Raw genomic sequence first — 57671 nt, 5'->3', positions numbered from 1 at the left:
CGTCGTCCGGTGTCGCGTATCCGCGCCCGTTGAGCCAGGCCCAGGCCCGCGCCGTGTTCAGCAGGGCCGTGGCCCCGCGCGGGGAGACGCCGAGCTGGAACGACGGCGCAGACCGGGTCGCGCGCACGACGTCGACGATGTAGCCGAGCACCTCGGGGGAGACCTGCACCCGGCCGACGGCGGCCCGCGCGTCCGCGAGCTGCTCCGCCCCGGCGACCGCCCGCACCCCGGCCGCGGCGAGGTCGCGCGGGTCGAAACCCGTGCTGTGCCGGCGGATCACCTCGATCTCGTCCTCGCGACCGGGCAGGTCCATGGTCAGCTTGAGCAGGAACCGGTCCAGCTGCGCCTCCGGCAGCGGGTACGTGCCCTCGTACTCCACCGGGTTCTGGGTCGCGGCGACGATGAACGGGCTCGGCAGCGGCCGGGACACGCCGTCGACGGACACCTGCCGTTCCTCCATCGCCTCGAGCAGCGCCGCCTGGGTCTTCGGCGGGGTCCGGTTGATCTCGTCGGCGAGCAGCAGGTTGGTGAACACCGGGCCGGGCCGGAAGGTGAAGTCGCTGTTCCGGGCGTCGTAGACGAGGGACCCGGTCAGGTCGCCCGGCATCAGGTCCGGGGTGAACTGCACGCGGGTGGTCTGCAGCGTGAGGGCCGCCGAGAGCGCGCGCACGAGCAGCGTCTTGGCGACGCCCGGCACGCCCTCGAGCAGCACGTGGCCGCGACACAGCAGGGCGATCAGCACGCCGGTGACGGTGCCGTCCTGCCCGACGACGGCGCGGCCGACCTCGGTGCGCACGGCCAGCAGCGCTTCGCGTGCGGCGTCGCCGGAGGGGTCCGCCATGCCGGTTCCACCGGCTTGTCCCGACGACCCGATGGGCCGGTCGAGGCGGTGCTCGTCGAGGTGGTGCTCGTCGAGGTGGTGGCGGCCGTCCCCGTCGTCCGAGGTGCCGGGGGCGGTCTCGGGCAGGGGCGGGTGCGGGTGTTCGGTCATCGGCGGAGTGCCTCCGTCTCCAGATCGGTCAGGGCGGTGGTGAAGGACAGCAGGTCGGCGGCACGCGTGGGCAGCGTGCCGGTGAGCAGGCGGGCGACGTCCGGGACGGTGCGGCCGGTGGCGGACGCCGTCGCCTCGACGACCGCCTCCGCGGCCGGGGCGTGCCCCAGGTGCAGGTGCTCGGCCAGGCGCACCAGCGTCGCGGCCCTCAGCGTCGCGGCGGCGTGCTCGGCGGCACCGGCGTCCTGGTAGAGCCGGGCCCGGCCCAGCGTCGTCTCCCCGGCCTGGACGACGACGGGCAGCGGCTCCCGCACGAGCGGGCCGTCACGTCGGCCGCGCCAGATCATCGCGAGCACGGCGACGACGAGCAACCACGTGGCCAGCGGCGTCACCCACGGGGGTGTCACGTCGGCGATGGTGCGGGTCCGGCCGGATGCCTCCAGGTCGCGCACCGTGGGCTGGTACCAGGTCAGCTGCGGCCGGGCGCCGAGCGTGTGCAGCACAAGCGCCGCGTTGCCGTGGGCGGCGAGCCGGTCGTTGCTCAGGGTGTCGGTGCCGCCGAGCACGACGATCCGGCCGCCGTCGCTCTCGACGTACACGCCGCCGGCGGCGGTGTCGGCGCTCGTCCGCAGGCAGGTCACGGGTCCGCGGTAGAGGCGACCGGTCCGGTCGACCTCGCGGGCGGCCCGTACGGCCGGGACCGCGCAGTCGGCCGTCAGGGCCCGGCCGGTCGACGGGTCGCTGACGACGCCGCCGAGCCGCACGTCCGTGGTCATGGCGGTGAGGATCCGCAGGTCCGGCTGCAGCAGGACGACGCGGTTGCCGGCGGCGCGGGCCCGGTCGGCGAGGCGTTCGAGCTGGCCGGGGGAGAGGATGGTGGCCCGGTCGTCGAGGAACAGGGTGCCGGTCGACCCGGTCGCGGACGCCCGGTCCAGGGCCTGGCCGAGGTCGGTCGCGCGGGTCACCGTGACGCCCTGGCCCTGCAGGATGCGGGCCGCCGCCCGGGCGCCGTCCGGGGCGGGATTGTCGGGCGAGAGGGACCCGCGGTCGGCTCCGGCCCCGCGCAGGGCGACGCCGATCGTGACCAGCACGAGCGCGATCAGGCCGACGACGAGCCAGAACCGCCACGTTCGCAACCACCCGGCGGCGGTCGTGCGCCAGGTGGCTCCGTCGCCGGTCATCGTGGTGGTGGGCGTCGCGGACGAGGGCGCGCCCGTCTCCGGCGCCGTCCCTGCTCTCGCTCTCGCGGGCGCCGCGGGGTGGCTCATCGCGGCATCGCCGGGCCGGCCGCGACGGCCGAACGCGTCGGGCGTGCGTGCGCGAGCCGGTCGTCCAGCCCGGTGATGAGCGCGTGGTCCTCGGCCGTCGCCGGCCCGTCGCCGTAGCGGACGTCGTTGAAACGACGGCCCGCGGTGCCGACGGCGTCCCGCTCGGCCGGGAAGAGCGCGGAGAGGTCGCCGGTCACCTCGTCGACGGTCCGTCCGTCGCCCTCGGGCAGGTCGGTGCGCTCCTGCGCGGCCCTGACCAGGGCCCGGAACGCCTCGATCACGGCGGTCGCGTGATCGCCGCGGGCTGCGGCGGCGCGGGCGAGCGCGCGGTGACCGTCGGCGTCGAGCGGGCGATCCGCGTCGAACACCGCCGCCCTGCGAGCGGCCGTCCGGTTGAGCCGGGGCCGGACGACCAGCACGAGGACGACGATCCCCACGATGATCAGGCCCACGACGACGACCAGCCATGGGTTCGCCGTGGCCGGACTCAACCCGGACGCGACGTCACTCAGCCAGCGGCCGATCGCGTCCAGGACCGCCTCGACCGGCCCGGGCTTCGCGTCCTGGTACTCGGGCCGGGACAGTTCCTCCTCCGCCCAGCGCCGCGCGGTGCCGTCGTCGGGCACCACCGGGACGTCACGGGGCACGAGGAAGACACGCACCGTGAGCATCGCGGCCGGCACGGCGACCAGGCCGGCGAGGCCGATCACGCGGTTCCGGGCAGGGCGCCCGGACGGCTCCCGGCGGCGAGACGGTCGTGCTCGGCCATCAGGGCCATGTCCAGGCCCTCACGGCGCATCCGCAGATCGACGTAGAGCAGGGCGGTCACCCCGACGGTGAAGACGGTCGACAGCGCCCCCGCGAGCGTCGAGAGCACCAGGTAGGCGACCATCAGCGTCACCAGCAGGCCGATCGCCCCGGCTCCCGGGGTGGCCCCGGTGGGCGCGATCACCCCGGACAGCAGTGGCATGGCGAACTGCAGCGGCGCCCCGGCGATCGCCGTGATGAGCCAGGCGAGGATGCCCATCAGCAGCAGGGTGCCGAAGACGCGCCAGAAGTTGCCCTTCGTCAACCGCCAGGACCGGGCGAGCGCCTGCCCGGGACCGCACTTCTCCAGGACGAGCACGGCCCCGCACACGCTCAGGCGGGTGAACAGCCAGGCGGCGACCAGGCCGGCGGCGGCCCCGATGAGCAGGATCATGACGACGGCGCCGGCCGGGGAACTGTTCGAGGCGCTGATGCCGGCGACGACGACGAAGAACACGATCATGAGAGCGACGCCGCCGCCCACGCCGATCGCCGCGAGCAGGAAGGCCAGCCCGATCAACGACCCGATCCGGGGCCGGACGAGGGACCACATCTGCCGGAAGCCCGTGCGCTGGTCCAGGACGGCGCGCGAGACGGGGATGACGAGGGCACCCTGGAGGATGGCTCCGCCGACGATCGCGACCAGGCCGATCACCAGCTCGCCGAGCAGGAGCAGGGGAACCGAGGCGAGCACCGAGGAGGCCTCGGACCGGGAGATCGTCGTCGAGCTCGAACTCATCGACGCGAGCCGCAGGAACGGGGCGCCGAACCCGAGGAGCAGGAGGACGCCGAGCAGGCTCATCACGACGTTGAACAGCAGCGAGGAGCCGATCATGGCCTTCGCGTTGCGCCGCGCCGCCTGCAGCGAGCCGTCGAGGACCTCCCCGACCGACAGGGGCCGCAGCGGGATGACGCCGGGCTTCGGTGGCGCGAACCAGCCCTGCGGGGAGCCGCCCTGGCCGGCCCAGCCGCTCGGTGCCGGGCCCCAGCCGCCGCCCTGACCGGTACTCGGCCCGCTGACCTGACCGGTCCAGCCGCCCGGGGCCTGACCCCAGCCGGACGGTGCGGTGCCGGTCGTGGGCGCGGTCGGTGGCGCCGTCGGCGGCGCGGTCTGCCGGCCGTCGGACGGTGGCCAGGCAGCGCCCGGCTCGTCGTCCCGGCCCCCGCCGGGAGCGGCCCAGCGACCGCCGTCCCCGTGTCCGTTCTCGCTCATGTGTCGTGTCCCCCTCGTGCGGCGCGGCGTGGTGGCCGGCGTCCCGTGCCCCGAGCGTATCCGGCACCCCACCGCCAGGCCAGCATCCGCTGACCTGCAGCGATCCGCCCCGCCGGTCGCCTCGCCCCGGCCATCGACGCCGGCACCGGCCGCGCCTCGCCGTCGGGCGGCCGGAACACGGAAAACGGCCGCGGGTTTGGGAGGATGAGGGCATGAAGGGACGCATTCTCGTGGTGGACGACGACGAGGCGCTGGCCGAGATGATCGGCATCGTCCTGCGCAACGACGGGTTCGACCCGTCCTTCTGCGCGGACGGAGCGCAGGCGCTGGAGGTGTTCCGCAACAGCCGGCCGGATCTCGTGCTGCTCGACCTCATGCTGCCCGGGCTTGACGGCATCGAGGTGTGCCGGCAGATCCGCAGCGAGTCGGACGTGCCCGTCGTCATGCTGACCGCGAAGTCGGACACCTCCGACATCGTCCGCGGCCTCGAGTCCGGGGCCGACGACTACGTGCCCAAGCCCTTCAAGCCGGCCGAACTCGTCGCCCGGGTCCGCGCGCGGCTGCGCCCCGGGGACACCCGCGCACCGGAGACCCTCACCGTCGCGGACGTGACGATCGACGTCGCCGGTCACTCGGTGCGCCGGGGCAACCGGACGATCGCCCTCACCCCGCTCGAGTTCGACCTGCTCGTCGCCCTGGCCCGCAAGCCGTGGCAGGTGTTCACCCGTGAACAGCTGCTCGAGCAGGTCTGGGGTTACCGGCACGCGGCGGACACCCGGCTGGTCAATGTGCATGTTCAGCGGCTTCGGTCCAAGATTGAGAGAGATCCCGAGGCTCCCGAGGTCGTGCTGACCGTCCGGGGCGTGGGATACAAGGCCGGACAGAGCTGACGCGGTGGCCCCGCGCCGGTTCGGGCCCGGCGTGGAGGAACGGGGAGAGAACGTGTCTGCGACGAGCACCCGCCGGACGAGCCGGCCGGCGCTGCCGGCGCGGTTCGGCGATGGCGGATCCCGGCGGATCGGCTCCCACCGGGTCCGGCTGATGCGGCACCAGCCGCGCCGCACGAGCGTCGAACGGCTGTGGCGTTCGACCCGGTCCGGCGGCATCAAGCTCGTCTCCCGCTGGCGGCACTCCCTGCAGTTCCGCACCGTGCTGCTGACCATGGGCATGACCCTGATTGCCTTCGCGATGGTCGGCGCGTTCCTGTCCCACGAGATCTCCTCGGCCCTGTTCAGCGAGCGGCTCTACCAGGCCGAGCAGGAGTCGCGGCGCGGCTTCGACGAGGTGCAGGCCATCTTCGACCGGGCGGAGACGAACGACCAGGCCACCGGCCAGCAGACCATCTACAACACCCTCAAGGTGCTCGAGGGGGACAGCGGCTCCACGCGCCGCATGTTCCTGCTGCTGCAGAAGCCGGGGGAGCAGGGCCAGCGCTGGGTCGAGACCGCCCGCAGCGACGACTCGCAGATCACCTCCGCGACCATCCCGGAGGCGCTGCGGGAGGCCGTCCGGCGCGACGACGGGCAGTACTACCAGTCGATCGCCCTGCCGGTGGGCAGCTCCGACGTGCCCGCGATCGCCGTCGGGCGCATCGTCCGCGTCCCCCCGGGCACCAACTACGAGCTGTACCTGATCTACAACCTCTCCGAGGCGCAGGACACCCTCAGCTACATCCACGGCGCCCTGTGGGTGGGCGGCGCGGTGCTGCTGCTCGCGGTCGGCGCCATCGCGTGGTTCGTCACGCGCGCCGTCGTCGCCCCCGTCTCCGACGCCGCGGACGTCGCCGAGAAGCTGGCCGCCGGGCAGCTCGAGGAACGCATCAACGTCGAGGGCGAGGACGAGCTCGCCCGCCTCGGCGCGTCCTTCAACCACATGGCCGGCAACCTGCAGGAGCAGATCACTGCGCTCGCCGAGTTGTCCCGTATGCAACAACGGTTCGTCTCGGACGTCTCCCACGAGCTGCGTACCCCGCTGACGACGGTCCGCATGGCCTCCCAGGTGCTCTACGACGCCCGCGAGGAGTTTGACCCCATCAACAAGCGGTCCGCCGAACTGCTCTACCACCAGGTGGAACGGTTCCAGAACCTGCTCGCGGACCTGCTGGAGATGTCCCGCTTCGACGCCGGCGCCGCGGTGCTGGACATCGGCGACGCCGACCTGAACCAGGTGGTGCGCAGCGTCCAGGACGCCACCGCGATCCTCGCCGAGAACGTCGGCTCGACCATCGAGGTGCAGTTCGACGATCCCAGCTGCGTCCTGGAGATGGACGCCAAGCGCGTCGAGCGGGTGCTCCGGAACCTGCTCGTCAACGCGATCGAGCACGGCGAGGGCCGGCCGATCCAGGTGCACGTCGCGTCCACGGCGGACGCGGTCGCGGTGACGGTGCGCGACCACGGCATCGGCATGACGCCGGAGGACGTCGCCCACGTCTTCGACCGGTTCTGGCGGGCCGACCCCGCCCGTGCCCGCACGACGGGCGGCAGTGGCCTCGGCCTGTCGATCGCGACCGAGGACGTCAACCTCCACCAGGGCCGGCTGCAGGCCTGGGGCATGGCCGGGCACGGCTCGAACTTCCGCATGCTGCTCCCGCGCCGCCGTGGCGAGGAACTCGTCGAGGAACCGCTGCCGCTCGAACCCCCGGACGCCCCGGTGCCCTCCGTGGACACCGGCACCACCGCGGTCATCCTCGACCCGTCGAACCCGAACGCCTCGATCGTCATCCAGGGCGAGACCGGCGCGGCCGCGACGGCCGAGGCCCACCCCGGTCCGCTGCCGGCCGACCTGGCGGCGATGGCCGCCGGCGCGGTCGGGTCGACCGGCCGATCGGCGCTCACCGCGCGGGCCGGCGACGACGACGTCGTCGCCGCGCCGGACGCGACGCCCGACGACGAGCCGGCCGGCACGACGTCCACCGGCCGCGGAGGATCACGATGAGCCCGAAGCCGATCCGGATCGTCCTGGGCCTGGCGATGGCCGCGGCCCTGTTCCTCACCGGGTGCTCCTCGATCCCCACGAGCGGGCCCGTGGGCCTGAGTGAGGACTCGGGCAACGCGAGCCAGCAGAACCAGCAGGGCCCCGCCCCCGCCGGACCGCAGGACAACGGGAGCCCGCAGGCCATCGTGCAGGGCTTCGTGCGCGCCGGCATCGGCAGCCAGGACGAGTACGCCGTCGCGCGCAGCTACCTCACGCCGGGCCTGTCCAGCACGTGGAAGCCGGACCAGCGCACCCTCGTGCTCTCGTCCGCGCCGCGCGTCGTCGCGACCCCGACGCCGGGCACCGTGCGCATCGTCATGGCCGTGACCGCGACGGTCGACGACCAGGGCATCTACCGCGACGCGGCGGACGGCGCCACAGAATCGCTCGACGTGACCCTGCAGAAGATCGACGGGCAGTGGCGGATCGGGAAGATCCCCGACGGCATCATGCTGCAGTCCCGCGACTTCAATCTGCTCTTCGACTCGTACTCGCTCGCCTTCTACGACCCGACCTACACGTACTCCGTGCCGGACGTGCGCTGGTTCGTCCGCGGGCCGCGGGTGACGACGTCGCTCGTCCGGGTGCTGCTCAACGGGCCCGCGGACTACCTCAAGGGCGCCGTCGTCAGCGCCTTCCCCGAGGGCACGACGCTGAACACGCCGTCGGTGCCCATCGTCTCCGGCGCGGCCGAGGTGGACCTCCCTCAGCAGGTGCTCGACTCGTCGGACCAGAAGCAACGCGAACGCATGCTCAACGAGCTCTCGGGCACCCTGGTCGGCGTGCTGGACAGCATCAGCTCCGTGCGTCTGATGATCAACCAGCGTCCCCTCGACATCGACGCGGGGGAAGCGGCCCGCAGCGCGCCGGTCAAGCAGAAGCAGGTGCCGGCCAGCCAGGTGGCCGTCGTGCGCAACGAACTCGTGCTCTACCAGGGCGGCGGTTACCGGCCGATCGACGGCATCGGCTCGGTCGCCGCCGACAAGCCGATCGATCCCGCCATGAGCTACGACCAGAGGCGCTTCGCCTACCTCAGCTCCGACCGGCGCCGCCTCATCAGCCGATCGACCGACGGCACCCGCGGCACCGTCTTCACCGGCTCCGCGCTGACCCGCCCGTCGTTCGACCCGTTCGACTGGCTGTGGACGGCGGACGGCTCCGGAGCCGGGCTCGTCTACACGGCGGCCGCCGGGCGACCCGGGGGCGGCGTCAACGAGGTCAGCGCCCCGTGGCTGCGCGGTCGCACCATCACGAACCTGCGCCTGTCCCGTGACGGCGCCCGCGCGCTGATCATCACGGTGGACGACGGCAAGTCCTCCATCTGGATCAGCGGGGTCCGCCGCGCCGCGGACGGCACGCCCCGGGAGCTGACGGCCGGCCTGCCGATCCGCTCGACGCACCAGGTCAACACGGGTGTGTGGATCGGCGACACCGAGATCGTCGTCATGGGCGCCTCGGACAAGGCGAGCGTCACCCCCGAGGTGCTCTCCCTCGACGGGCAGGCCCAGGAGCTCGCGCCGGTGCGGGGGGCGACGTCGCTCTCCGGCGGAAACGGCACTCAGGAGATCTATCTGCAGTACGGGCAGGAGCTGCTGGTGCGGGTCGACATGAGCTGGTCCAACCAGGCGACCGGCGTGCTCGACACCGCGTTCGCCGGCTGAGGGCTTCTCCCTCCCCAGGCCCGCGCTGTCCCCAGGACGGGACAGGCCGCCGCGCGGTGCCGTCGTGTTCGCGCACGCTGGTGCGATGGCGGTCGAGGCATCGGCGCGGCATCGCGCCCCGTGGTCCCGGTACCGGCGGCTGCGTGCGCTCGCCGCGCTGGTGGAGGAGGCGGTGCTCGCCTTTCTCGCGCTGCTGGTGCCCGTCTGGTGCCCGGGCTGCGGCCGGATCGACGTCGCCCTGTGCCGGGACTGTGCCGCCCGGTTGCGGCGCGCCACCGGCCGGCCCTTCGCCGCGGAGGACGGCGCACTCGCGCTGCCCGTGGAGCCGGCCCTTCCGGTCACCGCGGCGGCGAACTACCGGCAGGGCGGGGTCGACGCCGTGCTGCTCGCGCTGAAGGACCACGGCCGCACCGACCTGACCGGCCCGGCCGCCGCCGCGCTCGCGCGGGCCGTCACCGTCGCGGTCGCCCGTGCCCGTGGCGACGGTGCCTCTCCGCGCGCCGGTCCGGGGCGGCTCGACGCGGCGTCGTCCGGTCCGGCTCCGCATCATCCGGCCCAGTCCACTCCGGCCCAGTCCACTCCGGCCCCGCCTGATCGGGCGCTACCCGCACCGGTGCTGCTCGTCCCCGTGCCCACGTCCCGCCGGGCGCGGTGGCGCCGGGGCTACCACCCGGTCGGACTGCTGCTGCGCTCGGCCCTGCGGCGCGGGCTGCTGCCGCCGGGCACGGTGGTCCTGCCGTGCCTGGAAGTGCGGTGGTGGCGCCCGTCCGGCGCCGGGTCGCCGTCGTCCGGGTCGATGGTCCGCCGCCTCCTCGCGGTCGTCGCCGGGCGAACGGGATCCGGTGGCGGTGCCCACCGCGGCGCCGGGCGACGCGCCCGGGCGCGCCGACTCGCCGGGAGCATGCGACTGCGCTCGGACACCGGCCGGATGCTGTCGTCGGGCCCTCCACCCCGGGGCGCCGTCGTGCTGCTCGTCGACGACGTGCTCACCACCGGGGCGACGCTCGCGGAGGCCGGTCGTGCCCTGCGCGCGGGCGGGATCCCGATGCACGGTGCGGCGGTCGTCGCCGCGGTCCCGTCCCCGTCCGGTCGACGACGGGACGGCGTCGGGACCGGCGCGGACACATTCGTCACCGGTTGACGCAGAGGTGACCGGCGGGTGAAAAAGCGGTGCCGCTCAACTAACGTGGGGGCCAGGTGTTGAGAGAACACCGCAACGGCGTCCGTCGGATGAGCCGGTGCCGTTGTGTCACCGACTACAGAGCGGAGATCACCATGGACTTTTCCATCTACGGTCGCAACGTCACGGTGTCCGACCGGTACCGCGAATACGCGGAGGAGAAGATCGCCAAGATCGAACCGTTGGTCGAGAAGAAGCACCGTCTCGAAGCGAAGGTGACGAAGCAGCCTTCGGAAGTCATCATCGAACTCACCGTCCTCGGTCTGAAGCCCGTCATCCGTGCCGAGGCCTCGTCGGAGGACAAGTTCGCCGCATTCGACGCCGCCGCCAGGAAGCTGGCCGAGCGTCTGCGCCGCGCCCGCGACCGCAAGAAGGTCCACCACCAGGGCCACCAGCGCCCGACCGCCGTGCACGAGGCCACCGCCTCCCTGCCGGTCGTCCGCCCCGACACCCCGCTGTACCTGCAGACCGCCGACGACGTGGACGGCCGCGTGGCCGACGCCGTGCCGGACCAGAAGACCAGCGACTCGCCGGTCACCATCCGCCGCAAGGTCTTCCCCGCCGCCCGACTGTCCCTGGACGACGCCGTCGACGCGATGGAGATGGTCGGTCACGACTTCTACCTGTTCATCGACGAGCAGTCGAGCACGCCCTCGGTCGTCTACCGGCGTCGCGGCTGGACCTACGGGGTCATCTCCCTCGACGAGGCCTGCGACGAGGACGCCGACGTGCAGGAGGAGGAGCTGAGCTACCGCTCGGCGAGCGCTTCTGCCTGACCGGCGTAGCATCGGCCAGCGGGCCGCGACCTCGCAGGTCGCGGCCCGTTCCCTGTCCGGGGCACGACCACCCGGACGCCGCACGTCATTGCAGCTCACCGCACTGCACCGTCCTGCAGTGACCACCGTCCAGCAGTCATCACCGCCCCGCCCCGTCCTCTGGAGGCTTCCCCGTGGCCGACCGGCTCACCGTCGCCGCCGCTCGGCGCATCGCGATCGCCGCCCAGGCCCTCGAGGTGCCGCACGACGCCCGTCCCAGCGCCGGGAGGGTCACCGCCGGTCACATCGCCGCCCTGCTGCGGCGCATCCAGTTGCTGCAGATCGACTCGGTCAACGTCCTCAGCCGCAGCCACTTCCTGCCCGTCTTCGCCCGTCTTGGCCCCTACGACCGGGACCTGCTCGCCCGGCTGAGCGAACGGCAGCCCCGTCGCCTGATGGAGTACTGGGCGCACGAGGCCAGCTTCATCCGGCCTGAGCACTTCGCCGACCTGCGGGTCTGGCAGCGCCGCCGGTGGGTCGGCCTCTCCGCCCCGGCCGCCGCGGAGCACGAGGCCATCGCCGCCGGCCTGACCGAGATGCTCGGCCGCTCCCGGCCGATGACCGCGACCGGCCTGGCCGCCGCGCTCGAGCACGACCACGCCGTCGACCGGGTGTCGTGGGGCTGGAACTGGACGCCCACCAAGCGGGTCCTCGAGCACCTCTTCGAGCAGGGCGTCGTCGGCGCCGCGGGTCGGACGCCGCAGTTCGAACGGCGCTACACCCTCGCCGAGCGGGTGCTGCCTCCGGCGCTGCGCGACGCACTCGAACCGGACCGGCCGGCCGCGGCGGACCGGCTCACCGAGGCGGCCGCCCGGGCTCTCGGCATCGCGACCACCCGCTCGGTGGCCGACTACTTCCGCCTCCCCGTCAAGGCCGTCACCGAGTCGCTGGGCCGGCTCGCCGACGCGGGCGTCGTCCGGCCCGTCACCGTCGCCGGACTGGACCGCCCGCACTGGCTGCACACCGCCGCCCGCCGGCCCCGGCGGGTCGAGGGGCGGGCCCTGCTCAGCCCGTTCGACTCGCTGATCTTCCACCGGCCCCGGGTCGAGGAGCTCTTCGGGTTCCACTACCGCATCGGCATCTACACCCCGCCCGAGCGCCGCGAGCACGGCTACTACGTGCTGCCCTTCCTCCTCGGCGAGCACCTCGTGGCCCGCGTCGACCTGAAGGCCGACCGGCAGCGGGGCGTGCTGCTCGTCCAGGCAGCGTACGCGGAACCGGATACGGCCGGCGCGGCCGGTGCCGGGGCGGCCCCCGACACGGCCCCCGAGCGGGTCGCGACCGAGCTGGCCGGCGAACTCGTCACGATGGCCGGCTGGCTCGGCCTCGGCGACGTCGTCGTCGCCCCCCGCGGTGACCTGGCCGCCCGCCTCGCCCGAGCCGTGAGCGAACGCTGAGGTTCCGGCCAGTCGCCTCGCGTAGACTCGGCGCAGCGCTCGGGCCGTCACGGCCCGTCGCTGTCCAGACGAGTCGAGCACGCAGGAGCGAACAGCTGTGCCATCCCTGATCGAACGGGTTCTCCGCACGGGCGACAAGAAGACGCTCAGGCGGTTGCAGTCGTACGTCGACGCGATCAACGCCCTCGAGGACGACTTCCGGGCGATGTCCGACGACGAGCTGCGCGAGGAGACCGACGTCCTGCGGCAGCGGTACCAGGACGGGGAGACCCTCGACGACCTGCTGCCCGAGGCGTTCGCCGCGGTCCGTGAGGCCGCCGGCCGCACGCTGGGACAGCGCCACTTCGACGTCCAGCTCATGGGCGGTGCGGGCCTGCACCTGGGCAACATCGCCGAGATGAAGACCGGTGAGGGCAAGACCCTCGTGGCGACCGCCCCCGCATACCTGAACGCACTGACCGGCAAGGGCGTGCACGTCGTCACGGTCAACGACTACCTGGCCGGCTACCAGAGCGAACTGATGGGCCGCGTCTTCCGGTTCCTCGGGATGACGACGGGCTGCATCCTCGCGAACATGAACCCGGAGGAGCGCCGCGAGCAGTACGCCGCGGACATCACCTACGGCACGAACAACGAGTTCGGCTTCGACTACCTGCGCGACAACATGGCGTGGGCGCCGGACGAGCTCGTCCAGCGCGGCCACCACTTCGCCGTCGTCGACGAGGTCGACTCGATCCTCATCGACGAGGCCCGCACCCCGCTGATCATCTCCGGCCCCGCCTCGGGCGACGCGAACCGCTGGTACGGCGAGTTCGCCAAGGTCGTGCTCCGCCTGGAGGCCGGCACCGACTACGAGGTCGACGAGAAGAAGCGCACCGTCGGCGTGCTCGAGGGCGGCATCGAAAAGGTCGAGGACTACCTCGGCATCGACAACCTCTACGAGTCGGCGAACACCCCGCTGATCGGGTTCCTCAACAACGCGATCAAGGCCAAGGAGCTGTTCAAGCGCGACAAGGACTACGTCGTGCTCGACGGCGAGGTGCTCATCGTCGACGAGCACACCGGCCGCATCCTCGCCGGCCGGCGCTACAACGAGGGCGTCCACCAGGCCATCGAGGCCAAGGAGGGCGTCGAGATCAAGGCCGAGAACCAGACGCTCGCCACGATCACCCTGCAGAACTACTTCCGCCTGTACGAGAAGCTCTCCGGCATGACCGGTACGGCCGAGACCGAGGCCGCCGAGTTCGTCAACACGTACAAGCTCGGCGTCGTCGTCATCCCGACCAACAAGGCGATGGCCCGGCAGGACCGCACCGACCTCGTCTACAAGAACGAGACGGTCAAGTTCGACGCCGTCGTCGAGGACATCGCGGGCCGGCACGAGTCCGGACAGCCCGTCCTCGTCGGCACCACGAGCGTCGAGAAGAGCGAGTACCTCTCCAAGCTGCTCGCCAAGCGCGGCATCAAGCACGAGGTGCTCAACGCGAAGAACCACGCGCGTGAGGCAGCGATCGTCGCGCAGGCCGGCCGCAAGAAGGCCGTCACCGTGGCGACCAACATGGCCGGCCGCGGCACCGACATCATGCTCGGCGGCAACGCCGAGTTCAACGCGATCGCGGCGCTGCACGAGCGCGGCCTGGACCCGAACGAGAACCCCGAGGCGTACGAGACCGCGTGGCCGGCCGCCCTGGAGAAGGCCGGCGCGGAGGTCGAGGCCGAGCACGCGGAGGTCCTCCAGCTCGGCGGCCTGTACGTGCTGGGCACCGAGCGGCACGAGTCCCGCCGCATCGACAACCAGCTGCGTGGCCGCTCCGGCCGTCAGGGCGACCCGGGGGAGTCCCGGTTCTACCTGTCCCTGACCGACGACCTGATGCGCCTGTTCAACTCCGGTGCCGCTGAGCGGCTGATGAACAGCTCGGCAATCCCGGACGACGTGCCGATCGAGGCGAAGATCGTCTCCCGCGCCATCCAGTCCGCGCAGTCGCAGGTCGAGTCCCGCAACGCCGAGCAGCGCAAGAACGTGCTCAAGTACGACGACGTGCTCAACCGGCAGCGCGAGGCCATCTACGGCGACCGGCGCCGCATCCTCGAGGGCGAGAACCTCGAGGGCATGGTGGAGAACTTCCTCTCCGGCGTCATCAAGGACGTCGTCGAGGCGGCGACCGCCGAGGGCCACAGCGAGGACTGGGACTGGGACCTGCTCTGGGCCAACCTCAAGACGCTCTACCCGGTGGGCCTCACGCAGGAGGACATCATCACCGAGGCCGGTGGGAAGGGCAACGTCAAGCACGACTTCCTGCTCGAGGAGATCCTCTCCGACGCGAAGATCGCCTACCAGAAGCGGGAAGCGGCCATCGGTGAGGAGAACATGCGCGAGCTCGAGCGCCGCGTCGTGCTCTCGGTGATCGGCCGGAAGTGGCAGGAGCACCTCTACGAGATGGACTACCTCAAGGAGGGCATCGGCCTGCGCGCGATGGCGCAGCGTGACCCCCTGGTGGAGTACCAGAACGAGGGCTTCACCATGTTCCAGCAGATGATGGAGTCCATCCGCGAGGAGACCATCGGCTTCCTGTTCAACCTGGACGTGCGGGTCGAGCAGATCGACACGGATGGCGACGGCGTGCCGGACCAGGCGGCCCTCGCCGCGGCCGGCCTGGAGGCGCCCGAGCGGCCGGCGCAGCTGCAGCTCTCCGCCCCGACGGAGACCGGCGACGTCGAGACGCACGTCGAGCGGGCCGCCGCGGCGCTCGCGGCCGTGGCACGCGGTTCGCAGGGCGGTTCGGCTGCCGGCCCGCAGGCCGGCTCGGCTACGGGGAACGGCTCCGGTGCCCCGTCGAGCCCCTCGTCCACGACGGCCCCGTCGAAGGCGTCCCAGAAGGGNCGCAGGCCGGCTCGGCTACGGGGAACGGCTCCGGTGCCCCGTCGAGCCCCTCGTCCACGACGGCCCCGTCGAAGGCGTCCCAGAAGGGCACGAACAAGAAGAACAAGAAGCGGCGCTGACCGCCTCACTCTGAACAGCGGGGCCCGGCCGTTTCGGCCGGGCCCCGCTGTCGTTCGCGCTGCTCCGTCGTTCCGTCGGCACGGTCCTTGCGTCGACACCGTCGTTGCGTCGGCACCGCCGCTCGATCAGCGTCGTCGCCCGTTCCGTGCCGTCCGGTCGCCCGGTCGTCGAGATCCCCCTCGCCGGTGATCAGCCCAACTCGAGAGCGGTCACCCGCCACTGCAGGTGCCGCAGTTCCAGCCGGAGAGCCATCGCCCGGCTGCGGCCGCCGGGCTCGCCGATCACCAGGCTCATCTCGTAGCAGCGGGCCGAGACGCGGCACGCGTGCACCGAGCGGACGGCTGCCCGCCGGAAGAGCGGGCGCTGACCGTCGACCGTGCCGAGGCGACCCGGGCCGCTGCGCGTCTGCTCCGCCCGCAGCGCGGACGCGCGCACGAGTTCGGCGCGCAGGACCAGGGACTCGTGGACGGCCGGATCCATCCAGCGCATCAGCTGACCGGCGGGCCGAGCGCCGGTGAGGACCTCGAGGACGGCCTGCCCCACCGCGCGTGTCTGCGCGATGACCCGTCGCGTCGTCTCGTCCTCCAGGGGGAGCACCCGGCCGGGTCCTCGGTCGTGGCTGCCAACGGTTCCTGTCTCGCCGGACGCGGCGTTCGCCGCGTCGGCCTGGACGGGTGCGCCGTCGATCGGAACGGCCGTCGTTCCCGCACCGACCGCGACGAGGGAGCCGGTCGACACCGGGCGACGTCGGACAGGAGGAACGCCCAGGCGCTGCGCGGGCGCCCAGCGGGTGGTGATCGGCGGCGGCGCCGGCCGTCCCGTCGCGGCGACGTCGTTCGTCTGTCCAGGCGTCCCGTGGCGGTCCGTCCCCGCGGACAGGCCGGTCGGCTGTGCGGACGTGAGGACCGGGTCCTCCGGGGCCAACGGCATCGCCGCGCCCGCCCGGGTGCTCATCGCTCGACTCCGTCGAGGTGGTCCGCGGCGACGGTCGGCACGCGCAGCACCTGGCCCGGTCGGATGACCGCGGGGTCCGGACCGATGACGTCCCGGTTGAGGTCGTACCACCGGGGCCACTGGCGGGCGATCTCCACGTCGGTGGCCAGGGGACCGAGTTGGCGGGCAGTAAGGCTCCACAGGCTGTCGCCGGCCACCACGGTCGCGGTCCTGTCGGAACTCGTCCCCGTCGGGGTGGTGGCTCCGGCCCCTGCGTCACGGGTCGGCGGGCGGACCAGCGGCGCACCGTCCTCCAGCGCCGGTGCACGGGGCACGAACCACGGATCGGCGCCGGGACTCGGTTCGGTTGATCGAGCGTGGCCGGTACCGCCGGACGTCGTCGGGTGGACGAGGACGAAGCCGGAGGCGACCGCGTCCAGGGGAGCCATGGCGACGGCCATCGGGGCGACCGGCGCGGCGACGGCCGTGCCCGCGGTGCCGGCCACCAGGTGGAGGCTGAGCAGGGCGCCGACGAGACGGCGCATGAACGCCGGGCTCAGCGCCGACGAGAGCGCCGGCGCCCGTCCCGCCCGTCGTCCCCGTAGTTCGACGGCCATGGTCACCACGAGGCTCAGCACCCACCACGCCATGATCGCGACCCCGAGGGCGGCCACGGCAGCTCCGACGGCGACCTCGAGCGGGGCCTCGGCGCCGGACGTCCCGATGGACGCCGCTCCTGGTCGGAGCCGGGCCAGCAGGAGACCGCCGATGACGGCATTGACCACGCCGAGAGCGAGGACAGCGGCTGCGGTACCCGCTCCGCCGCCCTCCGTCGTCGACCAGCCGTCGTCTTGGCCGGAAGGGGCCGTCGCCGAGGGGGATCCGGTGCCCTTGCACTCCATGTCGTCACCTCGCGTTTGTAGTCGTTTGACCGTGTTTGACGTTATTTGTAGTCTTTCGGCACCGCTCGGTCAATGGCTCGGCGCTACGGTGTGGACATGAGGTGGGATGCGCTGTTCGAGGACCTGCAGAGTCAGTGGACGGCGCTGCAGGACAGGGCGCGGGAGAGCGAGATCGCCGAGCGGACCCGTATCGACCAGGGCAGCGTGACGCTGGCGGGCCGGTTGCGGGCGAGCACGGGGGACCGGGTGAGGGCGCTGCAGTCCGACGGGGAGACCGTGGACGGCACGATCGCGTTCACGGGCGCCGGCTGGGCGTGCCTGCGCGCCGGAGCGCTCGACGTCATCGTGGTCGTGTCGTGGTGCCGGGCGTGGGAGGGACTGCGGCGGGCGACCGCGCCGGAACCGTCCTCCGTCGGCGATCGACTCAGCCTCACGTCGGCGCTGCGCGGTCTCAGCCGCGATCGGGCCGTCGTGACGGTGACCGTGGCCGCCGGGCCGGGGTCGACGGCGATAAGGGGGCGAATCGACCGCGTGGGTCGGGACTTCGTCGACCTGACGACCGTTCACCCGGGCGAACTGCGGCCGGATCACACCGGCACGGTCACCACCGTGCCCACGGCGGCGTGCCTGCGGATCGGCTCGCTCGCGCGCTGATCCCCGGTCGAGGGGGCATCAGCGACTGCGGTCGCGCGCCACCTGCTGCCGGGTCTGCTCGTACTTGGCCTCGATGTAGGCGTCGAGCACGGTCTGCTCCACCCGCCACTGACCGCGGCCGCCGACCTGGATGGCGGGCAGCTCACCGCTGCGGACCAGCGCGTACCCCTGCGCGGACGAGATCTGCAGCTCCTCGCAGACGTCACTGAGCGTGAGGAAACGCGGCATCGTGCACCTCCAGACCCGGCCGTCCCGTTCTCCGCGTTCATTGTGGCATCCCGGCCGGCCCGATCCGTGCGTTGTCCACAGGCTCGCGCACCCGGTGACCGCGGCGACGCCGCCGTCTACAGTAAGGACCACGGTGCCCGGGGGATGGGCCCAGCAGGGGGAGAACGATGACCACGGTGACCGCACGTCCCGCGTCCGAGACGCCGCGCCTGAGAAGGCCGTCCTGGAAGGACCCACGGCTCCTGCTCGGCATCCTGCTCGTGGTGGCGTCCGTCGCCGGGGTGGTGGCCCTGGTCGCCGGGCTGGACCGCAGCACCGAGGTGTACGCCGCGCGTGCGGACCTGACGGTGGGGCAGCCGCTGCGTGTCGAGGATCTGACCGTCACCCGGGTCCGGCTCGGGGACGTGCAGGCGGCCTACCTCGTGCCCGGTGCCGTGCCCGACGGCGCCGTGGTGACCCGGCACGTCCCGCGCGGTGAGCTCGTCGCCTCCTCCGCCGTCGGCCGGCCCGATGCGCTCAAGCGCAAGCCCGTGGCCATCTCCATCACCGAGGCACTCCCGCGCGAGGCGGTGGCCGGCGCCCGCGTGGACGTGTGGGTGGCGATGCCCGGAACCAGTCCGAACACCTACCTCAAGCCGGTGCGGCTGCTGCCGGGCGCCGAGATCGCCGAGGTCACGACGACGACCTCCGCGCTCGGCGCCTCCCGCCAGACCGTCCTGCAGGTCCTCGTCGACGACGCGACCATGCCGCAGATCCTCAACGCCCTGGGCAACCAGGCGCGGATCTCCGTGGTGTGGAACCCGGCCGCTCGATGAGCGTCCCGCTCGCCATCCTCGGCGACACACCGGCCGACCACGTCGCCGGGCTCGAACGGCTGCGGGGACCGGTGACGGTCGTGCGCCGTTGCGCGGAAGCGGCCGATCTGCTCGCGGTGTGCGAGAGCGGCCTCGCCGAGGTCGCGCTGATCGCCGAGCGGGTCGACGACCTGCCCGGGCACCTGATCGAACGGATGACCGGATCCGGGATCCCCGTGCTCGCCCTGACAGGGGACCGCGAGTGGGCTACCTGGTTGGAGGGCCTCGGCGTACGCGTCCTGCCGCCCGGCATCTCGACCGCCGACCTCGCTGCCGCCGTGCTGGGCGCGGCCGCGGACCCCGGGAGCTGGACAGCGCGGGGGGCCACCGCGACCGACGGGCCGGGTGAGGAGAAGCCTCGACAGGAGGCCACCGACGGCGGAGTCACGCCGTTCGACGGCACTGAGGCGGAGCGCCGATCCGACGCGCCCGCCCGGGATGATCCGAGCCGTGGGGAACCCGACGCCCGTGATCACGGAGTGGGTGGACGCGGGGCCGGTGCCGACGACGCCGACGACCGGGGACTCGATGACCGCGGATCCGGTGAACCGGATGCTGACGCTCCGAAGCGCGGTCACGGCCTGGGTCGGTGGACCGACAGGACACGAGCGGAAACCACGGACATCGCGAAGCCTCGCCGACGGGTCGGCGGAGGGAGCGGCACGGGGACCGGAGCGGCATCGACGGATCAGCCGACGGGTGAGCCCGCCGTCACGCCGGACGAGCAACCCGGCGTCGTGATCGCGGTCTGGGGACCCACCGGAGCTCCGGGTCGCAGCACGGTCGCCGTCAATCTGGCCGCCGAACTCGCCGCCGAGCTCGGGACGGCGTACCTCGTCGACGTCGACACCTATGGGTCGAGCACCGCGGTCATGCTCGGACTGCTCGACGAGACCGCCCCCGTGGCGCAGGCGTGCCGGCTCGCCGACCAGGGACTGCTCGACGTCGCCGCGCTGCACCGGGTGGCCGCGGACGTCGTCGTCGGCGGTGGTCGCTTGCGCGCGCTGACGGGCATCACCCGTCCCGACCGCTGGCCGGAGGTGCGCGCGTCCGCGCTGAGCGCCGTCATCGACCTCTGTCGGCAGACGGCTCGGGCGACGGTCATCGACTGCGGCTTCTGCCTCGAGGCCGACGAGGAACTCAGCTTCGACACCGTCGCGCCGCGCCGCAACGGCGCGACCCTGCGGGCGCTGGAGCGTGCGGATGTCGTCATCGCGGTCGGCTCGGCCGACGCGATCGGCCTGCCGCGCCTGGTCAAGGGCATCGCCGAACTCGCCGAGGCGGTTCCGACGGCGACGCCGACCGTCGTCGTCAACCGGGTGCGCCGCGAGAGCGTCGGCCGCGGCAGCCGCCAGCAGATCCGCGCCGCCTGGGAGCGGTACGGACCGGACCTGCCGCTGGCCGCCCTGCTGCCGGACGATCCGTCCGCCGACGCCGCTCTGCTCGGCGGCACGGTCCTGCGCGAATCGGCGCCCGCCAGTGCCCTGCGCGCCGGCATCCGCACCCTCGCGCCCGATCTGCTCGGGCGCGACGCAGGGGACGGAAGCGTCCGGCGAGGCTGGTTCCGGCGGCCGAGTGTGACGCATGCGGCACCGGCGGCGATGTCCGGACGGGCGTGACCGGACGGTCCCCACGGCATCCGATGCGGTTCGGTCACCTGCACAAGAATGTGCCGTCCGGCTGGGCGGGGCGCTCATGACGTCCGTCACGCCCCGGACTAGGGTCGAGGAAGACGTCCGCAACGGCGCGGACGCACCACCCGATGCGTACGGAGGTCACCCCCGATGTCTGCCGGAGAACGGCTCGATCGATCCACGTCACCGACCGGAGCCACCACCGTGGACCCGGCACGGGACGAGGTCTTCGTGGCGAACTACTACCAGCACCTGTCCGCCGAGGACCTCGCGTCCTACGAGAAGGACACGCTGATCCAGCGCATCCACCGGCACCAGGAACTCGCGGCCATCCGCCGGCGGGGCGAGGCGCTCGTGTTCGCCGACTCCGAGGCGGACGCCACCGTGCTCTACGTCGTCACCGACGACATGCCCTTCCTCGTCGACTCCGTCGTCGCCGAGATTGCCCGACACCACACGGCCATCCGGCAGGTCAGCCACCCCACCTTCATCGTCACCCGGGACCGGGTCACCGGCCGGCTGCGCACCGTCGAGAAGGTCCCCAGCCACAGCGGCGTCTCCAGTGGGGACACCGCCGCCCTCCCGCACGTGTCCGCGCGCGTCGCCGACGGCGAGTCCGGGGACACCGTCAGCACCGTCGAGTCGTGGATCGCCGTCGAGGCGGCCCGGATGGACTCCTCCGACGCGCGCGACGCCCTCGTCGACGGCGTCCGCCGCGTGCTCGGCGACGTCCGCGCCGTCGTCGAGGACTTCACCCCCATGCGGGAGGCGCTCATCGACGCCGCCGAGGGGCTCGAGGCCCTGACCGACCCGACCATCACCGCTCGCACCAGCGGAGCCGAACTGCTGCGCTGGCTCGCCGACGACAACTTCACCCTCGTCGGCTACCGCGAGCACGATCTCGTCGACCGCGACGGGCACGAGGTGCTCGTCAACCGGCCCGGCACCGCCCTCGGGGTCCTCCGGCACGCCGAGCACGTCCAGCACCAGCTGACCAGCGCGGGGGAGAAGAAGGCGCGGGAGAAGACGGCACTGGTCATCACCAAGGCCAACTCCCGCTCGACCGTCCACCGGCCCGCCTGGCTGGACTACCTCGGGGTCAAGGACTTCGACGCCGCCGGCAACGTGATCGGCGAGAAGCTGTTCCTCGGCGTGCTCGCCGCCGGCGCCTTCACCGGGTCCGTCGAGGACATCCCCCTCGTGCGGGACAAGGTGCAGGCCGTGCTGCGCTACTGCGGTTTCCCGCCGGATTCCCACTCGGGCAAGGACCTGAAGAACATCCTCGAGACGTACCCGCGCGAGGAGATGTTCCAGATCAGCACGCCCGAGCTGATCGACACGGTCACCGCGATCCTGCACCTGCAGGAGCGGCGCCGCACCCGGCTGTTCCTGCGCACCGACGTGTGGGGCCGGTTCGTCTCCGTGCTCGTCTACCTCCCGCGCGACCGCTACACCACGAGCGTCCGGCACCGCATCGAGAACGAGCTGACCACCGCGTTCGGCGCCGAGTCCATCGACTTCGAGGCGCGGATGAGCGAGTCCGTGCTGGCCCGCCTCTACTTCCGCATCCGGCTGCCGCAGGGCGTCGAGGTGCGCGACGTCGACGTCGACGACCTCGAGAAGCGCGTCCAGCGGGCCGCCCGCTCCTGGTCCGAGGGCATCGACCAGGTGCTGCGCACCCGCGCGGACCTCACCGAGGTCAGCCGGCTCGCCGGCCAGTGGGCCGAGGCCTTCCCGGCCGCGTACCGCGCCGACTTCGAGGTCGAGGACGCGCTCGAGGACATCGGCCGCTTCGAGGAGGCCGAGGCGAGCGGACACCCGCAGCTCGTGCTCCGCTGCCCCGACGCCTCCGACACCGACGACGGCGGCCCCACCTCGGCCGCGGACGCGCGCCTGAAGATCTACCTCACCGAGCCGCGCTCGCTGACCGCGCTGCTGCCGGTGTTCCACAATCTCGGCCTCCAGGTGCTCGACGAGCGGCCCTTCCTCATCGAACGCGCCGACGGCACCCGGTTCCACCTGTACGACCTGGGCCTGAAGTACCCGGCGGGCATCGATCCCATGGCCGGCGCCGTCGATCTCGCCGACGCCTTCCGCGCCGCGATGGCCGGGGTGACGGAGACCGACCGGTTCGACCGGCTGATCCTGGCCGAGGGCCTGCACTGGCGCCAGGTGCAGGTGCTGCGCGCGTACGCCAAGTACCTGCGCCAGCTCGGCAACCCGAGCTCCTACGGCTTCATGGGCGACACCCTGCTGGCCAACCCGGACGTCGCGCGCGCCCTCGTCGCGGTCTTCGAGTCCGCGTTCGACCCGCAGCTCGGCGCGGCCGACGACCCCGCCCGGGTCGCGCGGCGGGAGCAGGCCGGCGCCACGCTGGACGCGGCGATCGAGGCCGTGGCCACCCTGGACGCCGACCGGCTGCTGCGCGCGTTCGCCGAGGTCATCGGCGCCACGCTGCGCACCAACTTCTACCAGGGCTCGGCTCGCCTGGCCTTCAAGCTGGCCACCCGCGAGATCAGCGCCGCGCCCGCACCCCGGCCGGCGTTCGAGATCTGGGTGTACTCGCCCGAGGTCGAGGGCGTGCACCTGCGCTTCGGCGCCGTCGCCCGTGGCGGACTGCGCTGGTCGGACCGGCAGGAGGACTTCCGCACGGAGATCCTCGGCCTGGTCAAGGCGCAGACGGTCAAGAACGCCGTGATCGTGCCGACCGGCGCGAAGGGCGGCTTCTACCCCAAGCAGCTGCCGGACCCCGCGGCCGACCGCGCCGCGTGGCTCGAGGCCGGCCAGGACGCGTACCGCACCTTCATCCGCGCGCTGCTGGACCTGACCGACAACCGGGTGACCGGCGAGGACGGCACCGCCCGCGTCGTCGGTCCCACCGACGTCGTCCGGCACGACGGCGACGACCCGTACCTCGTCGTCGCCGCCGACAAGGGCACCGCCGCCTTCTCCGACACCGCGAACGCGATCAGCGCCGAGTACGGCTTCTGGCTCGGCGACGCCTTCGCCTCGGGCGGCTCCGTCGGGTACGACCACAAGGCCATGGGCATCACCGCCCGCGGCGCGTGGGAGTCCGTCAAGGCGCACTTCAAGGAGCTCGGCACCGACACGCAGGCGGACGACTTCACCGTCGTCGGCGTCGGCGACATGAGCGGTGACGTGTTCGGCAACGGCATGCTGCTCTCCGAGCACATCCGCCTCGTCGCCGCGTTCGATCACCGGCACGTCTTCCTCGATCCGAACCCGGACCCGGCCGCCTCCTTCGCCGAGCGCCGCCGCCTGTTCGAGCTGCCGCGTTCGTCGTGGGCCGACTACGACACGGGCCTCATCAGCGCCGGCGGCGGGGTCTACCCGCGCACGGCCAAGTCGATCCCGGTCACGGACGAGGTCCGCACGGTCCTCGGGCTGCCCGACGGCGTGCAGCAGCTCAGCCCGCCCGAGCTGCTCAAGATGATCCTCGCCGCGCCCGTCGACCTGCTCTACAACGGCGGCATCGGCACCTACATCAAGGCGTCCACGGAGACCAACGCGTCGGTCGGCGACAAGGCCAACGACGCGATCCGCATCGACGGCGCCGACGTGCGGGCCCGGGTGATCGGCGAGGGCGGCAACCTCGGCATGACCCAGCGGGGCCGTATCGAGGCAGCGCTGGCCGGCGTCATCCTCAACACCGACGCGATCGACAACTCCGCCGGCGTGGACTGCTCGGACCACGAGGTCAACATCAAGATCCTCGTCGACTCCGCGGTGCGCACCGGCCGGCTCGACGCCGACGAGCGCGCCTCGTTCCTGCACGCCATGACCGACGAGGTCGCCGAGCTGGTGCTGGCCGACAACGTCGACCAGAACCTGCTGCTGCTCAACGACAAGCAGCACGGTCCCGAGTGGGCGCCGAGCTTCGAACGGCACATGGACTGGCTCGAGGACCACGCGGACCTGGACCGGGCGCTGGAGTTCCTGCCGACGACGGACCAGGTCGAGGCGCGCATCGCGGAGGGCCGGGGCCTGACGTCCCCGGAGCTGTCCGTGCTCGCGGCCTACGCGAAGATCCAGCTCACCGGGGCGCTGCTGCGCAGCGACGTGCCGGACGACCCGTGGTTCGAGGACGTGCTGCTGGCCTACTTCCCGCACCCGATCCGGGAACGGTTCCATGACGAGGTGCTCGCCCACCCGCTGCGCCGGGAGATCATCGCGACCGCCGTCGCCAACGACATGGTCAACATCGGCGGCATCACCTTCGCGTTCCGCGCGATGGAGGAGACCGGTGTCGACGAGGCGTCGATCGCGCGGGCGTTCACCGCGCTGCGCCGCATCTACGACCTCGACGACGTCGTGCGCATGCTCACCGAGGTGCCGGCCGGCGTGCCCACCGAGACGTGGTGCCAGATCTACTCCGACATGCGTCGCCTGCTGGACCGCGCGGTGCGCTGGTTCGTCACACACGGTTACGCCGACGAGCGGATCGGCCGGTCGGTCGAGCTGTTCGAGCCGGTCATCGACCCGCTGCGCGCGGGCATCAGCCGGTTCCTGTGCGGCACCGACCTGGAACGGGAGCGGTCCTGGTACCAGCGGGCGCTCGACGGCGGCGTGCCGGACGGCCTGGCGACCCGGTGGGCCGGCCTGTTCGAGAGCTACGCGCTGCTCGACGTCGCCGAACTGGCCCGCCAGAGCGGACAGCCGGTCGAACTCGTCCTCAGCACGTACTTCGCCATCTACGAGCGGTTCGAGGTGGACGATCTGCTCGAGCGGATCACCCGCCTGCCCCGGCAGGACCGGTGGCAGGCGCTCGCCCGAGGCGCGCTGCGTGAGGACCTGTACTCGACCGTCGCCGACCTGACGACCACGGTGATCGAGTCGACCGAGGACACGCCCGCCGCCGAGGGACCGGAGCGGCTCGACCGCTGGCAGGACCTCAACGGTGAGCGACTGGACCGCGTGCGCAGTATGTTCAATGAAGCGACCACCCGCCAGACAGACGACATGGCGTCCCTGTCGGTGGCGCTGCGACTGCTCCGCTCCATCGTCCGGAGGTGACATGGCCATCTTCACCGACCCCATGACCAGACGCGCGGACTTCGGTCCGGGCGACGCCGAATGGTTGCATCTGCTGGTCGGGGACTGGCAGCTCGTCGCGGACCTCGCGTTCGCGGACCTGGTGCTCTGGTTCACCGATGGGGACGGTGGGTACACGGCCGTCGCGCACGTCCGCCCGTCCACCTCGCACACGGTGTTCCACACCGACCCGGTGGGGGAGCAGGTCCCGGACGACCTGGCCCCGCTCGTCGCGCGGGCCGAGGCGAGTCGGCAGATCGAGCGCAGCTCCACCACGGACTGGGCGGACGAGCACGGTACGCAGGTCGAGGCGGTGCCGATGGTGCGCAACGGCCGTACGCTGGCCGTCATCACCAGCCACCTCGACCTGTCGACCGCGCGGTTGCCGTCCCGGCTGGAGATCACGTACCGCCAGTGCGCGTTCGACCTGCTGCGGATGTGCACACTGGGGCTGTGGCCGGACTTCGCGACGCCGACGAGCACGCGGCGGGGCGCCCCCCGCGTCGGGGACGGGCTGATCCGGCTCGACGTCGAGGGCACCGTCCAGTACGCGAGCCCGAACGCGGTGTCCGCGTTCCGGCGGCTGGGGGAGCTCGACTCGCTCGAGGGCCAGTCGCTCGCCCGGGTGACGACGTCCCTGCTGCGCGACCAGCGGCTGGTCGACGAGACCCTCCCGCTCGTGCTGACCGGCCGGATGCCGTGGCGCACCGAGGTCGAGAGCCGCGGCGTGAGCCTGACGCTGCGGGCCATCCCGCTGCGGGACAGCGACGACCGGTTCGGGGCCCTGGTGCTGTGCCGGGACGTCTCGGAGCTGCGGCGCCGGGACATGGAGCTCGTGTCGAAGGACGCGACCATCCGGGAGATCCACCACCGGGTGAAGAACAACCTGCAGACCGTCGCCGCGCTGCTGCGCATGCAGTCCCGCCGGATGAAGTCCGAGGAGGGCCGGCAGGGCCTCGAGCAGGCGATGCGCCGGGTGGCGACCATCGCCCTCGTGCACGAGACGCTCTCGCAGGGCCTGGCACAGAACGTCGACTTCGACGAGTTGATCGGGCGGCAGATCCGGCTCGCCGCGGAGGTGGCGTCCCCGGGTCAGGAGGTCCGCACGTCCCTGGTCGGCCGGTTCGGGGAACTGCGCAGCGACGCGGCCACTCCGCTCGCACTCGTCATCAACGAGCTCGTGACGAACGCCGTCGAGCACGGCCTGCGGGACAGCTCCGGCACGGTGACGGTCTCCGCATGCCGCACGCCGTCGGAGGAGCAGCCGCAGGAGCTGACCGTGACGGTCGAGGACGACGGCGTCGGCCTGGCCGCACGGCCGGGCGTCGCCGGGGGTGCCCCGGTGTACGAGCCGGAGCACGAGGGACTGGGCATGCAGATCGTGCGGACCCTCGTCGGCAGTGAACTGGCCGGCACCATCGGCTGGGAGCCGCGGCCGGACGGCGGCACCCTGGTGCGGGTCACGATCCCGATGCGCAGCGCCACCGAGGTCGACTGAGGAGCAGCCCTGCCGGGTCGTCCGTCGCCCGGTCTTTCAGACGCCGATGGCCCGCACCCTTCCGGGGTGCGGGCCATCGGTGTCTGGTGCGGAAGGTCTGTGTCTGTTGCGGACGGTCAGCGTCTGTTGGGGAAGATCTGTGTCTGTTGCGGACGGTCAGCTGGCGCGGCGGGCGCGGGCGGCGCGACGCTTCATGGCGCGGCGCTCGTCCTCGCTCATGCCACCCCAGACACCGGCGTCCTGACCGGTCTCGATGGCCCACTGCAGGCAGGTGTCCATCACCGGGCAACGCCGGCAGACGCTCTTGGCCTCCTCGATCTGCAGGAGGGCCGGGCCGGTGTTGCCGACCGGGAAGAACAGCTCGGGGTCGCGTTCGAGGCACGCGGCACGACTACGCCAATCCATGGTGATACAACTCCTTTGCGCGGTGACTGGAATCGACCAGAGGGCTCACAGTCACCAGAGAACAATCAGTCAAACGGACCCGGGGTTGGGGTCGACGTTCACGGCTCGTTCAAGCCTGACATGCAACGTTTTGGCAAACAAGAGGTCATGTGTCGGACATTCGCCACAGCGCTGAGAAAAAGATCACAACGTATCCCCTTGCCCTGACGGAGCCCCTGTGCGCGGCCTTAAGCGGCCGCCGGACTAGGCTGCCCGGGTGAGGACGGAGCCCCATGACTGAGAACCGACCGGCCGACGACACCACCGGCGACGGCGGACGGCCGTCCCCTTTCGACACCACGGATCAACGGCGCGCGGTCGCCCGCGATTCCCGACCCTCCGCCGTCCTGGTGCTGGGTGCCCTGGTGCTCCTCGAGGTGATCGGGTTGCTCGCGGTGGCGATCTGGTACGCGGTGGAGCTGGTCTCGTCCCCGGCCGCCTCGGTCGGCGGTGCGGTCTTCACGCTCGTCCTCCTCGTGCTCGTCGCGGTCTGGCAGGCGGTCAGCGCGGTAGCGTTGACCCGTGGCCGTCGGTGGGCTCGCGCCGCTGTGCTGGTGTGGCAGTTCTTCCTCTTCGCGATCGCGATCCCGACGCTCACCGGCGGGTTCTGGGCCTGGGCCCTGCTGCTCGGTGTGCCGGCGCTGGTCGTCATCTATCTGCTCTTCCGTCGCGACGTCGTCGCCTTCACCACCCCCGCTCCGACGGCCGGCTGAACGGGTCGGCCGGGGCGTCGGCCACCTGGAACGGGTGGCGGCCGGCGCCGTCCACCCACACCGCCCGGCCCGGCACCGTGGTCGGGTCGACCGGAAGCCGCAATCCCAGCGGCAGCAGCGTGGCCGGGTCGTCCATGCCGACCACCACGAAGCGGCGCTCCATCAGTGCCACGGAGATCAGCGGCAGCCGGTGCGCCAGTGCGGTGGACGTCGCCACGGCCACGATCGCCGCGTGGCCCGCGGCCAAGAACGCCGTCAGTCGCTGCACGGTGACCGGGTCGGCGGTGTCCGCGTCGTCGAGGAGCAGCACCGACGGCGGCGACTCCTGCAGCGACCGGTCGGTCCCGACACCGGGCCACGAGCCGGTCCAGAGCGTGTCCTCGTTGAGCGCGACGAGGGCGCGGAGGAGTGTGCTGCGGCCCGATCCCGGGGCGCCGACCACCGGCAGGACGCGACCCGGGGTCGCGGGAAGTCGCTGCGATTCGTCGCCGTCACCCCCGACGCCGACCAGCAGCGACCATCCGGCCGACCGGCCGGTGCTCGCCACGGCCGGACCGTGCTCCTGCTCCGGCTTCCGCCATCGCGCCAGGTGAGCGAGTGACACCCTGGTCGGCAACGGCCGCATCACGGGGCCGTCGCGCGTCGGGCCGCCCCGGTCCGGGGGCGCGGTGATCGCCTCCGGCCGCGGCGGAACGATCAGCTGGGCCCGGGCCGGAGCCGGACCGACGTCGGGCGCTTCGACGACGACGCGCCCAGGGACGGGTTCGACGCGGGGCAGCCGCGGCCATTCCGCGACGGCGAGGGGGTCTGTGGACCCGGGCACGTACACCCGCCGGGCCAGACCTGCGAGCAGCCGGCTCCCCAGCAGGTCGCGGCCACCGCTGACGACCAGCCCGAGTCCCGCCGTCGACGAGGCGGCGGCCAGGCGAAGCACCAGCTCCTCCCCACCGGACCACGGCTGCGCGCGGAAGACGGCGCTCCACGCCGCCCAGTCGTGGACGACGAGCAGCAGGGGCGTGGTCGAGGCCTCGCGCTCCTCGCCGGTGTCGCGTCGGGCCGCGGTGAACCGCGCCGACGTCCGCGCGTCGAGGGTCCGAGCCAGGCGCTCGAGCACGCGGACAGCGCGCTGCGGCTCGCACGTCGCGACCCGCGCCCCGATGCCGTCCGCGGGCAGCACGCCGTCGAGGGCACCGGTCGCGTCGAGCAGATAGCAGCGCACCCCGGTGGCGGTGGCCGCGAGCACGCGCCGCACGACGTCGTCGACCGCCGGCCTGTCCTCGCCGAGCACCGCGAGGTGCGGGTCGATGCCGGGCAGGTGGAACCAGGGCTGGAGCCGTTGGTCGTCCGGCCGGTCGACGGCGGCGAGCGGACCGGGCCCGGGCGCGGTGCACGGGTCGGCGAGGAGGACGACGTCCGAGCCGGTCAGGGCGGAGGGCAGCGGCGGAGCGATCACACGCCGCCGTCGGGCGCCCGTCGGGTTCGGGAGCGCGACGGCTTGCTCGGGCGACCCGGGAAGGCCGAGCCAGGCGTCCGCCGGGATCACTTCCCCGGTCCAGTCGGCGATCCTCGGGCCGGGCGATCGGTCCTGCGCGGCGGTGCTCGCCGTCTGGAAGAGAACCGGGTCGTGGTCACCGACGCTGATCCAGCCCCGCCCCGGAAGGCGCGCCGGGAGTGCGGCGGCGACCGGTGAGCCGAGCACATCGAACGACTCGTCGGCCGACTGGGTGCGCAGGGCGATCCGGATGGCGGTGTTGGCGCGGATGTCACCGTTGATCGCACCCCGTGGCCGCTGCGTCGCCATCACCAGGTGCAGGCCGAGAGACCGGCCCTGCGCCGCGAGCCGCACGAGCTGGGCCAGCCCTTCGGGATGGTCGTCGACCATGACACGGAATTCGTCGATGACGATCACGACCCGCCCCGGTGCGGCGTCGACCGGGATGGCCGGGTCGTCGACGCTGTCGGCGTTCCACCGACGCAGGAGGGCCTCGCGTCGTCGGAGTTCGGCGCGCACGGAGGCGAGCGCGCGCTCCAGGCCACCATCCAGGTCGGTGATCAGCGCGTCGCAGTGCGGGAGGGCGGCGAGGGGGGCGAGGGCGGTCCCGCCCTTGAAGTCGATGAGCACGAGGCCGAGCTGGTCCGGGGTGCGTTCCCGGGTCAGTGACGAAATGAGGGTGCGCAGCAGCTCGGACTTGCCCGCACCGGTCGTGCCGGCGATCAACACGTGTGGGCCGTCTGCGGCGAGGTCGATGACGAGCGGGCCGTCCGCGGTGACGCCGAGGACGCACGGCAGCCGGGCCACGGCGATCTGCCGCTGCGCACTCCGTGCCACCGCGTCGGCGGAGCAGCGGGCCGGCAGCGCGGTCGGGGACCGGGCGACGGCAGCCGGGTGCGACGAGCTCGCTCGCCACAGACAGAGACGCTCGAAGGCTGCGGACGGCATCAGGTCGGGGAGGAACGGGCGGTGCTCCTGCGCTGTGACGAGCCATGCCGTGCCGCTCGAGCCGGTCGGGCCCGCAGGGTACGGCACCGTGCCGGCGTGCACGGTGACCGATCGTGAGCCGGCGATCCGCCGGAGGACGTGACGAGCCGAGAGCGGCTCCGACGTCCGGTCCGAGAGCGACTCCGAGACCCGACTCGACCAGGCCCGCAGCGGACCGCGGTGCCGCTTGGACGACCGTGTCGACGAGGCCGGTGCCGACGAGGAGCGTGTCGACGAGGACAGAGTCTCGCCGGCCGGCTGAGGACTGCCACGCAGCGATACATCCAGCTTCGGTACACCCTGCCTCAAGACGCCGTGCCTCGACTGACCAGGGCTCGACGGTCCAGGCGTCGAACCCGTCGAACCCGTCGGGTTCGAGCGGGTCGTCGTCGTCACGCCGAGCCGGACGACGGCGCGACCGGGTGGCGGGGCTGCGCCGTCGGCAGCGCTCGCCGATGCGCGCAGCAGCCAGAGCGCAGGCGGCGGATCGCGGAGAAGACGCTCGAGTGCGATCCGCCCCCAGGGGTCGAGTCGGTCCAGGTCCACGATGAGCACATCCGGGTCAAGAACCGCGCCAGCACCGGTATCGATGCTGCCGCGATCCTCCGACGCCGAGGCGCCGCCGTCCCGGCGTCGGCTCACCTCCTGCAGGGCGGGGGAGAGGACGGTGACGAACGGCAGCAGCCTGGCGTGCACGGTGATCTCCGGATCGGCGCACAGGTGCACCCGGGGAACCGGATCCAGGCCCGCGAGCTGCGTCAGGACCGATCGCAGCAGGCCGGCCACCTGGCCGGCCGGCCCGGTGACCTCGGTGCGTCGGCACGCGGCCAGGTCGAGGAGGACCGCCCGGGCGGGCGGCAGGGGCGTGGCTCGCGATCCGGGGAGGCGGAGGGCTCTGCGTGCGGCCCGGTGCGCGGAGCGACGACCGTGGCCGCGTCCGCCCCGACGGCCGACCGGGTCGGCGGCCGTCGGCGCGAGACCGAGACGCAGGAGGGCCGCCACGGTCGGCGACGGCCCCGGCCCGAGCGCCACCGCTGGTCCCGCCGTCGGTCCAGGGGACGTCTCCCGCCCGAGAAAGTCGGGCGCGCCAGGCGGGTACTCATGGTCGCCGTCCGCCCGGATCTGGGGGCCGTCGCGAGCGCCACGGTCGCCGTCGAACGCGGCGCATAGCCCGGGACCGCCGCCGGCGTGCCGGCGGGCCGCGAGCGCCTGCAGCGCCAGGTCCGGCACGGCGGTGCCCTCGTCATGGGCCGCCTCCGTCGGACGTCCTCCCCGCCGCGCCTGGCGCCCACCCGCACCGTCGTTCGCGGCGGAACCGTGCCGTCTCGCGTCCCGTGCTGCACGGAACGTCGTCCACGCCGGCACCACACTCACCGGAACCGACATCGCGGACAATCCCAGCAGGAGCCAGGACCCGGTGGTGATCGCGAGGACGATCCCGATGAGCAGCGGCAGAACCGCCGAGAGGACCAGCAGGGACGGTGACGCACCCCGGCCACCTGGCGCCGGGGGCACGACGGGTGGGGCCGCGACGGCCGGCAGCGCGGTGACCGTCGGATGCGCCGGCAGCGGCCGGTCGGTGGCGAGCAACCGGAGCGGAACCGACCCCACGACGATCCGGGAGTCCACGGTGATCACGGCCTGCGCTCGCGGATGACCGTCCACGGTGAGCCCGTTGGTCGACCCCGCATCGGTGAGCAGGACGCGGTCCGGCAGGACGTCGAGCACGGCGTGGCAGCGTGAGACGGACGGGTCGTCGATCACGAGGTCCGCCCCGGAGCGCCCGATCGTGTGGCGGCCCCGGTGGAGCGCCAGCAGCGTGCCGGCTCCCGCGCCGCCGACCACGCCGAGCACGAGTCCCGCCGCGAGGTCCCGTGGGCCGGGACGCATGGCATGAACGCTCTCGGGACCCGGCGGTGGTGCTCCGACACCGACGCGGACGACGAGCGTCCCGGTCGGCGGCAGGACGCGGATCCGCTCCAGGGGCACGCCGGCGACCGCACCGTCGTCCCGGCCACACTCCTTGCGCAGCAGGGCGGCGAGAACGGCACCCGGGCCGGTCGGCGCGGACCGGCCGCCCTCCTGCTCCGCTGCTGCGGCGGGTAGCGGAGGGTGCTCGTCGGGCAGGTCCGCGACCAGGTGGACCACCGGGGTGCTGCACCGGCATTCGAGCGCGCTCGCCGTACCGCCGTCGTCGGCACCGGCTGCCACCCCGGCCCGGGCCGCCCCGAACTCGGCCGCTCCGACCTGAAAGCCGGGAGCACCCTCCACCGCACCCCTGCCGCCGGCCCCCGGCCCGTGCACCAGCACGATCTGTACCCGCACGTCGTCCTCCGTCCCCACGTCGTCGGCTCGACGCTAGGACGGGCGCACCGCGCCCGGGCGGCTTCGGCGTGACGATGTGCACAACCGGACGGGCGCCGCCCCGTGTGGAGGGAGAACCGCCCGGTGAGGCCCCCGCCGTCGGCGGTGCGGCACGCCGTCCTGCCCCGCGTTCCCGGCCGTCAGCGGCTACCCGTCGGGTAATCTTGGGGCGGTGCTTCCCGGGCGGCGTCCTGCGCGCGCCCGGATTCCTCGATCTCCAGGAGTGTTGGTGAAAGCTGATCTTGTCGTCGTCGGCTCGGGCTTCTTCGGCCTGACCGTGGCCGAGCGAGCCGCGGAGGAACTCGGGTTGAAGGTGGCGGTGCTGGATCGGCGGCATCACATCGGCGGCAACGCGTACAGCGAGAACGAGGAGAAGACCGGCATCGAGGTGCACCGCTACGGCGCGCACCTTTTCCACACCTCCAACGAGCGGGTGTGGGAGTACGTCAACCGGTTCACCGCCTTCACGTCCTACGTGCACCGCGTCTACACGCGCCATCAGGGCGAGGTCTTCCCGATGCCGATCAACCTCGGCACCATCAACCAGTTCTTCCGCTCCGCCTACGGCCCCGCCGAGGCCCGCGAGCTGATCCGGGAGCAGGCCGGCGAGCTTGCCGGGACCGACCCGCAGAACCTGAACGACAAGGGCATCCAGCTGATCGGCCGCCCCCTCTACGAGGCGTTCATCAAGTACTACACGGGCAAACAGTGGCAGACGGACCCCAAGGACCTGCCGGCGGACATCATCTCCCGGCTGCCCGTGCGCTACACGTACGACAACCGCTACTTCAACGACACGCACGAGGGCCTGCCGGTCGACGGCTACACCGCGTGGATCGAGCGGATGGCGGACCACCCGAACATCGAGGTCCACCTGAACACCGACTTCTTCGACGAGCAGCACGAGCTGGGCCGCAACGCGGTACTCGGCCAGGTGCCCGTCGTCTACACCGGTCCCGTGGACCGCTACTTCGGCTACGCCGAGGGCGACCTGTCGTGGCGGACCATCGACCTCGAGGAGGAGGTCCTGGACATGGAGGACTTCCAGGGCACCCCGGTCATGAACTACCCGGACGAGGACGTGCCGTTCACCCGCATCCACGAGTTCCGGCACTTCCACCCGGAGCGGGCCTACACCAAGGACGCGACCGTCATCATGCGGGAGTACTCGCGGTTCGCGGAGAAGGGCGACGAGCCCTACTACCCGATCAACACGGCCGACGACCGCGCCAAGCTCCTGGCGTACCGCGACCTCGCCCGCGGCGAGAAGTCGGTGCTGTTCGGCGGCCGCCTCGGCACCTACAAGTACCTGGACATGCACATGGCGATCGGCTCCGCGCTGACCATGTACGAGAACAAGATCAAGCCGCACTTCAGTGGCGGGCAGCCGCTGGTCAGCGGGGGAGTGGACGAATGAGCGCCGACGCGACGAGTACCAACCAGCCGGCCGACGGCACCGCCACCGGAACCGGCAGCGAGGCACGCTACACGACGCTGCAGCGGGTGATCCTGCCGACCGCGGCGCAGATGGACACCATCCCGCTCTACGTGGACATCGGCAGCGCCGCGGGCGCCCAGCTGTCCACGATGGACGGCTCGGCCGAGGACTCCCGCGGCGTGGACCGTTCGGTGCCCGTCTCCAGCAGCGGCGGCACCGCCCACGCCGAGGACTTCATCAGCCGCACCGCCACGACGGTGCGTGCCGGCAACCGCATCTCCTTCGCAACCTACTTCAACGCGTTCCCCGCCTCCTACTGGCGGCGCTGGACCACGGTCGAGGCGGTCCGGCTCTCCGTACGCACCCGCGGCACCGGCACGATCATCGTCTACAAGTCCAACGCCCGCGGCTCCCTGCAGCGCGTGGACTCGACCCGCGTGAGCGGCCCCGCGGACACCGTGTTCGACCTGCCGCTGGCGCCGTTCGGCGACGGCGGCTGGTACTGGTTCGACCTGGTGGCCGGCAACGAGTCGCTCGTCCTCGAGGAGGCCGGCTGGCAGGGTGTCGACGACGGGCACACGCCCGGCCGGATCACCCTGCAGATCACCACGATGAACAAGGTGTCCTACTGCCTGGACAACCTGCGCCTGCTCGCCGACAGCCCCGAGGCGCTGGAGCTGCTGCAGGAGATCCTCATCGTGGACCAGGGCTCGTCCAAGGTCGCGGACCACCCCGACTTCGAGACCGTCGCCGCCCGCCTGCCGGGCAAGCTGCGCATCATCAACCAGGCCAACCTGGGCGGTTCCGGCGGGTTCTCCCGCGGCATGTACGAGGCCGTGCAGAACGGCAGCGACTACGCGCTGCTGCTCGACGACGACGTCGTCATCGAACCGGCGTCCATCAGCCGGCTCCTGATCTTCGCCGACCGGTGCCGGAAGCCGACCATCGTCGGCGGCCACATGTTCGACCTGTACAACCGCACCGTGCTCCACACGTTCGGCGAGGTCGTCAACCCGTGGCGCTTCCAGCCGGACCAGCCGGTGCCCGAGCAGGTGCTCGGCCACGACCTCGAGCGGTTCACGCTGCGGAACACCCCGTGGCTGCACCGCCGCGTTGACGTCGACTACAACGGCTGGTGGATGGACTTGATCCCCACCAGCGTGATCCGCGAGCTCGGCCTGTCCCTGCCGGTGTTCATCAAGTGGGACGACGCCGAGTACGGCCTGCGCGCCAAGAAGGCCGGCTACCCGACGGTGTCGCTGCCCGGCGCCGCCGTGTGGCACGTCTCCTGGATCGACAAGGACGACCTCGTCGGCTGGCAGGCGTACTTCCACATCCGCAACCGGCTCATCTCCGCGCTCATCCACTCCCCGTACGAGCGGGGCGGGAAGGTGCTGCGCGAGTCCGGCTACGCCGACATCAAGCACTTGATCTCGATGCAGTACTACACGGCGGCCGGCCGGGCGATGGCGCTGGAGGACGTGCTCGCCGGGCCGGACCAGCTGCACCGCATCCTGCCCGAGCGCATCAAGCAGATCCGGGGGATGACGAGCGAGTACCCGGACGCGCAGCTCGCGCCCGACGTCGAGAAGTACCCGGCCCCGCACGTGGAGAAGCCCCCGCGGCACGGTCGCGGCTTCTCCGCCCCGGGGTACTCGAAGCTGGTCCCGTGGGCCGCGAAGACGGTGACCCGGCAGCTGCTCTCCCCGGTCTCGGAGTCCGCGAAGGAGCGCCCGCAGGCGCACATCGCGCACCAGGACAACAAGTGGTGGCGCATCTCGCAGTACGACTCGGCGCTGGTCTCCAACGCCGAGGGCACCGGGGTCTCCTGGTACCGGCGCGACCCTGCGGAGCTGCGCCAGCAGCTGACCCGCTCGGCGGCGCTGCACGCGCAGCTGCTGCGCGAGTGGCCCCGGCTGCGCCGGCAGTACCGTGAGGCCGCGGCCCGGATCGCCTCGATCGACGCCTGGGCGGAGACCTTCGCCGCCTACACGGAGGGCGAGGTGCGGCGGTGACCGCGCTCGACCCGCTGGTCCGGCCGGGGCAGGGGCGCGGCCTGGCCGACGTCTTCCGCCACGCCTACCTGCTGCGGCTGCTGGTCAACAAGGAGATCCAGGTCCGCTACCGCGGCTCGGTGCTGGGCCTCGTGTGGTCCTACATCAAGCCGGGCGTGCAGTTCCTCGTGTTCTACCTGGCCCTGGGCGTGTTCCTCGGGCTGAACAAGGGCATGGCGAACTACCCCGTGTACCTGTTCTCGGGCATCGTGCTGATCAACTTCTTCGGCGAGGCGTTCGGCAACGGCGCCCGGGCGATGGTGGCCAACGGGGCGCTGATCAAGAAGATCTACCTGCCCCGCGAGCTGTTCTCGGTCTCCACCGTGTGGGTCGCCCTGATCCACTTCCTGCCGCAGCTGCTCATCCTGCTGATCGCGTGCTTCGCGGTCGGCTGGCACCCGGGCCTGCTGCAGATCGGCTCGATCATCGTCGGCATGGTCATCATGGTCCTGCTCTCGGCCGGCCTCGGTCTGCTGTTCGGCGTGGCCAACGTGTTCTTCCGGGACTCGGAGAACATCGTCGACCTGATCACCATGGTCGCCACCTGGCTCTCCCCGGTGCTGTACGTCTGGACGATGGTGCAGAAGGAACTGCCCGCCTGGGTGTTCCCGATCTACATGTCCAACCCGATCACCGTGGCCGTCGAGCTGTTCCACTACGCGTTCTGGCTGCCGACCACCGACGGGGCGACGGACATCCCGCCGCACCTGCTCACGCAGTGGACGCCGATCGCCGTCGTGATCAGCGTGCTCGTCCTCGTCGTCGGAGATCTCGCCTTCCGGAAGCTGGAAGGTCACTTTGCCCAGGAGCTGTGAATGAAGAGCCAGAACCGCCTCACGACGCCGTCGGGGGCCTCGGCCGCATCGCCGGGCGCCGGCTCGGACGACGACCTCGTCATCGTCGCGAAGAACGTGACCAAGAAGTTCGTGTTGCGGCACACCCGGTCGATGAAGGAAGCCTTCGTCTGGCTGGTCAAGGGCCGCCGCGGTGACCTCTCCGAGCGTTTCAAGGCGCTCGACGACGTCAGCTTCGACGTCCGGCAGGGCGAGTCGGTGGCGCTGCTCGGACTCAACGGGTCCGGCAAGTCCACCCTGCTGAAGCTGATCTCCGGTGTCATGCGGCCCGACGAGGGCGACGTCGCCACCCGGGGTCGCGTGGCCGGGCTGATCGAGGTCGGCGCCGGTTTCCACCCGGACCTCACCGGCCGGGACAACGTGTACCTCAACGGCGCCATCCTCGGGATGACGCAGCAGGAGATCGAGGACAAGTTCGACGACATCGTCGCGTTCTCCGAGATCGAGCAGTTCATCGACACCGAGGTGAAGTTCTACTCCTCGGGCATGTACCTCCGGCTCGCGTTCGCCGTGGCGATCCACACGACGCCGGACGTCTTCCTCGTCGACGAGATCCTCGCCGTCGGCGACGAGCCGTTCCAGAAGAAGTGCATGGAGCGGATCTCCGAGATGGTCGACCAGGGACGCACCCTCGTCGTCGTCAGCCACGAACTGGACAAGGTCGCGCAGCTGTGCGACCGCGGCATCCTCCTCGAGCACGGCCGCAAGGTCCTCGACGGTCCCGTCGAGAACGCCATCAAGCGGCTGCGCGGCGAGGACTGAACGGTCGCCGGGGCGACCCGGTGACCACACCCGCGCCGCCCACCGGCGGCGCGGAGGCGCCCGCGTCGCAGACCGCGCACGCCGGCCCCGGCGGCTACCATTGACCGGGGCTCTGCGCGGATTTCCGCGGGCGCCCGAGACCGAAGAACGCGGGAGACAGGTAGGCCGTTACGTGAAGATTGCAGTCATCGCTCTGGGGAAGATCGGCCTTCCGCTGGCCGTCCAGTTCGCCTCGAAGGGTCACGACGTCGTCGGCGTCGACGTGAACCCGACGGTCGTGGACCTGGTCAACGCGGGCCGGGAGCCGTTCCCCGGCGAGGCGCACCTTCAGGAGAAGCTGTCCGAGCTCGTCCCGGCCGGCCGGCTGACCGCCACGACCGACTACGCGCAGGCCGTTCCCGGTGCCGACGCCGTCGTGCTCGTGGTGCCGCTGTTCGTCGACGACCAGGCCCGCCCCGACTTCGGCTGGATGGACGACGCGACGCGCTCCCTGGCCGAGCACCTGACCCCCGGCACCCTCGTCTCCTACGAGACGACGCTGCCCGTCGGCACCACCCGGACCCGGTGGAAGCCCATGCTCGAGGAGATCTCGGGCCTGACCGAGGGCACCGACTTCCACCTCGTGTTCTCGCCCGAGCGGGTGCTCACCGGCCGGGTCTTCGAGGACCTGCGCAAGTACCCCAAGCTGATCGGCGGCCTGAGCGAGGCCGGCGCGGCGAAGGCGAAGGAGTTCTACGAGGCGGTGCTCGACTTCGACGAGCGCGCCGACCTGCCGCGTACCAACGGCGTGTGGGACCTCGGCTCCGCGGAGGCCTCCGAGCTCGCGAAGCTGGCCGAGACCACGTACCGCGACGTCAACATCGGCCTGGCCAACCAGTTCGCCCGGTACGCGGGCCAGAACGGCATCGACGTCTACAACGTCATCGAGGCGTCCAACTCGCAGCCCTACAGCCACATCCACCAGCCGGGCATCGCCGTCGGTGGCCACTGCATCCCGGTGTACCCGCGCCTCTACCTGTGGAACGACCCGGACGCCACGGTCGTGCGCGCCGCTCGTGACGCGAACGCCGGCATGCCGGACTTCACGATCGGCCTCCTGGAGGGCGCGCACGGCGACCTGGCCGGCCAGCGCGTCGTCGTCCTCGGTGCCGCCTACCGCGGCGGCGTGAAGGAGACCGCGTTCTCCGGCGTGTTCGACGCGGTCCGCTCGCTGACCGAGCGGGGTGCCGTCGCGCTCGTGCACGACCCGCTCTACACCGACGAGGAGCTGCAGAAGCTGGGCTTCACGCCGTACCACCTCGGCGAGCCCGTCGACGCCGCCGTCGTGCAGGCCGACCACGCCGACTACCGCACCCTGGCGCCGGCGGACCTGCCCGGCATCCGCACCTTCATCGACGGACGCCGCGTGTCCTCGCCCAAGGCGTGGCCGTCCGTGACCTACCGGGTCATCGGCCGGCCGGCCGAGGTGGACGCGTCCCAGTGAGCACCCGGATGGGCGGGCGTGCGGACGTCGACGCGCCGCCGGAAGTGGCCCGCGCGTCCGTCGACGCGCCGCCCCGCATGGTCGCCATCGTGCCGTGCCACAACGAGGAGGCCGCGGTCGCCAAAGTCGTGGCCGATCTCCGCGCCGCCGTGCCCGGCCTGGACGTATTCGTCTACGACAACGCGAGCACCGACGACACCGTTCGCGTGGCCCGCGAGGCCGGGGCGACGGTGCGACGGGAGGACCGCAAGGGCAAGGGGAACGTCGTCCGGCGCGCCATGGCGGACCTGGACGCCGACGTCTATCTGCTTATCGACGGGGACGACACGTACGACGCCGCCGCCGCGCCGGAGCTGATCCGCACGCTCCTGGACGGACCGTACGACCAGGTCACGGGGGTCCGGAGTCAGCAGACGGAGTCCGCCTACCGGCCGGGACACGCCCTGGGCAATCGCGCGTTCAACGAGACCGTGAGTCGCATCTTCGGGTGGCCGGTCAACGACATGCTGTCCGGCTACCGCGTCTTCAGCCGGCGGTTCGTCAAGTCCTTTCCGGCCGACTCCCGTGCGTTCGAGATCGAGACGGAACTCACGATCCACGCCATCGCGACCCGCGCCCCGCAGACGGAGGTGCCGGTCGGATTCCGGGACCGGCCTGCCGGGTCCGAGAGCAAGCTGCGCACCTACCACGACGGTTTCCGCATCGTCGGCATGATCGCGAAGCTTCTCCACCACGAGCGGCCGTTCTTCTTCTACGCGGTGTTCGGTCTTCTCTGGTTGCTGGTGGCGCTCATCCTGGGCATCCCGCTGGTGGTGGAGTTCGTCCACACCGGGACGGTACCGCGGATGCCCACGGCGATCCTGGCGTCGTCGCTGGTCGTCATCGCCGTCCTGAGCCTGATGGTCGGAATCCTCCTGGACGGGGTGAGACGTCTGCGTCAGGAAGTCCGTCAGATGACCTACCTGTCCGTCGCCGGTCCGCGATGGCAGGCGAATCGATGAGCAGCAGCGGTGAAGAAAGGAGCTTGACGTGACCGACAACGAGATCGCCGGACCACCGGCCCAGGTGGTCGACAGCGCCGACGTCTCCGAGCGCGCGACGCTCGGGGCGGGCACGAAGATCTGGCACCTGGCGCAGGTGCGCGAGGACGCGGTCCTCGGGGACAACTGCATCGTGGGCCGCGGCGCCTACGTGGGCACCGGGGTGCGGATCGGGGAGAACACCAAGATCCAGAACTACGCGCTCGTCTACGAGCCGGCCGAGCTGGGCCGGGGCGTCTTCATCGGACCCGCGGTGGTACTGACCAACGACACCTACCCGCGCTCGATCAGCCCGGACGGCTCGCTCAAGAGCGCCCACGACTGGACGCCCGTCGGCGTCACGATCCAGGACGGGGCATCGATCGGCGCGCGCAGCGTGTGCGTGGCGCCCGTGACGATCGGCCGGTGGGCCACGATCGCCGCCGGCGCCGTGGTGGTCAAGGACGTGCCCGCGTTCGCGTTGATGGCCGGGGTCCCGGCCCGCCGGATCGGCTGGGTGGGCAAGGCCGGCCACCCGCTGCGGGAGCAGGACGGTCTCTGGGTGTGCCCGGATACCGGGGAAACGTACGTGCAGAACGGTGACGAGCTCACCGAGTCGGAGGAGAACGCATGAGCAAGGACTTCATTCCCGCCGCCAGGCCCATCGTGGGCGAGGAGGAGCGGCGTGCCGTGGACGCGGTCCTCGTCAGCGGCATGCTGGCGCAGGGCGCCGAGGTCGCCTCCTTCGAGCAGGAGTTCAGCGACGTGCTCCTGGACGGCCGCGCGTCGGTCGCCGTCAACTCGGGCACCTCGGGTCTGCACCTGGGTCTGCTCGCCGCCGGCATCGGCGCCGGCGACGAGGTCATCGTCCCGTCCTTCACCTTCGCCGCCACCGGCAACTCGGTCGCCCTGACCGGCGCGACCCCCGTCTTCGCCGACATCGAGCTGGACCACTACGGCCTCGACGTCGACCACGTGGCCTCGCTCATCACCGAGAAGACCAAGGGCATCATGCCCGTCCACCTGTACGGCCACCCGTTCGCGGCGGACCAGCTCAAGGCCCTCGCCGACGAGCGCGGCATCGCCCTGTTCGAGGACGCCGCCCAGGCGCACGGCGCGAGCCTGCACGGGCAGAAGGTCGGCACCTTCGGCACCTTCGGCGTGTTCAGCCTCTACCCGACGAAGAACATGACGTCCGGTGAGGGCGGCATGGTCTCCACCGCGGACCCGGAGGTCGAGCGCCGGCTGCGCCTACTGCGCAACCAGGGCATGGAGAAGCAGTACGAGAACGAGCTCGTCGGCTTCAACGCCCGCATGACCAACCTGCACGCCGCCATCGGCCGCGTGCAGCTGACCAAGGTCGAGGGCTGGACGAAGACCCGGCAGTCCAACGCCGCGTACCTGACCGAGAACCTGCAGAACGTGGCGACGCCCGCCGTCGCCGACGGCGCCGTGCACGTCTACCACCAGTACACGATCCGGGTGCCCGAGGACCGGGACGGCTTCGCGAAGGCCCTGCGCGAGCAGTACGACATCGGCTCGGGCGTGTACTACCCGGTGCCCAACCACCGCCTGCCGTCCTTCCACCGGACCGAGGACCTGCCCAACACCGAGATCGCGGCGGCCCAGGTGCTGTCCCTGCCGGTGCACCCGTCGCTGGACGCGGAGGACCTGGACCGTATCGTGACGGCCGTCAACGCCCTCGCGGCGGCGGGCGCCTGATGGCGGCGAACCTGCGCGCGGGCCTCATCGGGCTCGGCATGATGGGCCGCAACCACGCCCGCGTGCTGCGCGAGCTCGACGGCGTGGACCTCGTGGCCGTCGCCGACGCGTACGGCGACCCGCACGGCGCGGCCGGCTCCCTGCCGGTCCTCGGCGGGGTCGACGAGCTGATCGCGGCCGGCATCGACATGGCCGTCGTCGCCGTGCCCACCGGCCTGCACGAGGAGGTCGGCCTCGCGCTGGCCGAGGCGGGCGTGCACGTGATGGTCGAGAAGCCCATCGCCTCGTCCGTGCCCGCGGGGGAGCGCCTCGTCGAGGCCTTCGACTCGCGCGGCCTCGTCGGCGCAGTCGGGCACATCGAGCGCTTCAACCCCGCCCTGCAGTCCCTGCGGGCCCGGATCGAGTCCGGCGAGCTGGGGCAGGTCTACCAGATCGCCACCCGCCGCCAGGGCCCGTTCCCGGCTCGGATCGCGGACGTCGGGGTCGTCAAGGACCTCGGCACGCACGACATCGACCTGACGGCGTGGCTCGCCCAGTCCCCGTTCGCCTCGGTCAGCGCGCGCACCACGACGCAGTCCGGCCGGCAGTACGAGGACATGGTCGCCGCCGTCGGGACGCTGGAGAACGGCATCATGACGAGCCACCTCGTCAACTGGCTCTCCCCGATGAAGGAGCGCGTCACGGTCGTCACGGGGGAGCGGGGTGCGTTCGTCGCGGACACCCTCACCGCGGACCTGACGTACTACGAGAACGGATCGGTCAAGACGGAGTGGGAGGCGGTGTCCAACTTCCGGGGCGTCTCCGAGGGCAACGTGACCCGCCTGGCCATCGCCAAGCGGGAGCCGCTGCGCGTGGAGCACGAGGCGTTCCGTGACGCGATCCGGGGAACGGCCCACGGCTCCGTCCCGGACATCGTGACCATGCGGGAGGGCCTGAACACGCTGCGTGTCGCCGAGGCGATGATCGCGTCCGCGGCCTCCGGGCAGACGGAGAGGCTGACCGCCTCGTGAGCCGGACCACGGCCCGTCGCGTCGTGGTCGCCAGCCGGGTCTTCGTCCCGGACGTCGCCGCCGCCGCGTTCCGCCTGCGGGCGCTCGTCACCGGGCTGGACAGCCGCGGGGCGGACGTTCAGGTGCTCACGACGACGCCGCCGCGCGGACTGGTCGCCCCGGCCGTGCCGGCACGCGTGCGCCGGTGGCCGGTGCTGCGCGACGCCGGGGGCAACGTGCGCGGGTACGTGCAGTACCTCAGCTACGACATCCCGGCGTTCTTCCGGCTGCTGCTCACGGACGCCGACGTCGTCGTCTCCGAACCGCCGCCCACGACGGGGGCGGTCGTCGCCCTGACGTCGTGGCTGCGCCGCCGGCCGTACGTGTACTACGCGGCCGACGTCTGGTCCGAGGCGCTGGCCGCCATGACCGTCCCGGCCCCGGTGATCGCGCTCATGCGCGCCGTCGAGGGCCGGGTGCTGCGCCACGCGGCCGCCGTCATCGCGGTCTCCGACGTCGTCGGGGAGCAGGTGCAGTCCTTCGGGGTGCCCGCCGAGCGGGTCACCGTCGTGGGCAACGGCGTCGACACCGGGACGTTCCGGCCCACCGACGCGCCCGCGGCCGCCGGGGAGGACCCGTACGTGGTCTACACCGGCACGATGTCCGAGTGGCAGGGCGCGGACGTGTTCGTCGAGGCCATGGCGATCGTCGCCCGGCGTCACCCGCGTGCGCGGCTGCGGTTCTTCGGGCAGGGCTCGGACGAGGCGCACCTGCGGGACCTGGCCGGCCGCCTGTGCCCCGAGAACGTCGTGTTCGGCGGCGTCGTGCCGCCGGCCGAGGCTGCCGCCTGGATCAGCGGGGCCAGCGCCGCGCTCGTGAGCATCAAGCCCGACCAGGGCTACGACTTCGCCAAGCCGACGAAGATCTACGCGGCGGCCGCCTGCGGCACCCCGGTGATCTTCGCCGGCAAGGGCGCCGGTGCCGCCGTCGTCGCGCGGAACGACCTCGGCGACGCCGTCGACCACACGCCCGAGGCCGTGGCGGCCGCGATCGAGGCACGATTGACGGCGTCCTCCACGGACGCCGAGCGGGAGCACCGCCTCGCGTGGGTGCGGGACCACGCCTCGCTCGCCGCCTCCGGTGAGCACGCCGCCGATGCGGTGCTCGCCGTCGTCCGGTAGGCGCCGACACAGCTGCACGAAACACCGACGGGCCGCCACCTCCGCGAGGAGGGGCGGCCCGTCGGTCGTTCAGGGCGGTCGATCAGGTGAGCGCGCTCAGTGTCTGTGCGCCAGCAGCGCGTCGACCGTGCGCTCGGCGGCGTGGCCGTCCCCGTAGGGCTGCGCGTCGGTCGGCTCCGGAGCGGGCCGCTCGACCGTCTGCGCGAGGACGGTCAGGTCCTCGCTGACGAGCGCGTTCCAGCCGAGCTCGACCGTCTCGACCCACTCGGTCTCCGGGCGGATGGTCGTGCACGGCACCCGCAGCAGGAACGCCTCCTTCTGCAGGCCGCCCGAGTCGGTCACCACGCCCGCGCTGCGGCGGACGGCGTCCACGAGGGCCGGGTAGGCCAGCGGCGTCGTCGCCGTGATGGAGCCGGCCGAGAGGTCGATGCCGTGCTGGTCGGCCAGCTTCCGCAGCCGGGGGTGCGCGAGCAGCAGGACCGGCCGGCTCAGGCTCGCCAGGTTGTCGACGATCGCGACGAGCCGGGCGGGGTCGTCCGTGTTGTCCGGGCGGTGGATCGTCGCCACGTGATACTCGCCCTCGACGAGCCCCTCGGGCAGCGGCCGCGGGTCCTCGTCGAGGCGGTCCCGGACGGCGAACAGCACGTCCGTCATCACGTCGCCGACGAGCACCGTGCGGTCACCGAGTCCCTCGGACGTGAGGTGGTCCACCGCCACCCGGGTCGGCGCGAGCAGCAGGTCCGCCGCGTGATCGGTGAGCACCCGGTTGTGCTCCTCGGGCATCCGCCGGTTGAAGGACCGCAGACCGGCCTCGAGGTGGGCCACCGGGATGTGGATCTTGACGGCGGCGACGGCCGCGGCGAGCGTCGAGTTGGTGTCCCCGTAGACGAGCACGACGTCGGGCTGGTGCTTCTCGAACAGGGCCTCGAGGCCGGCGAGCATCGCGCCGGTCTGGGCGCCGTGCTTGCCGGAGCCGACGGCGAGGTTCTCGTCCGGCTCGGGGATGCCGAGGTCGCGGAAGAACACGTCGCTCATCAGCTCGTCGTAGTGCTGGCCGGTGTGCACGATGACGTGCTCGGCGCGGCCCTCCATCGCGCGGGCGATGGGGGCGAGCTTGACGAACTGGGGGCGAGCGCCGACGACGCTGAGGATCTTCATGGTTCCTTCCGGTTTCACGCCTGGTAGTTCACGCCTGGTACTTCACGCCTGGGAGCGGTCGGACGACGCGGGCAGCAGGCGGCGCAGGATGGTCCGCTCCACCTCTTCCTCACGCTCCGAGGACAGCTCGCGCGCGGCCGCGTCGGCGTGCTGCTTGCAGGTCTGGATCTGCTCGCGGGACAGGCTCTGGACAGCGCGGACGAGACTCTCCGTGGAGAAGTCCGCGGCCACCGCGCCGAGAGCGTGCTGCTCGATCAGTTCCGTCGTGACGGGGGAGGGGCCGAACACCACGGCGAGCCGCGCCTGGACGAAGTCGAAGAACTTGTTGGGCAGCATGAACCGGTGGTTGACCGTGCGGGGCGGCAGGCTGAAGATCCCGACGTCGTACTGGTTCAGGGTGCGGGCCAGGTCCGCGGGGGCGACGGCGTCGTGGAAGGTGATCCGGTCCGAGGTGGAGGCCCGCTCCTTCAGCTCGTTCCAGTACTTCCCGCCGTCGCGCGCCTTCACGAGGTAGAGGTCGAGCGTGTAGCCCTCACCGAGGGCGATCGCCGCGTCGATGGTTCCCTCGAGGTTGCGTCCCGGGACGGCCCCGCCGCTGTGCACGAGCCTGATGTCCTGCGCGGGCGCGGACGGGGTGAGCTGCTGGTAGGGGCCGGCGTTGCGCACGACGTCGCACGCGATGCCGAACCGCTCGCGGTACAGCTGGGCGATGGGCTCGTTGACGGCGGTGACGGCGTCGAGCCGCGGCAGGTACCGGCGGCACACGTCGGTCATGAACGGCTTGATCAGCAGGCGCCACGACAGGACGTGGACGCGTTCCTCGGGCGCCCACTCGTGCAGGTCGCCCCACACGGGCACGCTCCCGCGCCCGGTGGACGCCTCGAGCTCGGCCGACAGGCGCAGGGCGAGCGGGACCGCCCGGGCCTCGTTGGCGACGATCAGGTCGAACCGCTTGCCCCGGGCGAGGCGGTAGGCGGCGGCGACGGCCGGGGCCGCCAGTTCGAGGGAGCGGTACCGGCGCAGTCCGAGGCGCAGCACGCCGCTCGGGGTCTGCGGCAGGGAGGGGAGCGACTCGTCGATCTGCAGGTGCTCGGTCGCCGGGTCCGGACGGTCGCCGTAGCAGAGCGTGGTCACCTCGCCGAACTCCGCGAGCACTCCCACCTGACGCAGCACCCGCGAATCGGAGCGGATGTCGGAGAAGGAGAGGCACAGGATGCGGGGCATGGGCCGGGAGGGCCTTTCGCGTCGACGGAGGGGAGGCGGAGCACGCCAAGTGTACCCAGCGGGGGCCGGTAGGCTCGTCTCCCATGCGCATCGCCCTGACCAAGAGCACGCTGCTGGTGCCGCCGACGTACTTCGCCGTGGCCCACGCCGAGCGGATGCGCGACGAGTACGACTGGCGGGTCTTCGCCCTCGCCGCCGAGGTCACCGACCCCGGTATGCACGTACCCGTCACGGAGCTGGTGCCCTTCCACGGCCGTCCCTTCGCCCAGCGGGAGCGGTTGATCCCGGCGTTCATGCCGGCCATGGTGCGCGCGGTCGTCGCGTGGCATCCCGACGTCGTGCACCAGCACTTCGCCACGTGGTCGGTTCCCGCGGAGCGTGCCGCGCGCCGGCTCGACGTCCCGCTCGTCACCACGATCCACGGCGCGGACGTGTTCGCCCGGCTCGGCAGCGCGACGACCGCGATGGCGCGGTGGCACGACCGCAACGTCGACCTCGTGGCCCGCGCCGGCACGCGGACGCTCGCGGTCAGCCGGTACCTCGCCGACAACGCGGTGCGCGCCGGCTTCGACCCGGCCCGCCTGCAGATCCACTACCAGGGCGTGGACACCGACGTCTTCACCCCGGCACCGGACCGGGCCGAGAACGAGCGCCCGATCGTCCTCTTCACGGGGGCGCTGAACGAGCAGAAGGGCATCCGCGACGCGGTGGCCGCGTCCATCCGGGTGGCGCGGGACCACGCGCACGACTTCGTCGTCGTCGGGCAGGGACCCCTGCGGGCCGAGCTGGAACGGGCCGCGGCCGAGCACCCGCACATCCGGCTGACCGGCCCGACCGACCGCGCCGGGGTGCGCTCATGGATGCAGCGCGCCGATGTGCAGGTGGTGCCGAGCCGGACCATCGAGGGGCGCGGGGAGTCCGCGGGCCTCGTCGGGCTCGAGGCGCAGGCGTGCGGCACCCCGGTGGTCGCCACCCGCTGCGGGGGAGTGCCCGAGATGGTCGACCCCGAGGGCGGGCAACTGGTGGACGAGGGAGCCGTCGACCAGTTCGCCGCCGCCGTGACGGAGGTGCTGACGAGCTCGGCCGAGACTGCCTCGCGGCGACGCCGCAGCGCCGTCGCGTTCGTGCGCGGACAGCGCAGCCTCGCCCGCAGCTGCGAGGAGCTGGCGGAGATCTACGCGCAGGTCACGGCTGCGCCGGCGTGGAGTCCGGCACGGGGGCGCCGCCCCGCGCGGACCGCAGGCGCGTGATGTCGCGGATGTTGATCAGCGCCCACACCAGCACGAAGCCGACGGCCAGCACGACGCCGGTCCACAGCGGCGGCCGGACGGCGGTCGACCAGACGACGCCGCCGACGATGAGCGCGAGGCCCACCAGCAGGCGCAGCACGACGCCGCCCCACTGCTGACGGTCCTCCCGCCAGCACCGCAGGATGGGGCCGAGCGAGGTGAGGGTGGACGCCGTGAGGTAGCCGACGGCCACGCCGATGACGCCGAGCACGGGCCCCAGGACGATCCACAGCACGACGGCGAGCACGAGCCCGCCGGCGGCCACGAGGGAGATGAAGCGGGCGCCCCGCACCCCCGTGGCGTTGAGCCGGTTGACGGCGCCCACGGGCAGCGTCGTGAACATCACGGCGAGCAGCAGGATGGGCAGGATGTCCTGCGTGCCGGCGAAGCGCTCCCCGTAGAGCACGCGCACGACGAGCGGGCTGGCCAGCGCCAGCGCCCCGAACACGGCGAGCATCGAGACCGTCAGGCCGCGCGTGACGAGGTCGGTCTGGCGGCGCATGGACGTCGCGTCCTGCCGGCCGCCCGCCTCCGCCATCGAGGGGAAGAGGACCTGGCTGCCCGTGCGGGCGATCATCGTGGCCGGGGTGGCGAGGCTCAGAGCCGCGGCGTAGAGACCGGCGGTATTGGCGGACCCGGCGAGCTGGGCGCTGACCATGGACAGCTGCAGCAGACCCGTGCTCGAGAGCGTGCCGAGCACCCCGTAGCCGAGGAACCGGCGCATCGGCGCGAGCAGCTCGGGGTCGACGGGGGTGGTCGAGGGCGCCGGCCAGCAGATGACGGCGTACGCGCCGTAGCCCAGCGCCAGCGGCAGCAGGAGGATCGGCTCGGCCCGGAACACGAGCACGGCCACCAGCATGACGAGGGCGGCGACCGAGCCGGCGACGTCCCAGACGGCGGCCCGCGCGATCTGCCCCGCCCCGTACTGCACGCCGCGGGTGAAGGACCAACCCGCGTAGCCGAGCAGCAGGATGCCGGCGCAGATCGCGGTGCTGACGTCCAGATGGAGGACGACGACGGCGCCGAGCACCGTGGCAACGCCCAGCAGCAGCGACGTCACGAGCATGCGCCGGCCCAGGTGGTTGGCCACGGCCTGCGCCTGCTCGGGCCGGCCCTCGCCGCGCAACTGGGCGACGAAGCGGGTGGCGGCCTGACCGGCCGACGTCGGCCACAGGAGGCTGAGGAACAGGGCGAGGGAGAGCGCCGAGTTGACGCTCGCCAGGGTCGCCGCGCCGAGCACGCGACCGATCAGCACGCTGTAGAGGAAGCGGGTGAGGCCCTGGGACAGGCTGCCCATCAGCCCGAACGCCCAGCGCGACGCCATGCTGCGGGCGCTGGACTGGGACACGTCGGTACGACGGAACAGCGAGGGCATCCGCTCATCGTATCGCCGCCGTAGGATGCGGACGTGCCTTCCGAGAACCCCGCAGAGACCACCGCAGAGACCACCGCCGGTACTGCCGCCGCGACGCCCGTCGTCGACGTCGTCATCGCGGTCCACGACGTCGACCGGCCCGTGGCCCGGGCCATCGAGTCCTGCGCCTCGACGATGGTGCCCGGGGCCGTGCGGGTCACGGTCGTCTGCCACGACATCAGCGCGAGGAAGGTCGAGGAGGCCACCGGCCTGAGCCCGTCGACCGGGCTGCGCTACCTCGAGTACCGGGACGGGGTGCGGTCGCCCGCGGGACCCAAGAACCGTGGCCTGGACGCCGTCGAGGCCACGTTCACCGCGGTCCTGGACTCGGACGACTATCTCGAGCCCGGTGCCGTCGACCACTGGTACCGCGTGCTGACCGAGCAGGAGGCGGACGTCGTCGTCGCCCCCGTGCGGCACCAGAACGGCGGCCTGCTGCCCACTCCGTGGTCCCGGTTCGGACGCCGGCACCGGCTCGACCCGGTCAAGGACGGGCTGGCCTACTCGACCGCGCCGCGCGGGATGTGGCGGACGGCGACGGCGCGGGCCGCCGGGTTCCGGTACACGGAGGGGCTGCGCACGGGGGAGGACCTCGAACCGGGGCTGCGGCTCGCCTTCTCCGGGGCGCGCACCGAGTTCCCCGCCCGCGGCCCGAAGTACGTCCTGTGCGACGACGCGGAGGTACGCGTGACCCATGACGTGCTGCCGCTGGCCGAGGAGTTCCTCGCCCCCGAGCGGCTGGACCCGGCGTGGCTGGCCTCGATCGGGGATCCGGCGCGCCGGGCGATCGCGACGAAGCTCACGCGGACCAATCTCCTCGGCGCCCTCCGGCGGCGGGGGACCGCCTGGTCGTGGCCGGACGAGGACCGGGACGCCGTGCAGTCCTTCGCCCGCCGGCTGCGCGAGCTCAATCCCGCGGTCGAGACGTCGCTGCCCGCCGCTGACCAGCGGTTGTTCGCCGCCGCGTGCGCGGCCGCGGACGATCGGGACACCTTCCTCACGGCGCTCGCAGCACGCCAGAGCGCCGGGCCGGTCGGCCGTCACCTCACCGCGAACCCGCTGCGCAGTCTCGGCCGGGAGAGCGCCCTGCGGCACGGCGTACGGCTCGTCCTCGACCGTCGCTGACCTCCCCTGTGGGATACTTGGGCGGTGAGCCGGACCTGGATCGTCATCCCCATGTACAACGAGGAATCGGTGGTCGGCAGGGTCATCGAGGGACTGCACGAGCAGTTCCCGTTCGTCGTCTGCGTCGACGACGGTAGTTCGGACGACTCCGTGCGCGTGGCCCGCAAGGCCGGCGCCGTCGTCGTCAAGCACCCGGTCAACCTCGGTCAGGGCGCAGCCCTGCAGACCGGCATCACCTACGCCTCGCAGGACCCCGAGCTGGACTGCGTCATCACGTTCGACGCGGACGGCCAGCACCGGGTGCAGGACGCGCTGCGGATGGCCGAGCGGATCCACAGCGGCGAGGTCGACGTCGTCCTCGGCTCACGGTTCCTCGACAAGCGCACCAAGCTCTCCACGGCCAAGCGGATCGTGCTGCGCACCGCCGCGATCCAGTCCCGGATGAGCACCGGCATGGACCTGACCGACGCGCACAACGGGCTGCGGGCGTTCGCGCCCGGGGCGGCGCGACGGTTGGATCTGCAGCAGAACCGGATGGCGCACGCCTCCGAGCTCATCCACCAGGTGGCCGCCATGAACGTGCGCTGGGAGGAGCAGCCGGTGGAGATCGTCTACACCGACTACTCGAAGGCCAAGGGGCAGTCCCTTCTCAACTCGGTCAACATCCTGGCCGACCTCTTCTTCCGGTGACAGGCGCTCCGGTGACATGCGGATACAGGTGACATCATGCAGATCTTCGTCCAGATAGCCCTCGTCCTCGCGGTGATCGGGATGTCCGTCGCGCTCATGCGTGGCGGGATCAACGCCCGGCACCTCGCCATCCGCCGCATCCTGCTTCTGCTCTTCGCCCTCGTGGCGGCCTTCTCGGTGGTGTTCCCCGAGCTGCTGACCCGGCTGGCGCGCCTGCTCGGCATCGGCCGCGGCACCGACCTGGTGCTCTACGCGCTGATCGTCAGCTTCCTCGTGTACATGGCCACGAGCTTCCAGCGGTTCCGGCACATGGAGTCGACCGTCACGCAGCTCGCGCGTCGTATCGCGATCGACGAGGTCGTCTCGCCGGAGGACTTCGCGGAGGGCCGGACTACCGGTCGCAAGCGCTGAGCTCGTACAGCTTGGCCTGACCCTGCGAGTCGACCAGGGTCACTCCCGGGTTCTTCGCGAGGTTCACGAAGCCCGGGTAGGTGTGGATCATCTTGTTGATCTCCTGCGTACCGAAGTCCAGCACATGGGTCACCTTCAGCCTGCGTGCCGCGGTGCAGACCGCCGGGTCCGTGCTGATCCTTCCCAGCTGCGTGTAGAGCACCGACTCGTCGCCCGCCGCCGGCGTCGCGGACGCCGTCATCAGCAGGCTCATCCGGTCACCGATCGCATAGGCCAGGGCACTGCCGTTGCCGGGGACACCGGCGATCACGGCGTCGGCCGGGGTGGTCCGCGGGAGCCGTTCGAGCACGGCCTCCTCGTCCGCCGTCAGCAGCTGCGACTGGTCGTCGAGCCGGTACATGTCCGTCGCGTGACTCTGCTCGTCCGTGACGGAGGCGTCGGAGGTGCCGAGGAACAGGGCGAGGACGGCGACGGCGGTGCCGACGAGCGCGCTCGCCGTCGTGCGCCGGCGTGAGCCGGCCGCCCACCGCCTGCTGAACCAGGACCAGATCGCGCCCGCGAGCCACGCGGCTCCGCAGGCGGCGACGGGCAGGGTCGTGATGGCCAGCTGGGCGGCGGTGCGGTAGGAGTCGTTGTACCAGACCCGCGTGATGAGGTCCCGCACGTCGTCCTTCGCGAACCCGGCGGAGACGACGTAGAACCACATGGTGATCCCGGTCGCCGCGAGCAGGCAGTAGCCGGGCAGGCTGCGCCAGCGCACGATCGCGGCGACGCCGAGCACGGTGAGCACGGCGATCAGCAGCGGCACCGGCCGGCCGAGCGGTGAGCTGGTGACGGCCTCCCCCCAGGCCTGGCCGACACTGCCGAGCGGCGGCCAGAACGAGGCGAGCTTGGAGGGGCGGAAGCTGATCCACGCGACGCCCACCACCGCGACGTAAACCGCGGGCACCACGAGCCCGGCGAGCAGCCGCAGGGCCGCCACCCGCAGCGGGAGGCGCCAGGTCAGTCGGAGCGACCAGACGAGCACGAACGGGAACGCGACGGCGAGGAGCGTGAGGCCGACGCTCGGATGGGCCAGCATGAGCGCGGTCAGGCCGGCCACGGCGAGGGCCAGGTCCCGGACCGGTCGGCGCGTCAGGTTGGTGCTCAGCCGCAGCAGGTGGGCGATGACGGCGAGCACCGCGGGCAGCAGCACGAGGCCGAGGAAGTTGGGGTAGAGCACCCCGAAATCGACGAGCAGGTACGGGAAGATCCCGAATCCCGTGGCGAGCACGCCCGTGGCGATGAGCAGCAGCGGGCGGAAGCCGAACAGCGTGCGGGTGAGCAGCACGGAGGTGGCCGGCCACACGAGCGCGCCGATCACCACGTTGCCGAGGTTGGTCGCGACGATGCCGTCGATCGGCAGGGCGCTGTTGAGCACGGAGATGATGTCGTGCCAGGCCGCCGGGTAGAACGAGATCGCGTTCGAGGTCGCGTCGAGGCTGCCGAGCGTGAGGGAGGAGGCCCGGCCGGTCTGCGCGATGAACTGCAGCGCGTTCTGGTGGAAGACGTTGTCGTACGTCTGCGAGATGCCGTCGGGGTGACCGAAGATCTGGGCGAAGCGGACGCCGAGCACCACGAGCGGGACGCCGAGGGCGACGAGGACCGTCGCCAGGGAGGTCCAGCGGTAGGCGGGGCGTGCCATCGCCGTCGCCCCGGTGGGGGGGCGGAAAGTGCGCTGGCGGACCATGGTCCACGCGAGGCGCAGGAGGAAGCTGACCAGCAGGACGGCGACGGTGACGCCCAGGTAGGTCGGTGCACTCCACCGCACGTGGAGCACCTGCATGGCGACCGCGCCGACCGAGGCCAGGGAGATCGAGACGACGGGCGCCGTTCCCCACAGCGTGAGCCCCCGCGCGCCCCACAGCCAGGCCACGAGGCCGCCGGGGAGGACGATGAGGGCCGCCGCGGCAGCCAGGAGAGGGACCGTCGACATCCAACTCATGCAGGTTCGAACTACTTTCCGGGTCGGGGCAACGGTCAATCCACCCTACTGGACGACCGTGGCCATTCGGAGGAGCGCCGTCTCGGGCGCAGGGTGTCAGCGCCGAGGCGTCCGTGCCGGGGCCGACCAGATCTCCCGCTGCCGCGCCGTGGCGGGATTTCAGCGCTCGGCACGCCACCGACCGGCGCCGGGTCAGGGCATTGCACGTTGGATAGGATCCTGGACGGGGCTGGGAGTCCTGTGGCTCCTGCGGGCCGCCGACTCCCACCACGGTGGACTGCACCCTCCCTACCGGGCGACCCCCTCGACCGACTGAACGGACAGCCACCCATGTCCCATGACCCGATCGCCGAGACGTCACCGGACGCCGGCGTCGCGAGCGAAAATCAGGAGCGGCGCCCGGTACGGCGCGCACTCGATCGGCTGGACCGAACGACGTCCGTCTTCATCGTCCTGTCGCTGCTGTTCGGCGGCTTCTTCGCTCTCGCCGTGCCGATCGGGTGGGGGCCGGACGAGACGGCGCACTTCGACCGGGCGTACCAGGTGGCCTCCGGCGGATTCGCTCCCGAGCGACTTCCCGACTCCGATGGCCTGCCCCAGTACGGCGGCCGAGTACCCCGGAGCGCCGTCGACCTGGTCCGGTACGCGGGACCTCCCCGCCAGTACCGCGGCGCCTGGCAACCGCTGGTCCAGCAGGATCCCGCCTTCGCGGCGGCGGCGAGCAGGCCGCTCGACTCGCCGCTCGTCGTCACCGCCTTCCCGAACACGGCCGCCTACTCACCGGTCGCCTACCTTCCCGCTGCCGCCGCCGTCGAGATCGGCCGGGCGCTGGACCTCAGCGTCGGGCACACCTGGACGCTCATGCGTCTGGTCCAGGTGCTCCTGTACACCGTGGTCGCCGGCGTCGGCGTCTTCGCCCTGCGCCGCAATCCCTTCCGGTGGGTCGTGCTCGCCGTGGCGCTGCTCCCGACGGCGGTGTACCAGTCCGGCGTCGTCTCGGCCGATGCGGTGACCAATGCTGTCGTGCTGACCTATCTCGCGCTGCTCACCCGGGTGCTGATGCTCACACCCCGCGACGACCGGCCGGTGGCGAGGCGGTGGGTCCTGGGGATCGTCCTGGCGTGCGCCCTGGTGCTCCCGCTGCTCAAACCCACCTACGCGATCCTGCTGCTGCTCCTGCTGGCGCTGCCCTTCACGCGGCGGGACGAGGACGGACGCAGACGGGTCCGCCGGAACCTGGTCGTCCCGGTCGCGTCGGTCGTGGTGGTCGCCGCGGTCGCGCTGCTGTGGTGGTCGCGGCTGTCGGCGGGAACGGCCGATGCCATGGGCTGGCTCCGTCAGCCCTCCCAGCGCCACCTGGTGCAGCCGGGCAATCAGCTGGCCTTCGTCCTGTCGCATCCCGTCGACGCCGTCGGCATCGGGTTGCGCACGCTGCTCACCCTCGACTGGTCCTACGTGAGCAGCTTCTTCGGCCAGTTGGGCTATGCGCCGGGCGGCAACCTGTCCGCGCCCGCCCTCGGCGCCGTCTGCACCCTCGTGGTGGTCGGCCTCGGTCTGGCGTACGGGACGCGCAGACGCATCGCCCGCTGGCGGACCGCCGGGATGACGCTGGTCTGGCTGGCGAGCGTGGCGGCCGTGTTCGGGACGCTGTATCTCGCCTTCTCCCCGCTGCGGCTGCCCATCGTCACCGGGGTGCAGGGTCGCTATTTCGTCCCGCTCACCGTCCTGCTCTGCGCGGTTCTCCTGCAACTGCTGCCCCGGATGCGGCGGGTGACACCGACCGCCCTACGGCGGTCCGAAATCGCCGTCTTCGCCCTCTGTGCGGCTGCGCTGGTGCTCGCTGCCGTCAAGTATGTGACGGTCATGTACGTTCCCGGCTACCACGCCTGACTCGGGCGTCGGCCGGCTTGATGTGACGGGGTCCCCGGCGCGTGGCGCGCCGGGGACCCCGTGGGTCACACGTGCTCAGCGAGCCGGGATGGTCTCCCCACCGGCGATGGTGAAGGGGTTCCAGCCCCCGTTGCCGATCTGAGTGCGGGTGCCCCAGCCGCCCGTCCCGGTCATCGGGTAGTGCTGCAGCGTGCCGTCGGTGCGGCGGGCGTTGATGCCGGTGCTGGTCGCGGTGGTGAAGCCGCTGGTGATGGACAGGGACGTGAAGCCGCCCCAGCCCCGGCCGACGATGCGCCGGGTCTCGTTGACGAACCCGCCGGTGCCCTTGCTGCGGTAGAGGGCGAGGTCACCGTTGGTGCGTCGGGCGAGGATGTCCTGGTAGCCGTCACCGTCGAAGTCGGCCATGGTCAGGTCCATGCCGCCCCAGCCGGCGCCGATGCGCCGGGTGAACTCGAGGCCGCCGCTGGTGGTCGGGCTCCACAGGTCGAGCGTGCCGTTGGCGTTGCGGGCGATCACCTGGGGCAGGGCGCTCGCGGCGATCCAGTAGCCGACGGTCAGCTGCGAGCCGGCGAGGCCCGAGGGGACCAGGGTGCGGGCGGCGTTGAACCCGCCGGTGGCACGGCCCGTGTAGAGAGTCAGGGCACCGGTGCGCCACTGGGCGAGCAGGTCGAAGTACCCGTCGTTGTTCCAGTCGATCACCGTGACGGACCGCGTGCCGCCCCAGCCCGAGCCGATGCGATAGCGCGAGCCGAGCCTGCCGCCGACGGCCGGGTAGTTCCACAGGCTCCCGGAGGAGTCCGCGGCGACGACGTCGGCGGCCGACGTGATCGAGGGGCCGGTCACGACCGGCGTGGGTGCCGGCGCGGGAGCGGTGACGACGGGCGTGGCCGGGGCGGCCACGGCGCCACGGGCGAAGGTCTGTAGCTGGGAGAGGCTGCCGTTCCACTGGTCCGAGTCACCGGGGTAGGGGCCGGCAGCGTCGGCGAACTGCCAGATGCTGTAGGTGGACCAGCTGGCCGGCATGGGGCCCACCGCGGTCGAGTAGGCCGCGATGTGCAGCGGGTTGTCGCTGAACGCGGTGCTGTTGCCGGTGCACTGGCTCCACCAGTCGGTGGTCGTGTAGATGGCCGGCACGCGTCCGGTCTTCGCGTTGACGGTGTTGGAGAAGTCCTTGATCCATGACACCATCTGCGACCAGCTCAGGCCGTAGCAGATATTGCCCTTGGCGACCGTGCTGTAGGGGTTGTACTCGATGTCCAGCAGCGGCGGCAGGGTCTTGCCGTCGCCGGACCAGCCACCGCCGTTGGCGACGAACGTCGCGGCCTGGCTGGCGCCGGAGGTGACGCCCGGAAGCGCGAAGTGGTACGCGCCACGGATCATGCCGACACTGGAGGCGCCGTTGTACTGCTGCGCGAAGTAGTCGTTGACCTGGTAGTTGCCCTCGGTGGCCTTCACGTACGCGAAGCGGGAGCCGAGCTTCCAGGAGGAGGCCCAGTCGACGTTGCCCTGCCAGCCGCTGACGTCCATGCCGAGGACGCCGCCGTCCGGCACCCAGCGGTTGTTGACGGTGCCCGAGGTCGTGGCGCCGGAGGGGGAGGTCTGGCTCAGGCTGCGGGGCTGCGTGCCCGTCGTGGCCGCGCTCCCCTTGAGGCTCTGGCCCATGTAGCCGCCCTTGGTGCCCTGCTGCGTCTTCAGCGCCGCGAGGTCGGTGCCGGCGTGGAGGGTGGCGGCGCGCTGCGCGTCGGTGAGCGGGACGATGGCCTGCGGCAGGCTCGTGCCCGGAGCGGTGCTGCGCGGGGCCGCGGTGGCGGTGGTGGTGGGTGTCGACGCCTGAACGGGCTGGGCGGGCGCGATCCACGGCTTGCCCGCGGACGGGGTGCCGTCCGGGGCCGTCGGGGAGAGCGGGGACGCCAGGGCGACGCC

At 72.1% G+C, this 57671-nt stretch carries 41 protein-coding genes and 1 pseudogene (2 of these 42 cut by a window edge); 28 read left to right on the top strand and 14 right to left on the bottom strand.

Translation table 11 applies throughout. The features are described 5' to 3' along the window. The 4 genes from V6N00_RS15160 to V6N00_RS15145 all read right to left on the bottom strand — a co-directional run. On the bottom strand, positions 1 to 841 hold the 5' portion of the coding sequence (locus tag V6N00_RS15160) for an AAA family ATPase (protein ID WP_334233664.1). 125 nt of this gene lie to the left of the window's left edge; the window shows 841 of its 966 coding nt (coding positions 1-841); it begins with the start codon at positions 839 to 841; the stop codon falls past the left edge of the window. A 146-nt stretch (positions 842 to 987) separates the two neighbouring features. Continuing rightward, positions 988 to 2172, bottom strand: a complete 1185-nt coding sequence (locus V6N00_RS15155; RefSeq protein WP_334233602.1) for a DUF4350 domain-containing protein — start codon at positions 2170 to 2172, stop codon at positions 988 to 990. Positions 2173 to 2255: 83 nt separating this feature from the next. After that, positions 2256 to 2969 carry a DUF4129 domain-containing protein gene (locus V6N00_RS15150; RefSeq protein ID WP_334233600.1) on the bottom strand — a complete coding sequence of 238 codons (714 nt, stop codon included), beginning with the start codon at positions 2967 to 2969 and terminating at the stop codon, positions 2256 to 2258. After that, positions 2966 to 4279: a DUF7847 domain-containing protein gene (locus tag V6N00_RS15145; protein ID WP_334233598.1), complete on the bottom strand. Its 1314-nt coding sequence runs from the start codon at positions 4277 to 4279 to the stop codon at positions 2966 to 2968. Before V6N00_RS15145 ends, V6N00_RS15150 begins: the two co-directional genes overlap by 4 nt. A gap of 212 nt (positions 4280 to 4491) precedes the next feature. On the opposite strand from V6N00_RS15145, the gene mtrA reads away from it, so the two are divergent. The 7 genes and pseudogenes from mtrA to secA all read left to right on the top strand — a co-directional run. Further along, a complete protein-coding gene (gene mtrA / locus V6N00_RS15140) occupies positions 4492 to 5169 on the top strand; it encodes an MtrAB system response regulator MtrA (protein ID WP_334233596.1) in 678 nt (225 codons plus the stop codon). Between the two features lie 52 nt (positions 5170 to 5221). Continuing rightward, entirely contained in the window at positions 5222 to 7213 is a 1992-nt protein-coding gene (mtrB, locus tag V6N00_RS15135; protein ID WP_334233594.1) for an MtrAB system histidine kinase MtrB, read from the top strand. Continuing rightward, positions 7210 to 8913 (top strand): LpqB family beta-propeller domain-containing protein, encoded by a 1704-nt coding sequence (locus V6N00_RS15130; protein WP_334233592.1) that lies wholly within the window; start codon positions 7210 to 7212, stop codon positions 8911 to 8913. Before mtrB ends, V6N00_RS15130 begins: the two co-directional genes overlap by 4 nt. Positions 8914 to 8998: 85 nt before the next feature. Further along, positions 8999 to 10054 carry a ComF family protein gene (locus tag V6N00_RS15125; protein WP_334233590.1) on the top strand — a complete coding sequence of 352 codons (1056 nt, stop codon included), beginning with the start codon at positions 8999 to 9001 and terminating at the stop codon, positions 10052 to 10054. Positions 10055 to 10188: 134 nt separating this feature from the next. Continuing rightward, positions 10189 to 10869, top strand: a complete 681-nt coding sequence (gene hpf, locus V6N00_RS15120) for a ribosome hibernation-promoting factor, HPF/YfiA family (RefSeq protein WP_334233587.1) — start codon at positions 10189 to 10191, stop codon at positions 10867 to 10869. 173 nt (positions 10870 to 11042) lie between these two features. Beyond that, a complete protein-coding gene (locus V6N00_RS15115; protein WP_334233586.1) occupies positions 11043 to 12305 on the top strand; it encodes a winged helix-turn-helix domain-containing protein in 1263 nt (420 codons plus the stop codon). A 97-nt stretch (positions 12306 to 12402) separates the two neighbouring features. After that, positions 12403 to 15036, top strand: a pseudogene (secA, locus tag V6N00_RS15110) (preprotein translocase subunit SecA); the annotation flags it as partial. 459 nt (positions 15037 to 15495) lie between these two features. Here the strand turns inward: secA and V6N00_RS15105 are convergent. Both V6N00_RS15105 and V6N00_RS15100 read right to left on the bottom strand, forming a co-directional pair. Next, positions 15496 to 16260: an Rv3235 family protein gene (locus V6N00_RS15105; protein ID WP_334233581.1), complete on the bottom strand. Its 765-nt coding sequence runs from the start codon at positions 16258 to 16260 to the stop codon at positions 15496 to 15498. Next, positions 16257 to 17141 carry a LysM peptidoglycan-binding domain-containing protein gene (locus tag V6N00_RS15100; protein ID WP_334233579.1) on the bottom strand — a complete coding sequence of 295 codons (885 nt, stop codon included), beginning with the start codon at positions 17139 to 17141 and terminating at the stop codon, positions 16257 to 16259. The genes V6N00_RS15105 and V6N00_RS15100 overlap by 4 nt, the downstream gene beginning before the upstream one ends. Before the next feature lie 96 nt (positions 17142 to 17237). Here V6N00_RS15100 and V6N00_RS15095 point away from each other — a divergent pair, with 96 nt between their 5' ends. After that, the gene (locus V6N00_RS15095) at positions 17238 to 17795 is read left to right on the top strand and encodes a hypothetical protein (RefSeq protein ID WP_334233576.1); all 558 of its coding nucleotides are present in this window, start codon (positions 17238 to 17240) and stop codon (positions 17793 to 17795) included. An 18-nt stretch (positions 17796 to 17813) separates the two neighbouring features. Here V6N00_RS15095 and V6N00_RS15090 read toward each other — a convergent pair whose 3' ends face one another. After that, positions 17814 to 18023 carry a helix-turn-helix domain-containing protein gene (locus tag V6N00_RS15090; protein WP_334233574.1) on the bottom strand — a complete coding sequence of 70 codons (210 nt, stop codon included), beginning with the start codon at positions 18021 to 18023 and terminating at the stop codon, positions 17814 to 17816. A gap of 176 nt (positions 18024 to 18199) precedes the next feature. Here V6N00_RS15090 and V6N00_RS15085 point away from each other — a divergent pair, with 176 nt between their 5' ends. The 4 genes from V6N00_RS15085 (at position 18200) to V6N00_RS15070 (ending at position 27061) form a co-directional block, all read left to right on the top strand. After that, complete coding sequence (locus tag V6N00_RS15085) at positions 18200 to 18838, top strand: SAF domain-containing protein (protein WP_334233572.1); 639 nt, start codon at positions 18200 to 18202, stop codon at positions 18836 to 18838. Beyond that, positions 18835 to 20496: an AAA family ATPase gene (locus V6N00_RS15080; RefSeq protein WP_334233570.1), complete on the top strand. Its 1662-nt coding sequence runs from the start codon at positions 18835 to 18837 to the stop codon at positions 20494 to 20496. The genes V6N00_RS15085 and V6N00_RS15080 overlap by 4 nt, the downstream gene beginning before the upstream one ends. 165 nt (positions 20497 to 20661) lie before the next feature. Beyond that, on the top strand, positions 20662 to 25545 hold the full coding sequence (locus V6N00_RS15075) for an NAD-glutamate dehydrogenase (RefSeq protein ID WP_334233568.1): 4884 nt from the start codon (positions 20662 to 20664) through the stop codon (positions 25543 to 25545). Between the two features lies 1 nt (position 25546). Then, the gene (locus V6N00_RS15070) at positions 25547 to 27061 is read left to right on the top strand and encodes a sensor histidine kinase (protein WP_334233566.1); all 1515 of its coding nucleotides are present in this window, start codon (positions 25547 to 25549) and stop codon (positions 27059 to 27061) included. Between the two features lie 156 nt (positions 27062 to 27217). Here V6N00_RS15070 and V6N00_RS15065 read toward each other — a convergent pair whose 3' ends face one another. Further along, entirely contained in the window at positions 27218 to 27466 is a 249-nt protein-coding gene (locus V6N00_RS15065) for a WhiB family transcriptional regulator (RefSeq protein ID WP_076693750.1), read from the bottom strand. 272 nt (positions 27467 to 27738) lie between these two features. Between V6N00_RS15065 and V6N00_RS15060 the strand changes: the two genes are divergently transcribed. Next, positions 27739 to 28218, top strand: coding sequence for a hypothetical protein (locus V6N00_RS15060; RefSeq protein ID WP_334233563.1), 480 nt, complete (start codon positions 27739 to 27741; stop codon positions 28216 to 28218). On the opposite strand, the gene V6N00_RS15055 is transcribed toward V6N00_RS15060, so the two are convergent. Beyond that, positions 28190 to 33022, bottom strand: coding sequence for an FtsK/SpoIIIE domain-containing protein (locus V6N00_RS15055; protein WP_334233561.1), 4833 nt, complete (start codon positions 33020 to 33022; stop codon positions 28190 to 28192). The two genes, V6N00_RS15060 and V6N00_RS15055, sit on opposite strands and share 29 nt — an antisense overlap. Before the next feature lie 268 nt (positions 33023 to 33290). Here V6N00_RS15055 and glf point away from each other — a divergent pair, with 268 nt between their 5' ends. The 10 genes from glf to V6N00_RS15005 all read left to right on the top strand — a co-directional run bounded on the left by glf (position 33291) and on the right by V6N00_RS15005 (position 44563). Continuing rightward, positions 33291 to 34478 (top strand): UDP-galactopyranose mutase, encoded by a 1188-nt coding sequence (gene glf, locus V6N00_RS15050; protein ID WP_334233559.1) that lies wholly within the window; start codon positions 33291 to 33293, stop codon positions 34476 to 34478. Next, positions 34475 to 36514: a glycosyltransferase gene (locus tag V6N00_RS15045; protein WP_334233557.1), complete on the top strand. Its 2040-nt coding sequence runs from the start codon at positions 34475 to 34477 to the stop codon at positions 36512 to 36514. Before glf ends, V6N00_RS15045 begins: the two co-directional genes overlap by 4 nt. After that, the gene (locus V6N00_RS15040; RefSeq protein WP_334233555.1) at positions 36511 to 37368 is read left to right on the top strand and encodes an ABC transporter permease; all 858 of its coding nucleotides are present in this window, start codon (positions 36511 to 36513) and stop codon (positions 37366 to 37368) included. The genes V6N00_RS15045 and V6N00_RS15040 overlap by 4 nt, the downstream gene beginning before the upstream one ends. Continuing rightward, a complete protein-coding gene (locus V6N00_RS15035) occupies positions 37369 to 38169 on the top strand; it encodes an ABC transporter ATP-binding protein (RefSeq protein ID WP_334233553.1) in 801 nt (266 codons plus the stop codon). A gap of 172 nt (positions 38170 to 38341) precedes the next feature. Next, positions 38342 to 39652 carry a nucleotide sugar dehydrogenase gene (locus tag V6N00_RS15030; protein WP_334233552.1) on the top strand — a complete coding sequence of 437 codons (1311 nt, stop codon included), beginning with the start codon at positions 38342 to 38344 and terminating at the stop codon, positions 39650 to 39652. Beyond that, positions 39649 to 40653 (top strand): glycosyltransferase family 2 protein, encoded by a 1005-nt coding sequence (locus V6N00_RS15025; protein WP_334233550.1) that lies wholly within the window; start codon positions 39649 to 39651, stop codon positions 40651 to 40653. Before V6N00_RS15030 ends, V6N00_RS15025 begins: the two co-directional genes overlap by 4 nt. 28 nt (positions 40654 to 40681) lie before the next feature. Further along, positions 40682 to 41305 (top strand): acyltransferase, encoded by a 624-nt coding sequence (locus V6N00_RS15020; RefSeq protein ID WP_334233548.1) that lies wholly within the window; start codon positions 40682 to 40684, stop codon positions 41303 to 41305. Next, complete coding sequence (locus V6N00_RS15015; protein WP_334233546.1) at positions 41302 to 42393, top strand: DegT/DnrJ/EryC1/StrS family aminotransferase; 1092 nt, start codon at positions 41302 to 41304, stop codon at positions 42391 to 42393. The genes V6N00_RS15020 and V6N00_RS15015 overlap by 4 nt, the downstream gene beginning before the upstream one ends. After that, entirely contained in the window at positions 42393 to 43403 is a 1011-nt protein-coding gene (locus tag V6N00_RS15010; protein ID WP_334233544.1) for a Gfo/Idh/MocA family oxidoreductase, read from the top strand. The genes V6N00_RS15015 and V6N00_RS15010 overlap by 1 nt, the downstream gene beginning before the upstream one ends. Beyond that, positions 43400 to 44563, top strand: coding sequence for a glycosyltransferase family 4 protein (locus tag V6N00_RS15005; RefSeq protein WP_334233542.1), 1164 nt, complete (start codon positions 43400 to 43402; stop codon positions 44561 to 44563). Before V6N00_RS15010 ends, V6N00_RS15005 begins: the two co-directional genes overlap by 4 nt. Positions 44564 to 44659: 96 nt before the next feature. Here the strand turns inward: V6N00_RS15005 and wecB are convergent, their stop codons facing one another. After that, complete coding sequence (gene wecB / locus V6N00_RS15000; RefSeq protein ID WP_334233540.1) at positions 44660 to 45721, bottom strand: non-hydrolyzing UDP-N-acetylglucosamine 2-epimerase; 1062 nt, start codon at positions 45719 to 45721, stop codon at positions 44660 to 44662. Between the two features lie 42 nt (positions 45722 to 45763). Beyond that, positions 45764 to 46945 (bottom strand): glycosyltransferase, encoded by a 1182-nt coding sequence (locus V6N00_RS14995; RefSeq protein WP_334233538.1) that lies wholly within the window; start codon positions 46943 to 46945, stop codon positions 45764 to 45766. Positions 46946 to 47028: 83 nt separating this feature from the next. On the opposite strand from V6N00_RS14995, the gene V6N00_RS14990 reads away from it, so the two are divergent. Then, positions 47029 to 48195, top strand: coding sequence for a glycosyltransferase (locus tag V6N00_RS14990; protein WP_334233536.1), 1167 nt, complete (start codon positions 47029 to 47031; stop codon positions 48193 to 48195). Here V6N00_RS14990 and V6N00_RS14985 read toward each other — a convergent pair. Continuing rightward, on the bottom strand, positions 48131 to 49609 hold the full coding sequence (locus V6N00_RS14985) for a lipopolysaccharide biosynthesis protein (RefSeq protein ID WP_334233534.1): 1479 nt from the start codon (positions 49607 to 49609) through the stop codon (positions 48131 to 48133). The genes V6N00_RS14990 and V6N00_RS14985 overlap by 65 nt on opposite strands. A 33-nt stretch (positions 49610 to 49642) precedes the next feature. Here V6N00_RS14985 and V6N00_RS14980 point away from each other — a divergent pair, with 33 nt between their 5' ends. From V6N00_RS14980 to V6N00_RS14970, 3 genes are read left to right on the top strand one after another with little or no spacing between them, the layout of a single operon-like run. Next, a complete protein-coding gene (locus V6N00_RS14980) occupies positions 49643 to 50773 on the top strand; it encodes a glycosyltransferase family A protein (RefSeq protein ID WP_334233532.1) in 1131 nt (376 codons plus the stop codon). Between the two features lie 24 nt (positions 50774 to 50797). Beyond that, positions 50798 to 51463 carry a glycosyltransferase family 2 protein gene (locus V6N00_RS14975; protein ID WP_334233530.1) on the top strand — a complete coding sequence of 222 codons (666 nt, stop codon included), beginning with the start codon at positions 50798 to 50800 and terminating at the stop codon, positions 51461 to 51463. Positions 51464 to 51499: 36 nt separating this feature from the next. Further along, a complete protein-coding gene (locus V6N00_RS14970; RefSeq protein WP_334233528.1) occupies positions 51500 to 51874 on the top strand; it encodes a DUF2304 domain-containing protein in 375 nt (124 codons plus the stop codon). On the opposite strand, the gene V6N00_RS14965 is transcribed toward V6N00_RS14970, so the two are convergent. Next, the gene (locus V6N00_RS14965) at positions 51855 to 53849 is read right to left on the bottom strand and encodes a DUF6541 family protein (protein WP_334233526.1); all 1995 of its coding nucleotides are present in this window, start codon (positions 53847 to 53849) and stop codon (positions 51855 to 51857) included. The genes V6N00_RS14970 and V6N00_RS14965 overlap by 20 nt on opposite strands. Positions 53850 to 54188: 339 nt before the next feature. On the opposite strand from V6N00_RS14965, the gene V6N00_RS14960 reads away from it, so the two are divergent. Further along, positions 54189 to 55748, top strand: coding sequence for a DUF2142 domain-containing protein (locus V6N00_RS14960; protein WP_334233524.1), 1560 nt, complete (start codon positions 54189 to 54191; stop codon positions 55746 to 55748). A 75-nt stretch (positions 55749 to 55823) separates the two neighbouring features. Here the strand turns inward: V6N00_RS14960 and V6N00_RS14955 are convergent, their stop codons facing one another. Continuing rightward, a protein-coding gene (locus V6N00_RS14955) for a GH25 family lysozyme (RefSeq protein ID WP_334233522.1) crosses the window boundary here: on the bottom strand, positions 55824 to 57671 show its 3' portion. 135 nt of this gene lie beyond the right edge of the window; the window shows 1848 of its 1983 coding nt (coding positions 136-1983); its start codon lies off the right edge, out of view; it ends in the stop codon at positions 55824 to 55826.

Source organism: Tersicoccus mangrovi (assembly GCF_036881825.1).
In the GTDB taxonomy this organism is placed as follows: Bacteria; Actinomycetota; Actinomycetes; order Actinomycetales; family Micrococcaceae; genus Tersicoccus; species Tersicoccus mangrovi.
This window is presented reverse-complemented; position numbering and strand designations above follow the sequence as displayed.

Excerpts from the sequence above, each read along its gene's own strand:
- V6N00_RS15155 (WP_334233602.1), bottom strand. The coding sequence starts at position 2,172 with ATGACCGGCGACGGAGCCACCTGGCGCACGACCGCCGCCGGGTGGTTG.
- V6N00_RS15145 (WP_334233598.1), bottom strand. The coding sequence starts at position 4,279 with ATGAGCGAGAACGGACACGGGGACGGCGGTCGCTGGGCCGCTCCCGGC.
- mtrA (WP_334233596.1), top strand. The coding sequence starts at position 4,492 with ATGAAGGGACGCATTCTCGTGGTGGACGACGACGAGGCGCTGGCCGAG.
- V6N00_RS15130 (WP_334233592.1), top strand. The coding sequence starts at position 7,210 with ATGAGCCCGAAGCCGATCCGGATCGTCCTGGGCCTGGCGATGGCCGCG.
- V6N00_RS15125 (WP_334233590.1), top strand. The coding sequence starts at position 8,999 with ATGGCGGTCGAGGCATCGGCGCGGCATCGCGCCCCGTGGTCCCGGTAC.
- hpf (WP_334233587.1), top strand. The coding sequence starts at position 10,189 with ATGGACTTTTCCATCTACGGTCGCAACGTCACGGTGTCCGACCGGTAC.
- V6N00_RS15105 (WP_334233581.1), bottom strand. The coding sequence starts at position 16,260 with ATGAGCACCCGGGCGGGCGCGGCGATGCCGTTGGCCCCGGAGGACCCG.
- V6N00_RS15100 (WP_334233579.1), bottom strand. The coding sequence starts at position 17,141 with ATGGAGTGCAAGGGCACCGGATCCCCCTCGGCGACGGCCCCTTCCGGC.
- V6N00_RS15095 (WP_334233576.1), top strand. The coding sequence starts at position 17,238 with ATGAGGTGGGATGCGCTGTTCGAGGACCTGCAGAGTCAGTGGACGGCG.
- V6N00_RS15090 (WP_334233574.1), bottom strand. The coding sequence starts at position 18,023 with ATGCCGCGTTTCCTCACGCTCAGTGACGTCTGCGAGGAGCTGCAGATC.
- V6N00_RS15080 (WP_334233570.1), top strand. The coding sequence starts at position 18,835 with ATGAGCGTCCCGCTCGCCATCCTCGGCGACACACCGGCCGACCACGTC.
- V6N00_RS15075 (WP_334233568.1), top strand. The coding sequence starts at position 20,662 with ATGTCTGCCGGAGAACGGCTCGATCGATCCACGTCACCGACCGGAGCC.
- V6N00_RS15070 (WP_334233566.1), top strand. The coding sequence starts at position 25,547 with ATGGCCATCTTCACCGACCCCATGACCAGACGCGCGGACTTCGGTCCG.
- V6N00_RS15065 (WP_076693750.1), bottom strand. The coding sequence starts at position 27,466 with ATGGATTGGCGTAGTCGTGCCGCGTGCCTCGAACGCGACCCCGAGCTG.
- V6N00_RS15060 (WP_334233563.1), top strand. The coding sequence starts at position 27,739 with ATGACTGAGAACCGACCGGCCGACGACACCACCGGCGACGGCGGACGG.
- V6N00_RS15045 (WP_334233557.1), top strand. The coding sequence starts at position 34,475 with ATGAGCGCCGACGCGACGAGTACCAACCAGCCGGCCGACGGCACCGCC.
- V6N00_RS15035 (WP_334233553.1), top strand. The coding sequence starts at position 37,369 with ATGAAGAGCCAGAACCGCCTCACGACGCCGTCGGGGGCCTCGGCCGCA.
- V6N00_RS15015 (WP_334233546.1), top strand. The coding sequence starts at position 41,302 with ATGAGCAAGGACTTCATTCCCGCCGCCAGGCCCATCGTGGGCGAGGAG.
- V6N00_RS15010 (WP_334233544.1), top strand. The coding sequence starts at position 42,393 with ATGGCGGCGAACCTGCGCGCGGGCCTCATCGGGCTCGGCATGATGGGC.
- wecB (WP_334233540.1), bottom strand. The coding sequence starts at position 45,721 with ATGAAGATCCTCAGCGTCGTCGGCGCTCGCCCCCAGTTCGTCAAGCTC.
- V6N00_RS14995 (WP_334233538.1), bottom strand. The coding sequence starts at position 46,945 with ATGCCCCGCATCCTGTGCCTCTCCTTCTCCGACATCCGCTCCGATTCG.
- V6N00_RS14990 (WP_334233536.1), top strand. The coding sequence starts at position 47,029 with ATGCGCATCGCCCTGACCAAGAGCACGCTGCTGGTGCCGCCGACGTAC.
- V6N00_RS14985 (WP_334233534.1), bottom strand. The coding sequence starts at position 49,609 with ATGCCCTCGCTGTTCCGTCGTACCGACGTGTCCCAGTCCAGCGCCCGC.
- V6N00_RS14970 (WP_334233528.1), top strand. The coding sequence starts at position 51,500 with ATGCAGATCTTCGTCCAGATAGCCCTCGTCCTCGCGGTGATCGGGATG.
- V6N00_RS14965 (WP_334233526.1), bottom strand. The coding sequence starts at position 53,849 with ATGTCGACGGTCCCTCTCCTGGCTGCCGCGGCGGCCCTCATCGTCCTC.
- V6N00_RS14960 (WP_334233524.1), top strand. The coding sequence starts at position 54,189 with ATGTCCCATGACCCGATCGCCGAGACGTCACCGGACGCCGGCGTCGCG.